The organism is Vibrio superstes (genome assembly GCF_003569005.1).
Classification (GTDB): domain Bacteria; phylum Pseudomonadota; class Gammaproteobacteria; order Enterobacterales; family Vibrionaceae; genus Vibrio; species Vibrio superstes.
The window spans coordinates 2,106,153-2,163,823 of record NZ_BCUR01000004.1; the positions used below are offsets into that span (position 1 = coordinate 2,106,153).

Sequence of the window (57,671 nt, forward strand, 5' to 3'; positions counted from 1 at the left end):
TTGATTATTGCAAAATGAGTAAAAGTATTTTGCTCATTTTGCGGTTTAAGACAATAGTCCTCGCTGATAGTCTAGCCTCAGTTTCCAAATCCATTAAGGCATTGACTCATGACTTCAGCACTATTTGAACCTATCAAACTTGGCAATATCACTCTTAAGAATCGCATCGTAATGCCGCCAATGACTCGCTCTAGAGCCTCTCAGCCTGGCGATGTTGCAAACGAAATGATGGCAACCTACTACGGTCAGCGCTCTCAAGCCGGCCTCATCATCTCTGAAGGCACTCAAATCTCACCAATGGGCAAAGGCTACGCTTGGACCCCTGGTATCTATAGCAAAGAACAGATCGCAGGTTGGAAGAAGGTGACCGCTGCGGTGCATGACAATAGTGGTAAAATCTTCGCTCAGCTATGGCATGTAGGTCGCGTGACCCACCCAGATAACATTAATGGAAACCAACCTATCTCTTCTTCAGCTATCAAGGCTGAGAACGTCAAGGTATTCATCGATAACGGTTCAGACGAACCCGGCTTTGTGGATGTGGTTGAGCCAAGAGAAATGACCACTGCAGATATCAAAGATGTAGTCGCAGAGTTTCATCAAGCGGCGTTAAATGCACTAGAAGCTGGCTTTGATGGCATTGAGCTGCACGCAGCCAATGGTTACCTAATCAATCAATTTATCGATTCTGAGTCGAATAACCGTACTGATGAATATGGTGGCAGCCTAGAGAACCGCTTACGCTTTTTGGACGAAGTAGTCGCAACATTGGTTGATGCTATTGGAGCAGACCGTGTAGGCGTGCGCCTAGCACCGCTGACCACCCTAAATGGCACAGTGGATGCGAACCCAGAACATACGTACACCGAAGCGGCTAAGCTATTGAACTCGCACAATATTGCCTACCTACACATTGCAGAGGTGGACTGGGACGATGCCCCTGATACGCCTAAGGCGTTTAAGCTTGCTCTGCGCGAGGCGTTCAAAAATACCTTGATCTACGCTGGTCGCTATAAAGCCGACACTGGCGCAAAAGCAATCGAAGAAGGATTGGCGGATATGATCGGATTTGGCCGACCATTTGTGGCAAATCCTGATCTGCCAGAGAGAATTCAAATCGGTGCACCGCTAGCACAGCACGATCCAAACACCTTGTTTGGCGGCGGTGAAAAAGGACTTACTGACTACCCAACGTTCAGTCAAGAAAAATAGCAAAAAGCCCCTATTGCCACTGCTCTTTCGAGTCACAGCAATAGGGGCTTTTTTCAAATATAGTGCTTATAAACGATTCAGTACGTTCACTAGTAGATCGAGCCTTGGCTTGATGGTATCAATCAGAAGATACTCTTTATCCGAGTGAAGACCAGCGCCAGACGGCCCAAATCCATCCAGAGTTGGCGTGCCTACATTAGCGGTAAAGTTGCCATCTGATCCGCCACCCGCGTTCTCCCAGCCATAAACAAGATTCAGTTTATCTGCCTCAGCACTCACCATCTCAATCATCTGTTCTGTCGACGCTGTTGGGATCATAGCGGGCTTAAAGGCCAATCGCTTGACCTCCACTCGCGCGCCTTCCTCAAACGGTGTTAATGCCATCTGCTGCAGTTTTTGATGGATAGCTTCTGCTTCTTCATTATTCCAGAAGCGTAAATCGACAATCGCCTTGGCGTAATCGGGAACCACATTAACAGCTACTCCCCCTTCAACCGTACCCACGTTCATTGTGGTGCCCGTCTCTAGGTTCACCATATCCTTAATAGCCAATGACCAATGGCTTAGCTCGTAAATAGCCGATACGCCATCTTGCAGCGCCGAGCCTGCGTGGGATGCTACCCCGTGAAAGGTCAGCTCGTATTTTGCATTACCTTTACGAGAACGGATTAGGTTGCCGTTTGCTCGCGAGGCCTCACACACTAGCACTTTATTACTCTTACGGGCAAAAGACTCCACCCACTCTCGAGAATATCGCGAGCCAATCTCTTCATCGCTGTTCAGCGCAACAAGAATAGACAGCTTATCTCTTTGCTCAGAAGACAGCATTTGCAGTGCATACCATGCGCTTAAGATCCCGGACTTCATATCCGTCACACCAGGGCCATAGATCTTCTCACTATCAAAAGTAAGAGGACGCGCTGCTATTGTGCCGTCGGGAAATACCGTATCCATATGTCCGCAAAGCATCACATCGTAACGCTCGGCATTGGGCTTATTAGTGATTTCTAGACAAGGGCCTGCATCGCTATGAACGCTATGTCTGGTAACGTTAAACCCTATTTGCTCAAACATAGGAGTCAGCACATCCGCTACGTTAGCGATGCCCTGCGTGTTCGCACTGCCACAATCTATATTAACCAGTTTGGAAAGTTGCTCAATATAGGTATTTACGTCAAAAGAAACTGTCATGATACACCTCGAGAGAGCTCTCTAATTGAGATTAGAGAGCTTATTTGAATTGATTACGCTGTCAGATTAAGCCGCCATAGGTACAAGGAAAATGGTACCAAGAATAACAGTGGCAAGACCACACATAACGGGAACAAAGGTACGCTTTACCACCTCAAATGGGCTGATATTACCCATACCTGAAGTTGCAACAATAACACCAGAAACAGGCGAGATTGTACGGCCCAAGTTAGAAGCCTGTAGCATCGGGATAATAAGGAACGCTGGATTAATACCCATCTTACCCGCTAGCGCTGGAGCCAGTTCAACAAACGCATAGAATGGCGCATTACCAGAACCCGTAGCGATGGCTGCGGCAACTGTGAGTCCAGTCAGCAATAGCATTAGAGCAATCGCGCCTGCACCTGCGTTATCCGCTAGGTGAATCAGGTTATCGATAGCGCCAATAGACATTAGGCCTTGAGCAAATACACCCGCCGCCACCAACAGCATTACCACACCTTTAAATGCATCCGCCATACCCGCATAGCAAGACTCAAGGTCTTCAAGGGTTTGCTTACCATCAAAGCGTTTCACCACGTAATCTACTACTGCGCCGATAAAGATAGATAACACAACTATGGTGTAGATATCTAGGGATAAGCCTGGAATCGTGCGGCCGTTGAACAAGAACACACCTAGGATAGGCAAGAACGGCAAAATGGCATAGAACGCAGGGGCATTCACTTCCATCTCTGAAAGGTCTAGCTTCTCCATTGGCGTATTTTGCTTTTTATCTAGATACTTGTTCCAGAAGTAAGCTGCAACCGCCATAACCGCAATAGCACTAATAGAAACCGGCAGTACTGTTTGGAAAGCAAAGATATCTAATGCCATGCCCGATTTTTCAGCGGCAATAACCACGTCACCAGAGGTAGGAGATAAGATGATTGCTGCAGGCGATGCACATACAGCAACAGCCGCTGGGCGTGAAATTCCCATCGCTGTCATCATTGGGAATAGTGTTGCCATCAATAGCACGCCAAGCCCTGTTGCAGAACTTACCGCCAAAGACATCAAACACGCCACGATATAAGCGGCTACCAATAAAATGTAAGGCGATTTGATGAACGAAAGAGGTTTAGAAAACTGCTTTACCACCACATTGTTTGCGCCAATGTGTGTCATGTAAGAGGCGAAACCACACAGCAACATGATCTGCAGGCCTAGACCACCACCACGGTACTGAAGCATATACTTCACAAACTCAAGTGCATCGGTAAATGTATTACCTGTCGACGCCACTTTAGCAGGCAATACGGTGTGGCCTAGCAGACCAGTAATAATAAGGAGTGTAAGGCCAGCAGTCAGCAGCACACCTGCCGCTCGGTAACCTTTAATAATGAAATAGCCGACGATTACTGTGGCGACTAATCCAATGAGAAGTTCTAACATGTCGATAAACCTTGCCAATATTCAAATTATCGACGCAACTTATCAGAGCCATTACATTCAAAAGGCGACCCAAGTCAATCTTTGACATACTTTCATGGATTAAATTTACAATTAGTTACAATCGTGAGTTGTATCTATTTTTTGTATCTTTAAGAGGAAAACAATTCAACGCGCTGATTACAAGTTAAAAACAATTAACCCCCACTTCTACATCATATCCATTGCAAAAGGGAAACCTAATCACGGCTTCCCCGAATACTATTAGAGCAACTTACAACTGAGAGAGTATTTTGTCGCTGCCACTTTCTATAAGATCAAGCACGTGCTCAAATCCTTGTTCACCACCATAATAAGGATCAGGAATTTCATCGGTCTCTAGATCTGCACCTTTAAGAAACAAAGCCAATTTGTACTGATACTCGCTAGGACAGATACCTTGAAGGTCTGCGAGGTTTTGTTTATCAGCCGCCAATATCCGATCAAAATAATAGAAATCTTCTTGTGTCACTCCTCGAGCTCGCTTTCTACCAAATGAATAGCCTCTGCTCCGCGCTGCCGCCTCTGCACGGCTGTCCGGTTTTTCTCCATGGTGATAATCAATGGTGCCTGCCGATTCTACCTCAATCAATAAGCCATTATTTTCGGCTCTCGTTCGCAGCACTGCCTCTGCAGTTGGACTGCGGCAAATGTTTCCCATACACACAACCAAAATCTTCATTGCGATCAATCCTTCTTTTATCAGTAGAACTATGTTTATCATAGCCTTAACTCGGGATCAGCAAGCCTCAATATCGAGTATTTTTAACGATTGGCAGAATGCTCTATTAACACCATCATTCTGTGTCGCAGTTATTACGGCAATATGTCAGCAATGTAACGGGAAGGACAATGACTCAACAACAGGATCGCCATCAGCAACGTCAGCAAAAGCTAAAAGAAAAAGTCGATGAGAAGATAGCTGCGGCTACGGAAGAAAAAGGGCTATTGTTGGTCATAACCGGTAACGGCAAAGGAAAGTCTACATCAGGCTTTGGCACTGTGGCTCGCGCTGTAGGACACGGTTTTAGCTGTGGCGTGGCGCAGTTTATCAAGGGTACTTGGGATAACGGAGAGCGAAACCTTTTAGAGCAACATGGAGTGACATTTCATGTTATGGCAACGGGCTTTACTTGGGAGACACAAAACAAAGAGGCAGACACTGAAGCGGCACAACTGGTATGGCAAGAGTGCAAGAAGATGCTACAAGACCCAAGTCTCGACGTGGTTCTGCTTGATGAGATTACCTATATGGTCAGCTTTGATTATATAGATTTGGACGAAGTGATTAACGCCATAGAACAGCGCCCGACCCAGCAATCTGTGGTCATCACAGGTCGTGGAGCGCATCGCTCTTTGATTGAATTGGCTGATACGGTTTCTGAGGTGCGTAATGTTAAGCATGCCTTTGATTCTGGCATCATGGCTCGCAAAGGTATTGATTGGTAGGTAAGAGTATGCGCTTTTGCTTTCTGTTCCCTTAGGTAAGAGACCACTCTACTGCGGAAGAAGCGTGAATCAGCGTGGTATCAAACAAAGGAACATTGGTGTGTTCCTTGTTAACCAGCATTCCAATCTCTGTGCAGCCCAGAATCACGCCTTGAGCTCCTCGAGATTTTAGGTCTGCAATAATATCAAGGTAGATCTGGCGAGATTCAGGCAAGATCTTACCTTGGCACAATTCATTATAGATTATCGTATGGATCTGTTTGCGCTGCTCTTCATTGGGCACTAATACAGAAATAGCTTGTTCGGTCAGTCTCTGCTTATAAAAGTCTTGCTCCATCGTAAAGGCAGTGCCGAGCAACGCGACCTTGTTGATATTTTCTTGCTTGAGTGTTCGCGCGGTCGCATCCGCAATATGCAAAAGAGGAATAGAGATAACCTGCTCAATATCCTCTGCCACCTTATGCATGGTATTCGTGCAAATGACAATGGCTTCTGCGCCTGCGGTTTGCAATGAAAGTGCAGCTCTAGACAAAATCTTAGCCGCTTGATTCCACTCTCCCTCTCGCTGAAGCTCTTCTATCTCGGCGAAGTTGACGCTATAGAGCACTAGCTTCGCCGAATTTAGACCACCTAGGCGCTGCTTTACTTGAGTATTTAACAGCTGGTAATAAGTCTGAGTGGATTCCCAACTCATTCCCCCGATTAAACCTAAGGTCTTCATTGTGTCGCCTTTATTAAAACAATTTTTTTAACAAGGAATCAGTGATTTTCTTGGTGTCTTCATCACTGGCCTTATCACCTAGCAGTTTTTTAAGTCCGCGTTCTGTTTCTTTCTTCGCTTTTTCTTCAAGTTTTTTCTTGTTACGTTCCAGCTCTTGTTGCTGAAGTGCCGCCAAGTCCAAGCTCACTTTAGGGTTCGCCCAACTTCCTTGAATACGCAATGGGATAGTCAAATCGCTCAGATCGTCAATATCTTTACCGCCCTGCCCTTCAAGAGAACCTACTACCGAGGTCTTCGCTAAGATATCCATCGTCTCTTTTAGGTAGTTCGCATCACCACTCGCTTTGATGCGCAATAAAGGTGACTGTACCGACACACCAGACAGTGTTGCGACCCCTTTATTTAATTTAACCACCGCATTCATGGCGCTAAAGTCTGTTTTCTTGGCCTCAGTTTCCTTTGGCACTTCTTCACCCTTGAACTTGGCATAGTTAGTGCGAATAATTTGTGCCACATTGATGCCATTAATCGCACCATCTGCAAATTTGACCTGTATGGTGCCGGCTAAGTGCTTTTTCAGTTCGTCCGGAATAAGGCTTTTACCCTTCAGGTCTATATCAATATTACCAGTACCTTCAAGGGTGTTATTATCCGCTACATCCACCAGCAAAGGGCCTACCTTTACGTTCTGAACCGCGGCATCAATGTCGTAACTCGCAACAGGCTGCTTTGCATTAACTACGGCTTTGGCATTGATACTGCCTTTGTAGAGCCTTGCTTTTAAAGAGCGCAGGTTAAACACGCCATCTTTAATGGCAATGTCAGCAAAAGCATTTTGCATCTTAGCGTTACTGGCCTGCATCTTATCAATGGTGATACTGCCTGCAACATCGACTGTCTTCAGTACAGATAAATCTGGTTCTTGTGCTGCCTGTGATGTTTTACTTGATGATACCGACGCTTCTTTTTCTGCTACCTCAGGCTGTGTCGAATCTGCACCTGTCCATTCATCAACATTGATGTTCGGACTATGTAGCTTAAAGCGAACCTTAGGGATATCCGCTAAAACAACGCTAGTAGTGCCATCAAATTGCAGGTCGTTGGCAGCCAACTTGTTTAGAATTAGCGACAATTTATTCTTGGTCAGATCAAATTCGATGTTCGAGTTGATATCTAGATTGATAGGGTTTTGCGGTAGCGCATCTCCTGCTACTTGACCTTTCACGTCAAAGCCATTGATATTGACCTTAGAAATCGCCTCATCAACCAACAGGCTCCCCATCATTGTCACATTGCTTTCCATACCCGCAGCATTGCCAATTACCGCTAACTGAAAACCACCTGACTCTCCAAACCTAAATGATGACATAGCCAGCCTAACGGTCTCGATATCCAGGTCTTTACCCTTTAGAGGAGTTTCTAAAGCAAGATCCTCAATACCAAAGGTAGCGAGGTCTTTTTCCAGCTGAGCTCTTACTGTGCTGGTAAGATCAAATTCATTACCTGCGGCATTACCTTTGGCTAGCAAGGATATATTTGCCCATGCACCCAATTTGAACTCATCAACCTTTAACTCAAAGCTTGTAAGATCAAAGTCAGGTTGTGAAAAGCTTCCGCCGACTTCGATGTCTTTAACTTGGTAGTCGGTAAACTCTGCATTGGTTATTGCGTTCGCTTTACCGGATATAGAAAATTTTTGTTGGTTGTTCACCCCTGAGAAGCTAAAGCTTACTGGTGTCCATTGATCAAATTCAAAGTTAGCCACCTGCAGATTGACGTTCTCAAGCTTGGTGTACAACTTAGCTTGGTCGTCTTTGATCTCAAGAAAGGCATTTTCAATGTTTGCCCCTTCAAGTGAGATAGTCCATGGTTCTGCTGGCGCATCGGTACTTGCGGTCTCAGTGCTCGTCTCAGTAGTGGACTCAGTAGTTACTGATTCGTCGGCGGCTTGTTGAGATCCAGTCAGGGCATCGAGGTTACTGCTGCCATCAGCGTGAGTTTCCATATAGAACTCAGCGCCAATCAAGGTGACATTTCCTACTCTTAGCTCTTTATCGAGTAATGGAAGAACGGAAATATCCAAGCCGACTTGGTCAACTTTCAGCATGTTAGGCGCACTGAACCCTTCTGGGTTACTCAGCGTAGTTTTACCAAGAGAAAATCCAATAGAGGGAAAGAACTGCCAACCAATATCCCCTTCAATGGTTAGATCAAGGTTAGTCTGCTTCTTGGCTTGTTCCACCAGCATGGGTTTAAATTGATTGGGGTCGACAAATACTAGCAAGGCGACGACGGCTAATACGACCAACACGATTGGTGTGATGATAAATAGTGACAGCTTTTTCATCTTTTCTTCCCTGTAACCTGATTTTTCTATGCGCTCGCTGGGTTTGGCAAACGTTAGATACAAAAAATGGCACATCCGTGCCATTTAATTCTTAACCAAAACTTGCCACTTGTATGTAACGTCAGCCTAAAAAAATAAGCGCTTATTCTTTAGGTTTGATGAAACCGTGTGTGCCAAGTCTATTAAAGCGACAACTATTCAGTAAATTACTAAGATTTCAATAATTTAGCAATATGCGCTTTTAATACATCAATCGCAATACGGTTTTTACCACCACGCGGAACAATGATGTCGGCGTATTGCTTTGACGGCTCAATAAACTGCATGAACATTGGACGCACTGTTTTTTGGTATTGGTTCAGTACTGACTCCATGGTGCGGCCACGCTCTTCAACGTCGCGCTTCACACGGCGCAGTAAACAAATATCCAAAGGAGTATCCATAAATACGCTTGCATGCATTATCTTGCGAAGACGAGGGTCTGTTAGTAGCAAGATACCTTCAAGGATAATGACTTTTTTAGGTGTCATGGTTTTCGTGTTGCTAGTGCGAGTATGTTCTGTATAGCTGTACTCTGGCACTTCAACCGCATGGCCATCTGCCAATTGCTGAAGATGCTCACACAATAGATCGTGATCCAATGCCTTTGGATGGTCGTAGTTGGTCTTTACGCGCTCTTCCATGCTCAAATGACTTTGGTCATTGTAGTATCTGTCTTCCGTGATAACACCGATTTGATCTGGGCCTACCTTTGCACGCAGCTCGTTATAGATAGTACTTGCAATAAGGCTCTTACCGGATGCCGATGCACCCGCGATGCCGACGATGACACATTGATTATTTTCAGACATTTACTGATCCTAACGAAAAACAGAATTTAAACCGTGTAATTATAGGGATTGATAAACTTTGATACCAGAAATAAGCTCATAATCCCTAAAGGTTGGGCATAATTTAGCCAGCCATTAGCAAATGCGGTACACAATGCGCACAATTATTTTACTTCAACAAAACTGATGCGTTCAGGCTGCGGTTTTCCATGCCAAAATAAGCGACTCACCACTTGCTCTGCCAGTTGTAAATACCCTTGTGCTTGCTCTGCTGATTCTGGGTTTACCACAGAAGGCACACCCATATCGATGTCACGGCGAACGTTCAGGTGTAATGGCAATTGACCCAATACTGATATTCCCTTTTCTGCGGCTAATTTCACCGCGCCACCACTGCCAAAGATGTCTTCATGTGAACCACAATTGCTGCACACGTGATAACTCATGTTCTCAATAAGCCCTAATACCCCAACCTCGGCTTTCTCAAACATGGCGATACCTTTTATTGCATCTGCCAGCGCCAAGTCTTGCGGTGTAGTTACTACTAACGCACTGGTTAATGGGATCTCTTGAGAAAGGGTCAGTTGTAGATCGCCCGTACCCGGTGGCATATCGATAATTAGATAATCTAATTCTGGCCATTGCGTTTCTTTAAGCAATTGCATCAATGCTTTAGAAGCCATAGGGCCACGCCAAACGGCTGCATCATCACTAGAGATCAAGTAGCCAATGGATTGGGTGAAAACACCGTGCGCCTCCAGCGGTTTCATCCACTTATTGTCGATGATTTCTAAGTTTTTACCCTTAGTACCGAACATTAATGGAATAGAAGGACCGTACACATCCGCGTCCAGCACGCCTACCTTAGCGCCTTGCTTGGCGATAGCCAGAGCCAAATTGGCGGTAGTAGTGGATTTGCCCACTCCGCCCTTTGCCGATGTCACGGCAATGATATTTTTAATGCTGGTTAGGCTGCTGACAACCTTACTCTCTAGCGGGCGTACTCGGGCTGAAACATAAAATGTGTACTCATCCCACTCAGTTGGAGCATCGTGCTGTGATATCCAATCACCTACCGCTTGAGTTAAAGACTCCACCAAAAAGGGGATCTCTACATCAATCGCTTTGTCCTTTTCATCTACGGTAACCACTCCTTGAGTCGCCGCCCACTCACTCACAAGTAACGGATGTTGAAATTGATTCAACCAAGCGTGAAGACCCTGTATTTCTTTATTCATTGATGCGTCCTTTTCTAGTTATGAATACATCTTAGCGCTAATATCGCGCTGAATTAACAGGATTCTTTCACCTATAACAAATTATCGACATATGCGCGGTTATTTTCAGCAATTACCCAGGTTTCCTTACGTGTTACTAGGTAAACACAATGCAATTTATCCGTGAGATCCTTTTCGTTATTGCTAGCTTACGGTAGTATAAGCGCCTACAAATTTAACCTATCTGCGAAAAGTTAAGTATGACTACTGAATTAAGAAAAATGCTCGTCACTTGTGCGCTACCGTATGCCAATGGTTCAATCCATTTAGGTCATATGCTTGAGCACATCCAAGCTGATATCTGGGTGCGTTACCAACGCCTACGTGGTAACACGGTAAACTTTGTGTGTGCCGATGATGCGCACGGTACCCCAATCATGCTTAAAGCCCAGCAGATGGGAATTTCGCCAGAAGACATGATCGCAGCGGTAAGCGAAGAACATCAAAAAGACTTCGCAGGTTTTGACATCAGCTTTGATAACTATCACAGCACTCACAGTGAAGAGAACCGTGAGCTGGCGTCTAACATCTATCTTGAGCTTAAGAAGAATGGCTTTATCTCTAGCCGTACTATCTCTCAGCTGTTTGACCCAGAAAAAGAAATGTTCCTACCAGATCGCTTCGTTAAGGGTACTTGCCCTAAATGTAAGTCTGAAGATCAATACGGCGATAACTGTGATAACTGTGGTGAGACCTATAGCCCAACTGAGCTTATTAATCCTAAGTCTGCAGTATCTGGTGCGACTCCAGTAATGAAAGACTCAGAGCACTTCTTCTTCGACCTTCCACAGTTTGAAAGCATGCTAAAAGAGTGGACTCGCTCTGGTTCTTTGCAAACTGAAACCGCGAACAAGATGCAAGAGTGGTTTGAATCAGGCCTGCAACAATGGGATATTTCTCGCGATGCACCTTACTTTGGTTTTGAAATCCCAGGCGAGAAGAACAAATTTTTCTACGTATGGCTAGACGCACCTGTGGGTTACATGGCGTCTTTCAAAAACCTTTGTAACAAGCGTGATGACCTAGATTTCGAAGAATACTGGAAGAAAGACAGCACCACTGAGCTGTATCACTTCATCGGTAAAGACATCGTTTACTTCCACAGCCTATTCTGGCCAGCAATGCTAGATGGCGCAGGTTTCCGTAAGCCAAACAATGTATTTGTGCACGGCTACGTAACGGTAAACGGTGCTAAAATGTCTAAATCTAAAGGCACCTTCATTAAAGCAAGCACCTACCTAGATCACCTAGATCCAGAGTGCCTGCGCTACTACTACGCGGCTAAGCTAAACAGCCGTATTGATGACCTAGACCTTAACCTTGAAGACTTTACTCAGCGTGTAAACTCTGATGTTGTCAACAAGATCGTTAACCTAGCGTCTCGTAATGCTGGTTTCATCACCAAGCGCTTTGAAGGCAAGCTGTCTCAAGACTTTGCTGAGCCAGCCCTATACAAAGAGTTTGCTGACGCCGCTGATCGTATTGCAGAGCTGTACGAAACTCGTGAATTTAGCCGAGCTATTCGCGAAATCACTGCGCTGGCAGATAAAGCGAACCAATACGTTGATGAAAAGGCACCTTGGGTTGTTGCTAAGCAAGAAGGCCAAGATAAAGAGCTTCAAGACATCTGTTCTGTGGGCATTAACCTGTTCCGCGTACTAATGGCTTACTTGAAACCTGTTATGCCAGAGCTTGCAGCGCGCACTGAAGGCTTCTTGAATCAAGAGTTGACTTGGGAAGGTGTCGCAACGCCTCTAACTGATCACGAGATCAGCAAGTTCAAAGCGCTATTTAACCGTGTTGATCCTAAGAAGGTAGAAGCAATGGTTGAAGCATCGAAAGAAGATGCGGCAGCTGAAGCAGCAGCCAAAGAACAAGCAGAGCACGCTAAAAACGAAACTGAGCTGACTAAAGAGCCAATCGCTGATGAAATCGAATTCGATGATTTTGCCAAGGTTGACCTGCGCATCGCTAAGATTGTTGAGTGTGAATCTGTGCCTAAAGCGAACAAGCTACTAAGACTGGTACTGGATCTTGGTGGTGAAACTCGTCAAGTATTTGCTGGTATCAAATCAGCGTATCAGCCAGAAGACCTAATTGGTAAGCACACCGTAATGGTAGCAAACCTTAAACCTCGTAAAATGAAGTTTGGTATGTCTGAGGGTATGGTGTTGGCAGCAGGCCCTGGTGGTAAAGATCTTTGGATCTTAGAACCTCACGAAGGTGCTCAGCCAGGCATGCGCGTAATGTAAGCACCGAACTGTCACAAAGTTGTTCAATACTAAAATACCGGTCTAAATGGCCGGTATTTTTTTGCGCCAAACCAGTGCAAACCCGCCCTTTGGTAACGCAACTTAGCTAACACTTCATATGCAACTAGCTGTTTTAATTGGCTAAAGTGCACAGAATCACGCTGGCATAGATACTGCACTACCCTTATTTGGCTCGTAGCTTTTAGGGAGTAAGTTATGTTCATGATTATTGCAGCCAGTCTCAGCGCTATCATCGTGCTCTATTTATTGATGCGACACGGCAGGCAATCCAAACTCAATGACAATCGCTATCGGTTGGTGTGCGAACTGCGCAGCGTCGCAGAACATTTACGCGAACACAGGCACCTTGCCCACACTCATCTTAGCTTCGAACCTATACCAGACAACCATACTGTTGAGATTGAGAAAAACATCAGCAACTCACTGCTCTTCCTCGTTGAAAAAAGCTTCGTTAATGACCGTCCAATGTTTCGTCTTTTGATGAAACAGATACAAACCTTGTTATTTGAATGGCGGGATATGACAGCCTCTAAGAGCCAAATGAGTCACGGTAAAGCCATTCGCGCTACCTTGTACCTCATTGATGAAATCGTGCTAACTTGGTTGGTAGAATCGGATCAGCTGGAATTGAGTGAGCAATATTCACGGCAGTGGAGCCACGTCATTGATTCTTTGGAGGCATTAACCCAGTTTAGAATGCTGGTGAGTGATTCTAGAAATGAGCTGCAGTGTGAGCGTCTGAATCTGAAGGCACAGGTACTGCTGCGTAAAATAAATCGATTGAGCTTACTGTCACCCTTAGGCGTGCATGCACCGAGTACCAGTCATGCGGCAAGACAATTGACTGAAATCATCTCTGCCCATGGTCATATAGAAGAGTTGGATGAACGAGAGCTTTATCAGCTAACAAGTACGTTATCACTGGCCATATTTAAAGTGTATGACCAGATTTTAATTGAGCTGAGCGAGCAGCTCAACCAGCCTTTGCCAGCGAAAGAGGTTAAGGCCTAACCCTCAACCACTTTCATCAAAAGTACACCATCATACAGGGCTTGCTTTATCAACGCTGCACCAGGCATGGTGGCATTCTTGATAAAGCGACTTGGTACAATTTCTAAGTCTTGACGATAGATAGGCAGGCTTTGCTCCTGCACACAGCGTTCAATCTCAGGCAAGATGATGCCTTTGGCTACATTGATGTCGCCACCAATAAGAACCTTCTCTGGATTAAACATATTAACCACCAAAGAAACCGCCATACCCAGACGCTTTGCTAGCTGCTTAATAATTTTCAGAGCAACCTCATCGCCATTATTGGCAGCCATACAGATATTGATGACCGATAGGGTTTCTAGCTCTAAACTGGTTTCGTCTCCTGCGGCAATGGCTTCTGTTGCTTGACGCAACAATGCGTGAGAACTGGCTACCGTTTCCAAGCAGCCTCTGTTACCACAGTGGCAAGGGTAACCATTCGGATCAACTTGGATATGACCTAGCTCACCTACGTTCCCCAAACGCCCCTGAAGGACTTTGTCCTCAAGGATAATACCTGCGCCAATACCATTATGAATAGAGATCAACACAGAGTTTTTATTTTGCTGAGAGTTACCAAATAGCTTTTCAGCTAGTGCCCACGCTCGCGTATCGTTGGCAATGAATACAGGCAAACCAGTTGCTTTATACAACGCAGGGCCAAGTTCTAGGTACTTCACATCAAAGTGAGGCATCTGCAATACCAAGCCGCTTTCAGAATGAACAAGACCCGGTAGCGTAATCGCAATACTGGTCATGCGCTCTAGTACTGATCCCTTGTCTTCGAAGAACTGGGTAATCTCAGACAATAGGCGCTCTAGCATCTCATCTTGATGACGCTCTTCAATATCAATGTACTTTTCAGTGATCACCTCGCCGCCCAATTCATGCAGTGCGATGGTCAAGTAACCTCGGCCTAGACGCAGCGATAAGAACTGCCAACCTTCATTATTGGTCTGCAACCCAACAGCAGGGCGACCACGACTTGTGGCTTCTTGCACAACCGTCTCATGGATAAGATGAGCATCGATGAGCTCGCGGGTGATCTTAGTAATACTCGCTGGTGCAAGAGCGCTCAGCTTAGATAGGTCGATTCGGGAGATGGGACCAAATTGATCAATTAGTTGATACACCTTGCCGGCGTTAATCTGTTTAATATGGTCAATATGGCTTGGTTGAGCCGTGTACATAGAATTTCTCCCCAATCGTGAGGTTCTATTTTTTTACAGCTCGAAGTAAATGTGAAGCACTGTTATCTAAAGGCGTGAGCATGCTCACCGATTGAACGCTAATTAACGTGTGCGCCTTTCTTTATCTTTCTTTTTCGAGTGCTCTGATATTCATCAATGAAGCGATATCCCGAGTTTAATCCCTGTTGATAGTCAAAGAGTAGATCCTCGGTGCTACTCATCAGCGAAGAGCTGCGCAGAGGTTCTTCTGGAATGATCTGCATTACGTAGCAATCTTCGGGTGGGTTAGAGATAAATTCTTGAGTCAACGCATAGGTTTGATAGTGCACCATTAGCATATCTGCTAACCCTGCATCGAGTCGATTGCCGAGCAAATGAGACAATCGATAGACGTTGTCCGCCCCAAACAACCATCGACCGCCATTGAGTAGCTCTAAACGCGACATGGGTTTTCCAGAGTCGCTTTGACCCACTCGCTCATCGATAAAGTCTTCAATACTCTTTTTACCCTGATCGAGTTTTTCACTCCAAAAGTTTTGAATATTGTCTATGGGACTGCGATACCAGACCTCATTATCATGTTTTTCTGGAGGATCTATTCCTTCTTGAACAGTTAGCAAGGGATGTTCTGGTAACTCTGTTCGAATGACGATGATACTGCGAGCCCCTTGCCTCCAAGCTTCTTGAATAGGCACTGAAGCTGACACGCCGCCATCGACAAACTCCTTGCCCGCAACAGATATGGGCCTAGAAACGAGGTTAGGTATCGCACAAGTTGCCCTTATTACATCCAACCAATCAGTCGCAAGCATAGGAAGATAGTCATCATGGAAGTTGTCTGCTCGAGTCACTGCTGCATATGCCTCTCTTCCAAGAAGCATCTTTTTTCCCATATCAATATCGAGTTTATAAGGAGGAGAACAAATCTTACCTAGCGCCCAGTCGAGCCCAATATAATGTTTTTGCCTGATAAAACTGAACAGGTTGAAAAAACGATCATCGGTGGTGAGATCTAGGAGAAATGATTTCCCAATTTCGGGTTGCCGACAAAGGTATGCACAGAGGTTAAGTGCTCCAGCAGAGGTGCCATAGAAGGTGTTAAATGGGTCAAAATTGGAATACAAGAAGGCATCTAAAACACCGGCGGTGAAGATACTACGTTGCCCCCCACCTTGTGCAACTAGCGCATTTTTGCCATTAATATACTCAGCAAACATCTCTTGCTTGTATAAGGCATTGTTACCCCAGACTAACCCACTGTTTTCCATTCATCCACCATAGGAAACTAGCTTAATACAGCAACTAATCCATAAGCGATAAGTATTGCAAAGATTGAGGTTACTATTGTTATGGTAAATTTTAGATCGGTACTCATTCTCTCACCTTATAGATATTCGATAATCCCTAAAGATAATAATACCTAGGGTTAACATAAGTATTAGCATTCCTGAGTTTACCTCTCAAGACTTAGCGAAAAGCCGTGCAGAATTATGCAGTTACTGTCACAATTAACTATACATTACTTAGGTGCTACGCAAGCGTGAGCACGGATCGTTAAAGCTAAGTAAACATGCTCTAGATTGACAAGGATGACAATACTATGAACAGAAAGACCCTCACCCTATTGGTGCTAGCCTGCAGTTACCCTGCCGTCTCTCAAGCAGAGATCTATATTACTCCAATGGTTGGCTACAGCATGGGTGGTTCGTTTGATACGGAAGAGAACGGCAGTTTTGATATCAAAGAAGCCGTCAACTACAACATTGCGATTGAAACTAATGTAGATGCAGGGCGCTTAGGTTTACTCTATTCTCAACAAGACTCTTCTATTGAAGACGTTAATCTTGATACCACACTGCGCTACTTGCACTTTCAAAGTGCCATCTTTTATCCATCAGGAGAGAAGTGGAATTCCTACATAGGTCTGAGTTTAGGTGGAACACAAATAGATGTTCAGGGCGCAAGCAATGAATACAAGTTCTCTGCAGGTATCTATGGTGGTGTCGAATACAAATTCACTGACAGTTTTGCTCTGCAAGGACAGGTTCGCTATTTAGGAACCTTGGTTGATGGCGATTCCATTACGGTATGTAACTCTTCTAGCGATGGTACAAGCTGTAAGTATGCGTTCTCTGGTGACTGGATGAGTCAAGTTCAAGCCAACCTAGGCTTTAGATTTAGCTTCTAAACCGACACATAATCACAACAATATATTAACGAGCGAAAGGTTCTTGGTTTTTCGCTCTTAAATTAACATTTAGTCATATCCTCTAGCTAAAACCATTTATCTAACTGATGACAACAGTCATTAAGTCATTTGCAGTACGATCCATTAATCTTCCCTCTATCACCAGTAATTTTGCAACCATTCCTCCCATATATGAGCCTTATTTTATCTTGCCAGACAGAATATCTCACGGTAACCTGCCGTTATGACCCAGAATATTCTACTAGTTTTAAAGTCTGGGTAGTAAATTTATAAACATAAACCACTACTTATTAAGCGTTAAAACAGAATTAATAACTACCTAATCGCACTGATGCGAGGTGATTATTTTATACACTCTGGTTATTTAAGCAAAAGAGACTCTTAACTCTCATTTAATATTTGCAACTCTTCATAAGTAATTACAAGGAGTAATTATGAAACGAGAACAATGGGGTTCCCGTACCGGATTTATCTTAGCCGCAGTAGGCTCAGCAATCGGTCTAGGTAATATATGGCGCTTTCCGTATATGGCCTATGAAAACGGCGGTGGCGCATTCTTTATCCCTTACCTTTTCGCCATGTTAACGGCCGGTATTCCATTTATGATTATGGAGTTCAAGCTGGGTCAAAAGTATCGTGGTTCTGCACCTGCAGCGCTTCGCTCTGTCAATCCAAAGTTTGAATGGTTGGGTTGGTTCCAAGTTGGTATTGCAGCATGTATCGCTGTTTACTACGTTGCTGTTATCGGTTGGTCGATCTCATACCTTGGCATGTCTTTCAATCAGGGCTGGGGAACAGACACTAACGCCTTCTTCTTTAGCGAATACCTGAACCTAGGTGATAACTCGCCGTCTAACCTTGGCTCTATCCAATGGAAGATTGCGGGTACCATGCTTCTGGCTTGGGCTATCACTTATTCAGCCATTGCAGGTGGTGTTAAGTCAGGTATCGAACGCGCAGCTAAAATCATGATGCCAGTATTGTTCATCATGGTGTTAGTGCTAATCGGTCGCACTATCTTCCTACCAGGTGCACTAAACGGTATTAACTACCTGTTTGAACCAGACTTCAGCAAGATCATGGATCTTAAGGTGTGGGCGGCGGCTTATGGTCAGATCTTCTTCACCCTAAGTATCGGCTTTGCAATCATGCTTGCTTACTCAAGCTACCTGCCAGAGAAATCAGACATCAATAACAACGCCTTTATGACGGTATTGATTAACTGTGGCTTCTCTATCCTTGCGGGTATCATGATCTTCTCTGTATTGGGCTTCATGGCACATGAACAAGGTAAAGAGCTCACAGACGTTGTGTCTGCCGGTGTGGGGCTTGCCTTCGTTACTCTACCTGCGGCAATTAATGAATTGCCAGCGCCTTACATCCTAGGTCCACTATTGTTCCTAGCGCTGACTATTGCTGGCTTAAGCTCGCACATCTCAATCATTGAAGCGGTAACATCTGCAATCATTGATAAGTTCAAGCTAGAACGTAAAAAAGCGGCGACATTGGTGTGTGGTATTGGCGCTGCGGTCTCTCTAGCATTCGCCACAAACGGTGGTTTGTTACTGCTAGACCTTGTTGACTACTTCACCAACCAGATTGGTATCGTATTGAGCTGCTTCATTGAAGTTCTGTTGATTGTATGGATTGTTAAGACTGCAACTATTCGCAACTATGTAAACTCAGTATCTGATTTCCAAATCGGTGCTTGGTATGACGTTTGTTTGAAGTTTGTAAGCCCAGCAATTCTTGCTCTAACACTATTCAATACATTGAAAGCGACTCTAACCGATGGCTACGGCGGTTACGCACAATCTGACCTGCTACTACTAGGTTGGGGACTGCTTGCCCTTCTCGTTATCATTGGTGTAGCAATTAACGTACTCAGCAAAAAGGAAGCGTAATTATGACTACCAGCGCAATCATTATGATGGTTCTTGGTTTAGGGATTACTTGGGGTGGTGCTGCCATCTGTATCCGTAAGGCAATGAAAAAGCAACAATAATAACGAGTAGCTGACAGTTTAAAGCTATCAGCTATCAGCTATCAGAAATTAAAAAGCCGACATATTATATGTCGGCTTTCTTGTCTCTATTGGTATCAAAACTAAAAGCGGTAAGTCACACCAATTGCGGCACCAAATTTAAGCTTTGATTTGTCTTGAATCTGCCATTCTGGAGCAACCTGTCCAAAAGCATTCCAATTTGGCGCGAAGTTCCAATCCAAGCCTAGTGGTACTCGAAGACCCCAATCGTCATCCCATTCATACCAGCCACCAGCCCCGACATACCAATCAAAAGGAATATCTTGAGAAAAGCTGCCTTTGGAAAAATGGTAATCAAACGCCATTCCATCATTGCCCACAGTTAAGTTAAATCTGTCTTCAAATTTAACTACTGCACTTAGACCCTGATCAAACGCCATACCTACTTTAACATTAGTAGGACCGGCTGCTTTCGCTGCTCCAACATAGGTAGCTACCCCAGTAAGAACTGCCGTGACCAATGCTAACTTCCCAATATTCACTTTATGTATCCTTGATTATGTATAACTTTGCGCATTTTAGTCTTATTTTAGCGCCCTTTGTCAGCGATTTGTGATGAAATCTGTAAAAGTGCGTTTTGTAACACACTTTTATTTCTCGCAACACATTCAGGCCATGTATGCCAAAGATGAATAGACACCTTTGTAATATCTGAGATCAAAAAAAGAAGGCCGAAGCCTCCTTTTTGTATCATGGTTATATGTGGATATTAACCGTTGTTACGAATCCACTCATCCATGTCTGTTTTAAGGTTGTCAGACTTAGTACCGAAGATAGCCTGTACACCACCTGAAACAACAACTACACCAGCTGCGCCAAGTTGCTTAAGCTTATCTTGGTCAACATTATCAGTGTCAGCTACTGCTACACGTAGACGTGTAATACAAGCATCAAGACCTGTGATGTTCGCTTTGCCACCGAATGCAGCTACAAGCTCGCCTGCTAGTTCAGAACCAGTTGCAACTGAAGCTGCTTCTTCTGTTTCGTCTTCACGACCAGGAGTTTTAAGGTCCATAGCAGTGATAACAGCGCGGAATACGAAGTAGTAAATTGCAGCGTAACCAAGACCAACAGCAACCATTAGACCCATCTTCTGAGCATTACCAGAAAGAACGATGAAGTCGATTAGACCGTGTGAGAATGATGTACCGTGTACAAAGCCTAGTACGTTAGCAACAACGTATGCAGAGCCCGCTAGTAGTGCGTGGATTCCGTAAAGTACAGGAGCAACGAATAGGAATGAGAATTCGATTGGCTCAGTAATACCAGTTAGGAAAGAAGTCAACGCAGCAGAAAGCATGATACCCATTACTTTAGCGCGGTTCTCAGGCTTAGCACAGTGTGCAATAGCGATTGCAGCAGCTGGTAGACCGAACATCTTGAACATGTAACCACCCGCAAGTTGACCGAAGCCATTGCCTGCAGCGCGAGATGCTTCATCAGCAACTAGGTAACAAGTTAGAACACCGTTTTGAGCAACGCCGTTTCCGTCAACACAAGAACCTGCCTCGAAGAAGAACGGAACGTTCCAAACGTGGTGTAGGCCGAATGGGATCAGAGAACGCTCAACGATACCGTAGATACCAAACGCTAGCTCTGGGTTTTGCTCAGCAGCCCAGTGAGAGAATGCTCCGATAGCAGAACCAACTGGTGGCCATACGATAGAAAGCAGGATACCAAGGCCAATAGATAGGAAACCAGTGATGATTGGCACAGCACGCTTACCAGCGAAGAAGCCAAGGTACTCTGGAAGTTGGATGCGGAAGAAACGTGCAAATGACCATGCAGCAACACCACCGACTAGGATACCACCTAGAACACCAGTATCGATTTTCTCAACGCCCATAACACCAGCCATAACGCTAAGTGTTGCAGTCATGATGCCGTAACCAACGATAGCAGCAAGACCTGCCACACCGTCGTTATCTGTAAAGCCAAGTGCTACACCAACAGCAAATAGCAGAGCCATTTGACCGAATACTGAGCCACCCGCTTGTTCCATTAGGTTAGATACAACCTCTGGAATGAAACCAAGGTCAGCGGCGCCGACACCTAGTAGAATACCTGCAACTGGAAGTACTGATACTGGTAGCATCAGAGACTTACCAACTTTCTGCAAGTTCGCAAAAAGGTTCTTAAACATGTTTATGCTCCTGAAAGATTATTAGTATTTTGTCGGGTCCCATCGACTTACCCCCGTAGTCCGAATGATGGTTCCCATCGAAGAAATGTAACCTCTACGATTATATTTTTCGTCTCTAAATATATATTGATGCGCCTCAACTTTCCTCACTGACTAAAATCTAAGTGTTCAAAAGCCGTTATGGATCACATTCGATAACGCGAACAATAAACAAACAAACACACTCTAAGCAACTGTATTTAAACAATAAAACCACATTAAAAGTGGCTTTATTTACTAATGTACGCGCTTTCAAGCACTTATTTTTTATACGGAAATTTACTACAACAGCTATGTGAACTCGATTTTAAACACATAAAATAATAAACAACACATATAGTAAAAAGCTCTTATTATTGAGTCACTTTAGACCAAAGAGGTGAAATACGCACAAAAACTAACTTAGCGTCGCAAAAAAAGATCGGCGAAATTTTGCGTGGTTTTTTCCGCAACCTGACCTAATGAAATCCCTTTTAGCTGCGCAATATAACTAGCAACTTCAACTACATAGGCAGGTTGATTCTCTTTTCCTCTATGAGGCACTGGCGCCAAATACGGAGAATCTGTTTCAATAAGCAAGCGTTCTAGAGGTAATTTTTTAACAACCTCTTTTAATTCAATAGCTTGACGAAAAGTCACGATTCCTGACACAGAAATGTAGAACCCTAGTTCCATCGCAGCTTCTGCAAATGCCTGGTCTTCAGTAAAGCAATGAATGACCCCTCCGCACTTTTCTGCACCACCATCACGCAATATTTCGAGTGTCTCTGCTCGTGCCTGTCGCGTATGGATAATCAAAGGCTTGTTTACTTCAACCGCTAGCTCAACTTGTTGTTCAAATCGTTCGATCTGTAAGTTCTTGGTCTCTGGCTTGTAATGAAAATCAAGACCTGTCTCACCAATCGCTACTACCTTTTCATGTCGAGCAAAAGAAGCAAGCTGTTCAAGGTCAAACGCGCTCTCCACATCAAGAGGATGAACTCCTGCAGAAGCATGAACTTGTGGAAAGGGAGTAATGAGCTCCATCATCTTTGGAAAAGCGTCAAGGGTCACGCCAACCGATAACAGTTGTTTGACGTTAGCTTCTTCCGCTTTAGCAATGACGTCGGCTACACCAGTGTGCAAGTCTTGATAATTCAACTTATCAAGATGGCAATGAGAATCTACAAACATATAACACCTATAAAAAAACGCGCTGTGCGCGCGCCTTGTAAACAATAATTTTAACTAGTACGAATAGTCATCTAGTCTTCGTTTCAATGAGCCACTGACTTAATAGTAGTTCTTTATTGAGCCCTGTATGAAGGGTAAGTTGCTCAATGAGCTTGGCGAGTCTTCGTGTCATATCGAACACCCGCTGATAATCTAGAACTGATTTGAGTCGTTTTAGTTGAGGATGGTTTTCTACGGTAGGTAGTGCAACAAAATACCCTTTCTGCAGCTCGATCAATACCAATGACAACAAACTCAGCTTAGCGAGCGTGTCCGCAGAACACTTATCTACGAAGGTTTTCGGTAATGCAAAGTCCTGCTCAATAAAATCCGTCAATGCTGCTAATGTAGTGTCAAACTCAGCGCCTTGCCCTTCATCAATAAATGCTTTTAGCTTTAATGGAGCGCCTAAGCATAACTGATAATACAGCTCAGACACCTCAGAGATCCCATTAGCTGCTAGCCATTGCTGATATTCACTCAACACAGGCGTTTTAACGTGCCAATGCTGACAGCGACTCTTAATCGTAGGCAACAAGCGATGAGGTGCATGGCTTCTTAAAATAAACACACAGCTATCAGGTGGGCTTTCTAGTGTCTTCAATAACGCATTCATCGCCTGCTCTGTCATTGATTCAGCGGGCTCTATAACAATGACTCGTTGGCCGCTCAATTGGGACGACTCTAGAGCATAGCGATTCCCTTCGCGAATCTGATCCACTGAAATGGTTGCTTTACCCTCAGCAGGTGCGATTCGATGTAAATCAGGGTGTGTCCCTGCTTGAAATAATGCACAGCTATGACAAAAGCCGCATGCCTCTACTTCGCTACTGTTGCACAATTGCACCTTGAGCAATGCTTCAACCAGTGATTCTTCACCAAGTCCTTCCGTTGCACTGAACAGCAAAGCTCCAGGCAAAGAGCCATGTTGCATGCTCGCCTGCAAATTCGTCCAAGTTTCAGATAACCACGGATACTGAACACTATTCATGATTAGTGATTTCCTAACCAATGAGTTAGCGCTACTTCGATATCACTGGCCACTTTATCAATCGGCTGCGCAGCATTAATGATTAAAATCGAGCTATCGCTGTTGGCCAATTCAAGGTAGCGCTCTCGTGCTCGCTCAAAAAATGAAATATCCATTTTTTCAATGCGATCCAATTCGCCACGACCGCGCGCACGCTCTAACCCAAGTCGCGGCTCGATGTCCATGTATAGGGTAAGATCGGGTTTAAAATCACCTAAGCTAATCTGCTTCAATGACTGCATTGTTTCTGCGGGAATCTGTCGACCACCACCTTGGTAAGCCTGAGATGAAAGATCGTGGCGATCTCCTACTACCCAGTTACCTGAGTTCAATGCAGGCTTGATGACAGTTTCTACCAACTGTACTCGTGCGCCATACATAAGAAGTAATTCGGTGATGTCTTGGATTTCTTCTGCTTCGTGCTCTTCTTTAACCAAAGCACGCATTTTTTCAGCTAATGGAGTACCACCAGGTTCTCTTGTTGAGACTATATTCTCGATACCTGATGAGGTTAACACCGACATAATACTCGCAATAGCGGTACTTTTTCCGGCGCCCTCTAGGCCCTCAACAACAATAAACTTACCTTGTTCCATTTATTTACGTGCCCTTAGCTTTCTTAGATATTCTTGAACAGCGCGATTATGATCTCTTAAGTTTTTAGAGAAGACATGCCCACCATCACCACTTGCTACAAAGTACAAATACTTGCTGTCATCCGGGTCAACAGCTGCGGCTATTGCCTCTTCACCCACCATAGCAATTGGCGTTGGTGTCAGACCGTACATGGTATAGGTGTTGTATGGTGTTGGCGTTTGTAAATCACGCTTACGAATATTGCCTTTATACTTATCCCCCATACCGTAGATAACGGTCGGGTCTGTTTGCAATCGCATGCCAATATTCAAGCGATTCACAAACACAGACGAAACCAATGGGCGCTCTTCGGGAACCGCCGTCTCTTTTTCAATAATAGAGGCTAGAATTAGGGCTTCATATGGATTCTTCAGTGGCAGCTTGTCTTGGCGTTGCCCCCAATATTGTTCTAGAACACGGTTCAACTGTGTATGAGAACGCCTCATGATATCCAAATCTGACATGCCTACCGTATAGTGGTAAGTCTCTGCCAAAAATAAACCTTCGAGTTTCTCTCTATCAATCTGTAGGGCTTCGGCTATCTCAGCCTCAGTCAACTCTTTGGTCGTGTGTATAAGGTGGGGCGCTTCGTCGAACATCGCGCGCCATTCTTTAAAGGTACTTCCTTCAACAAAGGTGATGCTAAATTGCATCTGCTGCCCATGGACCAAATCTAAAAGGGTTTGTTTAAGGGTAAGATTCGGCTCTATCTGAAAGGTGCCTGCTTTAACCTGAGTTAACTCAGGATGCGCACGACGCAATAAACGTGAAAAGTCACTTGGCTCAATCCAGCCATCTTTTTCAAATCGATTTAACAACGAATTAAATGAGGTTCCCGACTCGATAGTGACTAGAGTGGGCTCATCAATTTTCACTGACTGGTTAACATAGCCGTCGAGTTGGTTCCAAACGTAAAATAAACCAGCTCCAGCCAAAAGAATGCAGATGATACAAAGGGTGATGATTTTTTTAAGCACTATTTATACTCTCCTGAAAGTCGCGTGTAATTATACCGACTGGATAGGATTTATGTGTGATTTTTACGACAGGAGCGATGCCTAATAGAGAATTACACATAAAAACTTCATCTGCGCTCAATAAATGTTCCATATCAAACTCACCGAACAGAACCTTCATACCCAACATCTGGGCATCCTGGATAACCAGTCGACGAATAACACCGGAAACACCGCACTTTTCCATACTTGGGGTGTAGAGCGTCTTACCTTTGACCCAAAATAGATTTGCCATCGTTGTTTCTACTATATGATCATTGAGGTCCAGCACGACTCCGTCTAGGTGGCCTTGCTGTTCTATATCGGCTTTTAACAGCACTTGCTCTAATCGATTGTTGTGTTTATGCCCGGCTAATAAGGGATTAATTCCTAGTTTGTGCTCGGCAACGCCCAGTGCAACGCCTTGCTGCTGCCAATCTTTGTAGTGTGCAGGGTAGCTAAATTCACTGATGGTCACTAAAGGCTCAGTAACGCCAGCAGGACTATACCCTCGGCCACCACTGCCTCGACTAACATGCAGTTTAATGCCCGCTAAGCCTTGCTCTATTGCCGCCTGCTCTACCCAATTTCGCACTTGCTTCCAATCAGGCTGAGAGATTTGTAGCAGTTGTAAACAGGCCTGCATCCTTTCAACATGCAATGGCCAAAAAATTGGCTTTCCATCAAGGGTTTTGATTGTCGTAAAGCCACCGTCTCCGTAATTGAAGCTTCTATCACTCGCCGAAACAGTGCCTTCTTGGACGCCATTTATCCAGTACATGCTCTCTATCCAAAGGTTACCAACAATAAAAAAGGCCAGAGCCAGTTTCTTTGAAACTGATTCTGACCCAAACTATTCTAGCCAACTATTTGTTCTATGGTATCTAGGATTATTAAATCTTTTTGAAGATTAATGAACCGTTTGTACCACCAAAGCCAAATGAGTTACATAGAGCATATTCGATATCAACATCTTGAGCGACGTTTGGCACCAAGTCGATACCTAGCTCTGCAGCACGCTCATCCATATTATCTAGGTTGATTGTTGGCGGAACTTTTTGGTCACGAAGAGCCAATGCAGTGATGATAGCTTCGACAGAACCCGCAGCACCCAATAGGTGGCCAATCATAGATTTAGTAGAAGAAACCTTCACTTGCGCAGAGCCTGCATCACCTAGAGCGCGTTTTACGCCTTTTAGTTCTGCAACATCACCGGCTGGAGTCGATGTGCCGTGTGCATTGATGTAACCAATTTGCTCACCAGTCACACCGGCATCACGCATTGCTGCTTCCATTGCTAGTGCACCGCCAGAACCATCTTCACTTGGAGAGGTCATGTGATACGCATCGCCACTCATACCGAAGCCAACTAGCTCACAGTAGATGTTAGCGCCACGAGCCTTAGCTGATTCGTACTCTTCTAGTACCATCACGCCAGCGCCATCGCCTAACACGAAACCATCGCGCGCTTTGTCCCATGGACGAGAAGCTGCTTGTGGGTTTTCATTATTAGTTGATAGAGCTTTAGCTGCACCAAAGCCTGCAATACCCATTGGAGTAGACGCTTTTTCAGAGCCACCCGCAACCATCGCATCAGCGTCACCGTAAGCAATCATACGTGCCGCATGGCCGATGTTATGCAAACCAGTAGTACAAGCTGTAGAGATAGCAATGTTAGGACCACGAAGGCCACGCATAATAGAAAGGTTACCTGCAACCATGTTTACGATGGTTGATGGAACGAAGAATGGGCTCACACGACGTGCGCCTTTATCGTTCATAACTTGGATACCGTTTTCAATCAGACCTAAACCACCAATACCAGAGCCAATCGCCACGCCTACGCGAGTGCAATTTTCGTCAGTGATTTCTAGGCCAGAATCATCAAGAGCTTGGATACCTGCTGCGATACCGTACTGGATAAATAAATCCATTTTACGGGCATCTTTTTTAGACATGTACTCTTCGCAGTTAAAGTCTTTGATAAGACCTGCAAAGCGTGTTGTAAATTCGGTGGTGTCAAAGTGTTCGATATTTGAAATACCGCTTTGACCAGATAGCAGGGCTTTCCAAGAAGATTCTACGGTGTTGCCGACCGGTGACAACATACCCATGCCAGTGACAACTACACGACGCTTGGACACGATTTTTACTCCGGGTTAGATTAGTTAGATATTGATTTTAAACAATAAGGGAACTGAAATGAATCAGGCGGCCAAGATAGACCGCCTGAGAAGAGAATTACTGAGCGCTAGTTACGTAATCGATAGCAGCTTGAACAGTAGTGATTTTCTCTGCTTCTTCATCAGGAATCTCAGTGTCGAACTCTTCTTCTAGAGCCATTACTAGCTCAACTGTGTCTAGAGAGTCAGCGCCTAGATCGTCAACGAAAGATGCTTCGTTCTTAACTTCAGCTTCGTCAACACCTAGCTGTTCAACGATGATTTTTTTTACACGTTCTTCAAGATTGCTCATTTTTTATTTCCTATACATAAGTCGCTTAATGCGATGTTTTGCGTAGTTTATTCGAAAGTTAAAAAGTTGCAAGGGCATCCTTGCTGGTCAAACCACAATTTTGTGAATTTAACCGATTTTAATGGCATTTTTGACATATATCACGCCAAAAATGCGCAAAATTACACCATGTACATGCCACCATTGACGTGCAATGTTTCACCTGTGATGTAAGCAGCGTCTGGAGAGGCAAGGAATGCCACAGCAGCTGCAATCTCACGAGGATCACCTAAGCGACCCGCTGGCACAGAAGAGAGCGTCGCAGCGCGTTGCTCGTCATTCAATGCTTTTGTCATATCAGTTTCGATAAAGCCCGGTGCTACAGTATTGACCGTTACTCCACGAGAAGCAACCTCACGAGCCATAGACTTTGTAAAACCAATTACGCCCGCTTTCGCTGCCGCGTAGTTTGTCTGTCCAGCGTTGCCCATAGTACCAACTACTGAACCTACATTGATGATTCTACCGCACTTTTTCTTCATCATGCCACGTAGAACGGCTTTAGACAAACGGAAGATTGAGGTCAGGTTAGTGTCCATGATATCTGTCCACTCGTCGTCCTTCATGCGCATTAGCAGGTTGTCACGTGTGATACCCGCATTGTTCACTAGAATATCAAGAGGACCAAACTCTGTGGTGATCTCTTTAAGAACTGACTCAATAGACGCAGGATCAGTCACGTTAAGTGCCATTCCCTTACCTTTGTCACCTAAATACTCGCTAATCGCTGCAGCACCGTTCTCGCTCGTTGCTGTACCGATCACTGTTGCACCACGTGCAACCAATGTTTCAGCGATAGAACGACCGATACCACGGCTAGCACCAGTAACTAGTGCGATCTTTCCTTCAAGGTTCATTATTCGTTATCTCCGTTAAGAATCTTATTTCGCCGCTTCAAGGGATGCAGAGTCATTGACCGCTGCAGCCGTCAGGCTTTTTACAATACGTTTAGTTAGACCGGTTAATACTTTACCTGGGCCTAATTCTAGAAGTTTTTCAACACCTTGCTCGTGCATCTTCTGCACACCTTCTGTCCAACGTACTGGGCAGTATAGCTGACGCACTAGTGCATCTTTGATCTTTGCAGGATCCGTCTCAGCAGCCACATCAACATTGTTGATCACTGGCAGCGTTGGTGCGTTGAATTCAATATCTTTAAGTGCTTCAGCCAAGCGATCAGCCGCTGGCTTCATTAGTGCACAGTGTGATGGTACAGAAACAGGAAGAGGCAGAGCACGCTTAGCGCCGGCTTCTTTACATAGTGCACCAGCGCGCTCTACAGCCGCCTTGTTACCTGCGATAACAACTTGGCCTGGAGAGTTGAAGTTAACCGGTGAAACAACCTCACCCTGTGCAGCGTCTTCACATGCCTTGGCTATCGCATCATCAGCAAGACCAATAATAGCGTACATTGCACCCGTACCTGCTGGTACCGCTTCTTGCATTAATTGACCACGTAGCTCAACCAGTTTAATTGCTTCTTTGAAGTCCATAACACCCGCACATACTAATGCTGAGTATTCACCTAGGCTGTGACCCGCCAACAGCTCAGGAGTCGCTAGGCCTTGTTCGTTCCATACGCGCCAAACTGCAACAGAAGAAGCCAGTAGTGCTGGTTGAGTGCGATGAGTTTGGTTTAGATCTTCAACTGGGCCGTCTTGGATAAGCGTCCAAAGGTCGTAACCTAACACCTCTGAAGCTTCTGCAAATGTTTGTTTAACAATATCAAACTGCTCGCCAAGTTCAGCTAACATACCAAGGCTTTGAGAGCCTTGACCTGGAAATACGATTGCAAATTTGCTCATAATTCGTCCTTTAAGCCTTGCTAAATATTGAAAAAGAAGTGCAAAGGCACTTCTTTTGGTTAGTCGAACACGCCTGGATTAAAATTTAACCAGCGCAGAACCCCAGGTGAAACCACCACCAAAGGCTTCTAGCAACAGCGTCTGACCACGCTTAATCCGACCATCACGCACTGCTTCATCCAACGCTGTTGGTACTGTTGCAGCCGAAGTATTGCCGTGGCGATCAAGGGTCACTACCACCTGATCCATAGACATGGACAGTTTCTTTGCTGTTGCGGTAATAATTCTTAGGTTTGCTTGGTGTGGCACTAACCAATCCAAGTCTTCTTTACTCATGTTGTTGGCTTTTAGCGTATCGGTAACCAAACGAGAAAGTTGGGTTACAGCCACCTTGAATACTTCATTGCCCGTCATGTGTAGCCATTTATCGACTTCACCACCACGAACTGGCATTTCAAGACTAAGTAGCTCGCCATAACGGCCATCTGCGCCTAAATGTGTCGATAGGATGCCCTGCTCTTCGCTTGCACCTAACACCACTGCACCTGCACCATCACCAAACAAGATAACCGTTGAACGATCAATCTCATCCACTGATTTAGACAGAGCATCAGAGCCAATAACTAAAATGTTTTTACACATACCTGAACGGATGTGTTGGTCTGCGATTGACAACGCGTATACAAAGCCCGTACATGCAGCTGCCACATCGAACGCAGCACAACCAGGGATCTCTAAGAGTCCTTGGACCTGACACGCTGAAGATGGGAATGCATGACTACCACTTGTCGTAGCAACAATGATGAGATCGATATCTTTCTTATCGATACCGGACATTTCAATTGCATTTTTAGCGGCAATAAAGCCCATGTCCGCCACCGATTCATCGGGAGCAGAGATGCGACGTTCTTTGATACCTGTACGAGCAACAATCCACTCGTCGGCAGTATCTACCATTTGTTCTAGATCTGCATTGGTGCGCACTTGGGAAGGCAAATAGCTGCCTGTGCCTAATATTTTGCTATACATGAAGACTAATTTTGCCTCTCGAGTAAAACGGTTTCCAAACGGTCACTTATACGACTGGGTACTTGACGTTTGACCTCGTGAACTGCCTCTATGATTGCATTGATGATAGCAGTTTTATCCGCACTTCCGTGACTTTTAATGACAATGCCGCGCAATCCTAGCAAACTTGCCCCGTTATACTGGTCGGGGTTCAGCTGTTTTAGCTCAGAAAACAGCTCAGAGAAGAATAATTTTGAAATCCAAGCTCTTAGCTTAGACGACAGCATATGACGTTTTAGCCTTTCAAGGAATAGATTTGCGACTCCTTCAGACGCTTTTAGGCATACATTGCCTACAAAGCCATCACATACCACTACATCCGCTTCATCGTGTAATAATTGATTAGCCTCGATAAAGCCGGTGTAATTAATTGATTTTACCTGCTGAAGCATTTCAGCACAGTTTTTTACCAGATCATTTCCCTTAATCTCTTCCTCGCCCACATTCAATATCGCCACTCTTGGTGCACGTTGCAGGTGTTCTTCAGCAAGTGCCGAGCCCATCACCGCAAATTGAAATAGCGTGTTCGCATCGACTGAGACATTTGCACCAAGATCCAATAACCAGACTTTTTGGCCACTACGGGTAGGTAAAGCAGAGATGAGTGCTGGCCTTTCAATGCCGGGAAGTAACTTTAGACGATAACGAGAGAGTCCCATCAAAGCACCTGTATTTCCTCCGCTCACACAAGCCTGTGCGGTCTGATCTTCAATAAGATCAATAGCTCGGCGCATAGAAGTGCCTACGCTGCGGCGCATTACGGAAGAAGGCTTATCGGTGTCGGCAATGACCTTATCGGTATGCTCGATATGAATTCGGTCTTTGGGGTAAGAACCCAATGTAGAGAGGTGGGGAATGAGGACAGATTCGTCGCCCACTAATATAATTTTCAGCTCTGGGAAAATAGACAATGCCTGCACGGCGGCAGGCACTGTAACATGGGGACCGAAATCCCCACCCATTGCATCAAGTGCAACGGTAATCGTTTTCAAAAGGTAATCTTACTTGTTGATTACTTTTTTACCACGATAGAAACCTTCAGCAGTCACGTTGTGACGTAGGTGAGTTTCACCTGAAGTTGCGTCTACAGATAGTGCTGCTGTAGTTAGCGCATCGTGTGAACGACGCATGCCACGCATTGAACGTGATTTTTTGCTCTTTTGTACGGCCATTGACCCTACTCCTTTGTCTTTGCTTTTAAGCTTTTTAAAACTTCGAACGGGTTTGGTTTATCATCCTCAATTTCTTCAGGAATATCACCAAAAACCAAGTTATGTGTATTTACGCTACATTCAGACACGTCGTGCATTGCTATTTGAGGCAAGTTTAGAAGGAACTCGTCTTCAACTAACTGTATGAGATCGCATTCACCGTACTCGTTCAGATCTACCAAATCGTACTCTTCCGGGGCTTCCTCTTCGGTCTTTTCGCCCTTATTAGGGGTATAGACGAATTGGACTTCACAAACATGTGTGAAGTTCTCATTGCAGCGTTGACACTCTAAATCGACTTCGACGTTAGCTTTACCAGAGATAACGACCAATCGTTGTTCATCTAAGTCAAATGACAATGTGACTTCTGCGTCGCGTTTTACGCCTTCGACCGACTCGGCCAAGCGCTTGAGCAGACTGACTTGGATGATGCCATCATAGTCTAGTCGTTTCTGAGCAGCTTTACTCGGGTCAACCGTTCGCGGTATTTTTACCTTTTGCATAGGGCGCGAATATTATCTCTCAATTTATATTTAGTCAAAGGAAAACAGAAAAAACTTACTCAATTTTTGTACGTCGATTATTCTATAGCAATCAATACTGACCCACAGATGGAACTCATGAGCGAATATCAAATCGTTTTAGCCTCAACATCACCCTATCGAGCTGAAATTCTGCATAAATTATCTCTTTCTTTTACTCAGCTTAGCCCAGATTTTGACGAGACCGCTCAGGACAATGAAACACCAGAGCAACTCGTTGCCAGACTTGCTGAAGGAAAAGCGAAATCTTGCGCCCTACCCGATGGCAATCACCTCGTTATTGGCTCAGACCAAGTGTGTGTGGTTAATGGCCAAATCATCGGTAAACCGCATTCGGTAGAAAACGCGATGAAACAGTTGCACGCTCAAAGCGGCCAAACTATTACTTTTTACACTGGCCTTGCATTATACAACAGCAAGCAGTGTCGCACTCAAGTGGTTGTTGATACCTTTAAGGTTCATTTCAAAACACTAACAGACACCCAAATCATGCGTTACGTTGAAATGGAACAACCTCTCAATTGTGCTGGTAGCTTCAAGAGCGAAGGACTGGGCATCGCTCTATTTGAAGCTTTGGAGGGTAAAGACCCAAATACACTAATTGGGCTACCACTCATCGAACTTATTACCCTGCTCGAAAACGAAGGGGTTTCTGTATTGGGTAACGCCGTTACTTAACGCGTAGCCTTTCGATAGCACGTTGCAGTTTATTTTCCATTGGTGCAGAAATGTCCATTTCCTTTTCTGTTCCAGGATGAATAAATTTAATATTTGCCGCGTGTAAGAAAAGACGGTCAAGACCTACCTTTCCAGTGAAAGCATCAAAACGGCGGTCACCATAGCGATCATCCCACGCAATGGGATGACCTGTATATTGAGTGTGTACACGAATCTGATGCGTACGCCCGGTTATCGGGCTCGCCTGCAGCAAGGTTGCGTTGTTGAGCTTTTCAATTATCTTAAAGCGAGTTTCTGACGCCTTGCCGTTTGGGTTTACACGCACAATGCTGTTCACTTCATTCTTGAGAAGTGGCGCGGTCACTTTACGAATGCTGCTCTTCCACTCACCCATCACTAACGCAAAGTAGTACTTCTGCACTGTCTTTTCACGAAACTGAGCCTGTAGATGACGCAACGCCGAACGCTTCTTAGCGACTAATAGGATTCCAGAGGTATCTCTATCAATGCGATGCACCAACTCTAGAAATCTCGCGTCTGGCCTAAGCGCTCGCAAGGCTTCAATAGCGCCAAACTTTAAGCCACTGCCGCCATGGACAGCGGTGCCCGATGGCTTGTTAAGGATCAGCACATGCTCATCTTCATACAAAATGCAGTGTTCGAGCTCTGACACCTTATTCAGCTTAGTGCTAAGGGCCGGCGCTTCTTCGGTAGCAGGCAAAGTTACTGGTGGGATTCTGACGATATCACCCGCTTGAAGCTTGTATTCTGCTTTAACGCGCTTTTTATTTACACGAACTTCTCCCTTACGCACGATTCGGTAAACCATGCTTTTAGGGAGCGCCTTTAATTGATTGCGCAAAAAGTTATCAATGCGCTGTCCAGCCATGTCGGAATCTATGTCAACAAACTGTACTTGGGTTCTAATTTCACTCATTCCCTTAGTCTAACATCCTAAAGTGCTGTAAATCACATTTTTCTCTACTAAAATGGATAACTGAAACAAGCTGTGCTCCTGTTTGTTGGTTATTTAAAAACCTGTGTACAACATTAAGCCGTCACAGTTTTGTCATTTTTACTGACATTTATTAAACACTTTAATATCAGCCACTTATATATGAAGCCTTCGCAGTTTTTAGATTTTTTTCTATCCTTTATCTGTTTGTCGATTGCTGTGTATTAGTGACACTGTTATAGTTCGTCAATCAATATGCCCTCTTGGTTATTTTTTACACTTTTCTAAGGTGCAAATTGATAAAAAGACGAAAGTCGATTGTTCATTTCCCAGTGCTGCGTAAGGCATAAGACATTGATAATGAACAAACTTATCGCACGACTTTTACCTATCGATGCAGAGATCGACTGCAATTACTCGCAGATCATGTTTTTCTGAAGAGAAAAATGTGATGGCTAAAGTGTCCCCGAGCATCCCTTCCAGCCGAGAGGCTGCATTGATTGACCATGGGATCAGACACCATCGATAGAAACAATTGCGATAATCACAAATGAAATAATTAAAGAATCACAACGAGATTTCGAATGAAAAGAATGTTAATTAACGCAACTCAAAAAGAAGAGTTGCGTGTCGCCCTCGTTGATGGACAGAAGCTATTCGATCTAGATATCGAAAGCCCTGGCCATGAATCAAAGAAGGCGAATATCTACAAAGGACGTATCACACGCATCGAACCAAGCCTAGAAGCGGCGTTTGTTGACTATGGTGCAGAGCGACACGGTTTCCTCCCTCTAAAAGAAGTTGCTCGCGACTACTTTCCCGCTGGTTACACATACCAAGGCCGTCCAAGCATTAAAGAAGTGCTTAAAGAAGGCCAAGAAGTCATTGTACAAGTAGAGAAAGAAGAACGTGGTAACAAGGGCGCAGCCCTAACTACCTTTATCTCTCTTGCGGGTAGCTACCTAGTACTGATGCCTAACAACCCTCGTGCAGGCGGTATTTCTCGTCGTATCGAAGGTGACGAGCGCACTCAACTTAAAGCAGCTCTAAGTACATTAGAACTGCCTCAAGGCATGGGTTTAATCGTTCGTACAGCAGGTGTTGGTAAGAGTGCTGAGGAGCTTGAATGGGATCTAAACGTACTTCTTAACCACTGGAATGCAGTAAAAGAAGCGTCTGATGCAAATCAAGCGCCTTTCCTGATCCACCAAGAAAGTAACGTTATCGTTCGAGCTATTCGCGACTACTTGCGTCGTGATATTGGCGAGATCCTTATCGATAGCAACACTATCTTTGAGCGTGCTCAAGCGCACATTCAATTGGTTCGTCCTGACTTTATCAACCGTGTTAAAAAATACGAAGGTGAAGTACCACTATTTAGCCACTACCAAATTGAAAGCCAAATCGACTCTGCGTTCCAGCGTGAAGTTCGTTTGCCTTCTGGTGGCTCAATCGTTATCGACCCAACTGAAGCGTTGACCTCTATCGATATCAACTCTGCTCGCGCAACAAAGGGTAGCGATATCGAAGAAACCGCACTGAACACTAACCTAGAAGCTGCCGATGAGATTGCTCGTCAGTTGCGTCTACGTGACCTAGGTGGCCTGGTTGTTATCGATTTCATCGATATGACTCCAGTACGCCACCAGCGTGAAGTAGAAAACCGTCTTCGTGAAGCTGCGCGTCTTGACCGTGCTCGCGTACAGATCGGTCGTATCTCTCGCTTCGGTCTTCTAGAGATGTCTCGTCAACGTCTGAGCCCTTCTCTAGCAGAAGCAAGCCACCACATCTGTCCTCGTTGTTCGGGTACGGGTGTTGTGCGTGACAATGAGTCTCTAGCGCTGTCTATCCTTCGTTTGATTGAAGAAGAAGCTCTAAAAGACAACACTGCTCAAGTACTTGCTGTTGTGCCTGTGCCTATCGCCTCTTACTTGATGAACGAGAAGCGACGCAGTGTGAATCACATCGAGCGTTGCCAAGAAGTTAAGATCCTTATTGTTCCTAACTCAGACATGGAAACTCCTCACTTTGAGGTTGTTCGTGTTCGTGAAGGTGAAGAACAAAGCCTGCTTTCTTACCTATTGCCGAAGAAACTAGACGCAATGAAAGAAGCAGAAGCTCGTGATGCTGGTGAAGTTGAAGCTGCACCTCGACGCATTGAAGAGCCTGCACTTCAAGGTTTTGCCTCTCCTGCACAATCAGCAGCGCCTGCGCCAAAACCACAAGCAGCACCTGCTGCGGCAACACCTGTAGCGACGGCTCCAGCTAAGCCTGCAGCACCTGGCCTATTCTCTCGCATCATCTCAGCGATCAGTAAACTGTTCAGCTCAGAAGAAGAAGTGAAAGAAGAGAAACCGGCTGTTGAAGAAAGCAAGCCAAAACCGCAACGTCGCGATCGTAACGATAACCGTCGTCGCAATAACCGTGATAACCGTCGTCGTACCAATCGTCCAAACCGTAACAAGTCTGAGAACGAAGAGACCACGACAGAAGCACCTCGCGAACAAGCACCTCAACAAGATTCACCTCGTAAAGAGAACAAGCGTAAACCTCGTAAAGAGAGAAAAGCGCCAAGCAAAGTTGAAGAGCAAGGTAAACAAATTGCCGAGCAAGCTCAGCAAGAGCCTGAAGCGAAGAACGACAAAGAAACCAAGACAAGTCAGGTTAAACAGCGTCGTCAACGTCGTCAGATGAAGAAACAAGTACGCGTTAAGGATCAGCAAGCAGATGCGAACCAACAGAACGTAACTGCAGAAGCTCCAGCGGCTAAAGTGTCTAAACCTGAAGCAGAAAAACCAGCGAAGAAGCAACAACCGAAAGGCAAAGCTCCAGCTGAAGACAATGCTCAAGGTGAAAACTCTGAGAAGAACGAAGCGCCACAACAACGCCGTAACCGCCGCTCTCCGCGTCACCTACGTGCAAGTGGTCAACGTCGTCGTCGCGGTCGTGATCGCAGACCTAACCCATTCCGCCTGCGCAAAGGTGGTGTTGCCTCTCCAGAGATGGCAATGGGTAAAGTAATGCCTAAGTACGACTTGCCTAAGCCGAAGAAAAAAGCGCCTAAAGTTGAAGAAACAACCGCTAGCGTAATCGGTGGTGTTGCTTTCCCAGAAATGTCTATGGGTAAAGTTATCGTAATGAAAGCAGCTCAACCTGTTAAAGCAGAACAGCCTAAGGTAGCCCCTAAAGTTGAAGAAGCTAAGGTTGAAGTCGCTAAGGTTACTGAAGCTAAAGTTGCTGAAACTAAGGTAGAGCAAGCGAAACCTGTAGTTGCAGAAGCAAAAGCTGAAGCACCCGTTGCAGCACCTATCGTTGCAGAAACTATTGAGCAACAGCCTGTTGAACAGCAGCCTGCACCCGTAGTTGAAACTCCTGCTCCAGAAGCTGTAGTAGTTGAAGCGACGCCTGTTGAAGCTGCGCCAGTAGAAACAGCAGAAGTTGTTACTCCTGAAGTAGCGAAGCAGCCAGAAGCGAAAGCTGCACCTGCTCCAAAAGCACAGCAGTCTGCTCCTAAAGCGACCATGAGCTGTAAGGGTCACGCAGGGTCAGGAATGACAAGCGCGCCTGGTCCACAGGAAACACGTGAGATTACTGTCAAGGCAGCCGATTTCCGTAGCGAACGCCTACAAGGTAAAGCCGGTGGCAGTCAGTCTGCTACAGCTAAGGCAACGGCCGGAACCACTAAACCAAATTACTAATTTGGATTAGCCAGAAAAGAGTCAGCTTTATGCTGGCTCTTTTTTTTACCTAATCTATTGGATATTACTGCTGTTTCTCATCCCCTGATTGCACTTCAACCTCGTTTCCGTTAGCATTCGCCGACGAAAATTATAATAGCAAGCACGAATGTGTTACCTAGTGTAACCATATTCCGCAAATTTCCACTATCACGACTATTCTTTAAGTCTTCGGTCGTGAACCCAAACCAAAAGATGAAATAACACAAATGTTTGAATCTCCACAGTTTTCAGCTCAAAGTGTCAAGAATGACGTTTTGTCCGGTCTAACCGTAGCACTTGCCTTGGTACCTGAAGCGGTAGCCTTTGCCTTTGTTGCCGGTGTTGACCCTATGGTTGGCTTATACGCCGCCTTTATCGTTGGCTTAATCACTTCTATCTTCGGCGGTCGTCCAGGTATGATCTCTGGTGCGACGGGCGCAATGGCTGTCGTAATGGTAAGCCTTGTTGCCGTACATGGTGTTGAATACCTATTTGCCGCTATCATGCTTACCGGTTTATTACAGGTGCTTGCCGGCATATTTAAATTAGGTAAGTTCATCCGCATGGTGCCTCATCCAGTAATGATTGGCTTCGTGAACGGCTTAGCGATTGTTATCTTCCTTGCTCAGTTGGGACAATTTAAAGCGCCTGATATTGCCGGTGTAATGACATGGCTTCCAGCGGGTCAAATGACGATCATGCTAGGTCTTGTTGCACTGACTATGGGTATCATTTTCTTCCTTCCTAAGCTGACCACAGCGATTCCATCTTCTTTGGTGGCCATAGTTACAGTAACGCTAATTGTTCAATTTGGCGGTCTTGATACGCGCACTGTCGTTGACTTCTTGCGTGCTATGTCTGGTAACGACGCAGCGACTCTTGCTGGTTCACTACCAACATTCTCGATTCCTCAAGTGCCATTCAACCTTGAGACACTGAAGATCATCTTGCCTTATGCCATCGTTCTAGCAGCGATTGGTCTAATTGAATCGCTACTGACGCTAACTGTTCTTGATGAAATGACAAACACCCGTGGTAAGAGTAATCGTGAATGTGTGGGTCAGGGCATCGCAAACCTAAGCTGTTCAGTATTTGGCGCTATGGGTGGCTGTGCGATGATTGGTCAATCTATGATCAACATTAACTCAGGTGGTCGTGGTCGCCTTTCTGGTATCGTTGCCGCAGTTGCACTACTGATATTCATTCTGTTTGCTTCAGCGCTTATCGAGATGATTCCACTGGCTGCACTCGTTGGCGTTATGTTTATGGTTGTTATCGGCACCTTTGAGTGGGCAACATTCAAGTTGGCACGCCGCGTACCTAAGCAAGATTTCTTTGTGATTGTTCTAGTAACTGTAGTAACAGTGCTGACTGATCTTGCCGTTGCGGTAGCAGTAGGTGTTATTACTTCGGCTCTGATGTTTGCTTGGCAACATGCTAAACATATCTATGCGAGCAGCCAGATCAATGAAGAAGGCTCAAAGGTATACCGCGTTCACGGCCCGGTATTCTTCGGCTCTGCGGCTAACTTCTTAGAGCTGTTCGATGCACGAAATGACCCTGTCGACGTGATCGTTGATTTCGCTGATTCTCGCGTTGCTGACCACTCCGCGATCGAAGCGATTGAAACACTGGCTGAGCGTTATACGGCTGTTGGCAAAACGCTACATTTGCGCCACCTTAGCCAAGACTGCCGTGCATTGCTGCACAAAGCAGGTAGCCTTGTAGAGATCAACGTAAAAGAAGATCCTAGCTACAAGGTTGCAACTGACGTTCTAGCGGGATAACAGCGAAAAAATACAGATAAGCCTATAGGGATCTTCTCCCTGTAGGCTTTTTTTATCTCTGCTTCTTATTATACCAATCGTACTAAATAACTGGTCATCCTAGCTTGTTAAAATACTCGATGACTGCGTTAGAATTTTTGATTGTAGAATAACTACTTATCGAAAAATTCCGCCCTGTCCTCGAGAATTTTTCCTATGCTATTTCTGATCACTTACTTAGGGTCGATTGACCTTTTGCGATTGGTATTACTTCTGCTCTGCTACCAACTCATCATTCTTCGCCAGCTCTTCCATTACCACAGCATCGTGAGTACAAAACGGCTGCATATTAACGCTGTGCAACCCTTCATCTACCTCATCCTCAACAGCCGCCTCCTTGTTCAGCTGGCGAACATGAAATCTAAGAGCGGCTAGCGCAATCAAGCCAAAGACGATATTGCCCACCGCCTGTCCGTATAATACGCCTAGCGCGCCAAACCAAGCCGAGCCAATATAAACGAATGGGATGGTACCAATGGTCGCCTTGCCTACATTAAGAGCTGTGGAATACAAAGGCTTACCAAGGTTATTAAACGAGGTATTCGCCACAAATTGAGCGCCATTGAACAGGAAAGTTACTGCGACAAAGGTGCAGAAGGTTCGAACCAACACATCAGCATCACCCGTTAGGTTAAAACCACTGACTATAAAGGATTGAAGGAAGTACAAGACAAGGCTTACGGTAACGCAGTAGATACTGACCACGATTAAAGAATTCAACAGCGTTTCTTTCACTCTATCAATACGGTCAGCACCGTAATTCTGCCCAATGATAGGTCCCACCGCGCCCGATAACGCAAAAATAGCGGCAAACACTACGGGTGTCAGACGCCCCACAACCGCAAAGCCTGCCACAAAATCCTCACCATATTGCGCAATTGAACTGGTGACGATGGCGTTGCCTATTGGAGTGGCTATGTTGGTAAAGATAGCGGGTAGCGCAATGGCAAATATCGCTCTTTGACTAATGATCCACTGCTTGTATCGGAACTTGCCCACCAAGTCGTGATGTTTGATCAGTGGGGCTAAGGAAAAGGCCAGTACAGTAAATCGAGATAAGACAGAGGCCAGTGCTGCGCCTTCTACGTTCCACATCAATACAAAGATAAATATAGGATCAAGAATTGCGTTAACCACCCCACCCCATATCGTTGCCATCATAGAGCGTTTGGCATCTCCTGCAGCACGCAATGCGGCACCAGCTGCCATACCAAGAGCCACAATAGGCGTACTCGGCAGTAAGATATACATATAGTCTTTGGCATGCTCGAATGCCGCACCCTTGGCGCCAATGAGCTGCAATAACTCAGGTATGTAATAGGTCATCACGCCGGTAATTACCGCGTTGACCAAAAAGGCCGTCACTAAAACATTGATAACAAGATGACGAGCACTTTGAACGCGTTTAGCGCCAAGTTCCTTGGAAACCAAAGCACCCATCGCAATGGAGGTACCAATAGATATTGAGGTGGAAAAAAAGATAAGTGTTCCAGCAAAACCCACTGCCGCTGCTAGCTCAACCTGCCCTAGCATACTGATAAACATCATATCTAAGAGGTCGACAATAAATAGCGACATTAAACCAATGGAGCCGGCCCCTGACATCGTCAGGATATGCCTCATGGTTGAGCCTTCGACGAATTTCGCTTGCTGTTCAGCCACCATCACTTCCTTGTCGGTTGTTGGAGGTTTATCGTAATAATTCGATAGCGAGTATCAGCATCACAGCGCCCACCGCTCCCTCAAGTACTTTCCAAGTATGGGCTTTTTTGAAGTAAGGGGTTAATAATCTTGCGCCGTATCCCAAGCTAAAGAAGAAAACAAAGGATGCGCACACCGCCCCAATACCAAATAAATCTTTATCTGTGCCATATTGAGTAGAAACAGATCCCAATAAAACTAAGGTATCAAGATAGACATGAGGATTGAGCCAGGTAAAGGCGAGACAAACAGCGAGGGTCTTACTTAATGAGGAAGGCGCTTTAGCGGTTGGGTCTAATGTATGTTTATTCTTAAAGGCAGACCACAGACTGCTTGTGCCATACACAATCAAGAATAATGCACCACCATATCGAGCAAACTCTTCAACTTGAGGGTAAGCCTTCACTACCACAGAGAACCCCGCGACACCTGCGCTGATCAGCAGAGCATCTGAAACGGCGCATACCAAGCAGACCCAAAAAACATGCTGCCTAAGCAAGCCCTGCCTTATGACAAAGGCATTTTGCGCTCCGATAGCCAAAATGAGTGATAGACCAATAGAAAAGCCAGCCAAAAACGCAGACATTGATTCATCCTTGAATACTACAAAGTGACAACTCTACAAGTGAACTTCCTAATTTACAAAAGGAAAAAGAGCAAACCCATCGGACAGAGTTTGCTCTTTGTGCCCACAAGCAAAAAGCAATGAGCGGTATCACTAGTTGTCTTGGTATTGTTGGAGCTTCTAGCTTCTAGCTTCTAGCTCACAATAATAACAATAGATGTCAATCTGGCGGTAGAGATCCATCTATTTGGGCATAAGACTAGAAGCTAGCTGCTATTCACGACAACGCATGAGTAGAACAAGAGGGATGGTCAGCTAACTTCCAGAATTATTTTTTAAGCTCTTTTTGCTTTTAGCGCTTCATCAACCGCTACTGCAAGAGCCACAGATGCACCCACCATTGGGTTATTACCCATACCGATGAAACCCATCATTGCAACGTGTGCGGGTACTGAAGAGCTACCTGCAAACTGAGCGTCAGCGTGCATGCGACCCATAGTATCTGTCATGCCGTATGATGCAGGACCTGCTGCCACGTTATCAGGGTGGAGAGTACGACCAGTACCACCACCTGATGCTACAGAGAAGTACGCTTTACCTTCACGGTTACATTCTGCTTTGTAGATGCCCGCTACTGGGTGTTGGAAGCGTGTAGGGTTAGTTGAGTTACCTGTGATGCTAACATCAACACCTGCGCTACGCATGATAGCTACACCTTCACGTACATCGTCAGCACCGTAACAGATGATCTCTCCACGTGGACCTTGTGAGAAACGACGGCGTTCTACTTCATTAAGTTCGCCAGTATCGTAGTCGTATTGAGTTCTTACGTAAGTGAAACCATTAATGCGTGAGATTAGGTATGCTGCATCTTTACCCAAACCGTTAAGGATAACTTTAAGCGGTGTAGTGCGTGCTTTGTTTACGTTAAGTGCAATCTTGATTGCGCCTTCTGCTGCCGCAAATGACTCGTGGCCAGCAAGGAAAGCAAAACAGGTGCTTTTTTCATCCAGAAGGCGAGCAGCAAGCGCGCCGTGACCAATACCAACTTGGCGTTGATCTGCCACACTGCCTGGTTTACAAGACGCTTGTAGGCCTTTACCAATTGCATTTGCGGCTTCAATTGAAGACTTGCTATCAGTAAATAGAGCGTAAGCCGTACCTACAGTGTACGCTTCAACTGCGCTTTCAAAAGCGATAGGCTGAGTCTCCATGACTTGTTCACGGGTATCGATGCCAAATTCTTTACAATAAGCGAACGCTTCTTCTAAAGAGTTCATGTTCATTTCGGTTAGTAGAGCTTGAGTTGCGTTGTTCATGATTCAGTCCTCTTCGCTTATTGTTGACGTGGGTTAATAGTTTTAACAGCTTCGTCGAAACGACCATACTGACCACTTGCTTGTGCCAGTGCTGTCTCAGCATCAACGCCAGCGTTGACTGCTTTCATGAATTTACCAAGGTTCATGTATTGGTAACCGATAACTTCATCGTTTTCATCAAGACCCATTTTTGTTACATAGCCTTCTGCGATTTCCATGTAACGAACGCCTTTCGCTTTGGTTGAGTAGCTAGTACCCACTTGGCTACGAAGAGTTTGACCTAGGTCCTCTAGTGCTTCACCCACTTCCAGACCGCCATCTGAAAATGCTGATTGAGTTCGACCGTAAGTAAACTGAAGGAAAATTTCACGCATTGCCACGTTGATAGCGTCACACACCAAGTCAGTGTTCATTGCTTCAAGAATGGTTTTGCCGGTAAGAATTTCTGATGCCATTGCTGCGGATTGAGTCATACCTGAACAGCCAATGGTTTCGATTAGAACTTCTTCAATGATGCCTTGTTTTACGTTGAGAGTAAGTTTAGCAGCGCCTTGCTGAGGTGCACATGCACCTACGCCATGACTTAGACCTGAGATTGCAATAACCTCTTTAGGATTGATCATACGGCCTTCTACTGGAATAGGAGAAGATGCATGTAGGTCGCCGCGTTGAATTGGGCACATTGATTGAATTTCGTTTGTGTAATGCATAATGTTTTCCGCTCTAACAAATGAATAAAGTTGGGAAAACAGTGCGAGAAAGGATTGGGTGCAAGATGGATTAGATACGCCCTACCAAACCGAGTACTACAAAGTACTAGCCCCAAAGATCATAAAGACCATGAGTCACTGTTTCCGATTTTGGTAGGAGTCATTAGCCGACTGGTCGGCGGTTAAGTAGGTGGAACCCCATCACCTGTGCCACTAAATTTAAGCCAAACGAGCGAGTGTCACAACAGGCATAAATGCAATCTAATATTACAACTATGCAACTGGTTAACTAACTAAGATCGAGAGCTAGATAAAAATTGCGCTATTTCAATAAGATAGTTTCAAGAATGCTTGCTAACATCCATAAATAGGCAAGTAAACCGAATTTAGGGATAGGCAATTAATGTCACAAAAAACCATTGAATATAAAAATCTGCCGAGCAATCTGCGCATTTTGGGCAGAACTTTATTCAAATCTCAATCCCATTCCGCTATCCCACAATTACATTTCACCGTAAAAGATTTTCACTTTGACCAAGCGCACCTGCAAAGCTACCAACGCTATTGTGGTTTTGCTCACCCTGAACTGCCCTTGCCCTACTTATTTGTTGCCAGCCAGAAGGCACAATTACATCTACTCACCGACAACAAGTTTCCGCTAAAGACACTGGGGTTAATCCACTCTGGAATTCGTTTTTATCGACATAAGGAGATCGACACTAGAGCAAACTACGATGTCACTGTTTCAGTTGGCCATATTGAACACAAAGCTCGAGGCATAGAGTTTGAGTTATGTGTACAGTTTTTTGATAATGATGAACTAGTGTGTGGGTTCGATAGCCGCTACTTTTCCATCACTAGTCGCCAGCGAGGAAATAAGTCTACGCCAATAGCGGATGACTTTAGTGCCTTTCAGCATATTGCTCGGCTGAACATAACAGAGCAAAGCGTTCGCGGGTATGCACGAGTATCAGGCGACTACAATCCCATCCATTTGCACAGGCTGACATCCGCCCCCTTCGGCTTTAAGAAACCCATCGCCCACGGCCTCTATTTATTGGCTCGTTCTCTAGTGTCTCTGGATATTGCGCCAACAGAGATTGAAGTCAACTTTAAGCGCCCTGCACTGCTACCCATTGAAATCGAATTAGTTCAAGCAGGCAATCACGCCCTATTGATCAATACCGAAGCAAAACCGCTGTTGGATATAAAGTGGATCATACCATTCACACTAAGTAAGTGACTAGGGTCTGTTGACCAGTGAGAATGAACCGTTATTTAGTACGATTGGTATCAGTTAATCTCGCTCGGTAAGTGTGATAGTCACAATGCCATGGTCGCTGGCCATACGGTCGATGGCATAGATAGGGTTCACAAGATGACTATCAGAGACCTGATAATTACTCACCTCAAACAAGCAAGACGCGCTGTTGCGATCAAACTCCTCTGAAAGCATGATGTAGTCTAAGACACTGCCTTTTGCGCCATAATAATGTGTGGCCTGAATTGATGGCTCTTGTGCTAAAAGGGTCTTCGAATCGCCAAGTCCTCTTATTGGATCATCGCTAATAGCATCAAAACAAGAAAATTCGGCACTGGCTAAATCTCGGTTAAAGTCTCCCATCAATACCTGAGGGTAACCTTTGGTGCGCTTGCGCTGGGCAAAGAAAGCATCAATAAAGCGAGCTTCAAGCCCCCTTTGCATGGTAGAACGCCAACTCTCAACCGGCTTCAAGCTAGGATTTTCGACACTCAGGGCTTTAGGCCGCTGCGACTTAAAGTGCACCACGACACAATCGACCTTACCAATGATCGGCAGTTCGACAAGTGCATGCAAGGGTGCTCGGCTAAAGGCAAAACCTAACTCTGCAGATGCCAAGGGGTCAGATTCAACCGCAGAGACCGACAGCAATGGATAGCGAGAAGCAATGCCAACCACCGGTTCTGAATAGATAAAATCACTCTCGACCTTTGGCTCATCAATCACTGCAAAATACGGATAACCAATGCTAGCGAGCAGCTCTTCCAATTCATTGGCACTGAAGATCTCCTGAAAACCAATCACGTCGGCATCCGAAGCCTCTATTTGCTTGAGTGTCCAATGTTGTTTGTCCTGCCAATGAGCAAAGCTATAGATGTTTTCGAAGTCGTAATACGCCCCCGGCGGCGCTAGGTAATTAAACAGGTTGAAGGTCGTGATCTTAATTTGATGTGGGCGCAAAGAGCATCCATCCATTACAGTTGGCAAAAAGCTTAACTCCAAGATAACTCAAGTTACTGGTTTCAGCGAGTGCCATAGAGTATCTTAAAAGAATAATCAGGATGAGGAGAACCCAAATGGAATACGCCAAACTTGGCCATAGTGAACTGCAAGTATCGCGCGTCTGCTTAGGTAGCATGACTTGGGGAGTGCAAAACAATCAACACGATGCCGATGAGCAAATCAATCATGCCCTAGCGCAAGGCGTTAACTTTATCGACACCGCAGAAATGTACGCCATCCCTCCTACCCCAGATACTTATGGTAAAACTGAAGCCATTATTGGTGACTGGATCGCTCGCAATCAAGCTAAGCGTCAAGAGACTATTATTGCCACAAAAATTGCAGGGCCAGGCATGCATTGGGTTCGCGATGGTGGCCCTATTACTGGCGAAGCCGTTATTCAATCGGTAGAGAATTCATTAAAGAGACTGCAAACAGACTACATTGATCTTTACCAACTGCACTGGCCAAACAGAACCTCTCCTCACTTTGGTAAGCAGTGGCCAAATACCTTCAGTTTCGCAGACGTTGACGTCAACTCACAGCGCTCACAAATGCTAGAGATCTTACAGGCGCTCAATGAATGTATTACCGCAGGTAAGATTCGCCATTGTGGATTATCAGACGAAACTACTTGGGGTATCAGCACCTATTTAGAGCTTGCCGAAAAACACAGCCTGCCTAAGATGGTTTCTATACAAAACGAGTTCAGCCTATTGTGTCAAAAGGATTGGCCCTACTTGATTGAGCACTGCCATCATGCGGATGTCGCTTATCTACCTTGGTCACCGTTGGCTAGTGGTTTGTTAACCGGGAAATATGCCAATGGCGCTCGCCCTGCAGGCAGTCGCTGGAGCTTGATGAACTCTAATAACATCTACCGAAGCACTGAACTCGCGCACAGCGCCGTAGCGCAGTACGCTGACATCGCCAAGGATATCGGCATTACTCCAGCGCAACTGGCGTTAGCGTGGTGTAACAGCGTTCAGGGTGTGACCTCTAGCATTATTGGCGCTACGAGTATGGCTCAGCTAAAGGAAGACCTAGCAGCTTTTGAACTGACTCTGGATAATGAGACTCAGAAACGTATTGCCAACGTCATCAAGCAAATCCCTGCTCCTTATTAATTGATCAAACTAGGTTGGGGATCCCCCAGCCTATTAGCGAGCCCAGAAAAATGAGTGAGTCAACACCTGTAAATAACGACACTATTGCGCCTTCATCTCCGAAATCAAACCGCGCGCTCCTTACTGTAATTACTCTGCTTCTCACAATTGGTGCAGTGCTTAACTTTGCGGATCACTACGCCGATATCAAACTCAACGAATCCTTAGAGCAAGGAGTGGTCGCCTTTGCATCAGTACGCAGTATTCATGCCGTCATATCAATGCTGAAAGGTACTGAAATCAGCGTCCCATTCCTCACAGTAAGTGTGGGGGAGATTCTATCTCCAGCAACAGAGATACTGCAGTCCACGTCTACCGTACTGACCACAGCTTTAGCTTCGCTGGGCTTACAGAAAATCTTACTGGATGTGTTTTCAGCCAAATTGGTCAATATAACCATAGCCATCAGTGCCTTTGCCTATTTGGTTACCTTGTGGGTACCTTCGTTTAGTCGATTTTTTAAGTTCACACAGTCGCTATTTTTTGTCCTCTGTCTGACTCGATATTTACTAGTAGGAACCTTAGTGCTAAACAGCCTAGTTGATACCTTGTTTTTAAATGAACAAACACAACAGATCACCCAACAGACCGATTTTATTGCCACAGATTTGCATCAGTTTAATCAGAAGTTGATTGACGGAAAGACAGCAGAGTACGAGGAAGATGATAGCCTACTGGACAGTGCGAAAAGAACGTGGAACAACGTGACCAATGGCTTTGAACAAACCAAGCAAGAGATGCAACAAAGCTTTGATGAACTTCAGGAAAAAACAGAGTCTTTAGTCATCAATCTACTCACCCTGATTGCAATGTTCACGCTAAAAACCATTTTGATCCCCATAGGCTTTTTGTTATTGCTGAAGAACCTGTATTGGGGTCTGATTAAGCGCTTGTCTCCTATTTAATTCTCGCTTGCCCCTAAATTTTAGGGGCAAATTTGTATAGGCCTACTCTCTGTATTTGGCGGAGGTAATAAATTCGCCAAAACTTTCACACCAAATAATCACGGTCGTGTAATCTTCAAGGTCGATGGCCTTATCAACCGTGAGACTAAAGCCGTTAAAACTTTTTACGTCCCCCACCTGAACCATCTGTGATTTTAATTGATTGAATTTAGCTTCTGTTTCTAAATACTCTGGAGAGAGATACAACTTGTAGTCAGGTCCTGGGGCTAATTCTCCCACAAAAGAGATTTGCTCTGCGCTAAGCATCACCTTTCCTTCACCCCAATGAAAAAAGTCGCTGTCTTGGCGCTCTTTATCAAAGCTTGCGGTAAACTCAGCCTTATCAAAATGCTGAATGATCTGTTCCGTTGGTGCCGGCGGTGCGGTCAGAATCGGCAGAGCGTAAATACCAAGAGCAAAACCAAAGCCAATCGCAATAATATGGGTAACCAATAACAATACTTTTTTCAACGCCATCAATCCTTGTGCAAATGGTTCACTAACTCATTCAATTCTAGGCATATTCGCGACGACTTGCTGAAGAAAGTGCATAAGCGGTAATACCCAATAACAATCCCCAAAAAGCACTACCAATACCCATAAGCGACACGCCAGATGCGGTCATTAAAAAGGTAAGCAAAGCAGGCTCTCTTTCACTCGCATCATTTAGTGCAATCGCAAGGCTATTGCCTATGGTTCCCACTAGAGCGAGTCCTGCTATGGTAAACACTAAGGCTTGGGGAAAGACCGAAAATAACGTCGCTACTGTTGCCGCAAATAGGCCAGTGAGCAGATAAAACAGACCTGCCCATACCGATGCCATATAACGCATTTTAGGGTCTTCGCCCGCTTCTTTTCCCATACATATAGCCGCAGTAATGGCAGCCAGATTAAACGCAAAGCCACCAAACGGTGCCATCAGCACGCCCATGAATCCTGTGGTAGATATCAGTGGAGAAGATCGCGTCTGGTAACCATTCGCCCTCAACACAGCAATACCCGGAACATTTTGCGAGGCCATGGTCACCACAAATAATGGGATCCCTATGCCTATCACCGCAGATAAAGAAAACTCTGGGGAAATCCAAACAGGAGAAGCCATTTCCAAGCCAATGCCATCTAATTTTAATGAGCCCTGAGTCAAACTTATGGCGACTCCAATCAACAGCACCAAGGGAATGGTATACAGAGGAACCCATCGTTTTAGAACAAGGTAGCCAATGAGCATACCACCCACCAGCAAAGGATCGATGGCGATTCCAGTAAACACATTTAGGCCAAATTGCAGTAAGACTCCGGCTAACATGGCAGAAGCAATTGAGCTTGGAATATGCCGAGTCAGTTTTTCGAACCAACCCGTTAAGCCGCACACCAATATTAAGGTGGATGAGAACAAAAACACCCCTATCGCCTGATTGATACTAACACCGTCTAGTGAGGTTGCCAGCAATGCAGCCCCAGGTGTCGACCATGCTGTTAAGATAGGCGTTTTATAAAAGAGAGATAAGCCTATGGTGGTCACAGCCATCCCAACACCTAGCGCCCACAACCAGGAACTGATTTGCTCAGCACTAGCACCCGTTGCATTAGCTGCTTGAAAGATAATGACCGCAGAACTGGTATAGCCGACCAACACCGCGATAAAACCTGCAGTAACATGAGATAAATTAAAGAAGCGATGGATCTTCTGACCATACTGACTGACGTACATACCCTTGTCCTTTCCCTTTTGCCATAAACAACACCCATGTACGCAATAACGCACAAATCAAAAGATAGCACTTGTGCGCTATAACGTACAGATCTAAAATAATAAAAGGATAAGCAGGCAAACGAGTGTGGTATCAAGTGTCAGAACAGCTATTTAAGCAACAAGTGGGAAAGAAGTTAAAATCAATTCGTCTGGATAAGCAGCTTAGCCTAGATGCTGCAGCAAAGCTTACTGGGGTGTCAAAAGCAATGCTTGGGCAGATTGAAAGAGGTGAATCGAGCCCTACCATCAATAAGCTGTGGCAAATTGCCAGTGGCTTAGAGGTGTCCTTTTCTTCTTTCTTTGCCACAACTAAGGAACTGCGTCAGCATAACCAAGCCTTTCCCAACGACAGTAAGATGAAGGTTGATACGCTGTTTGGCTATCAAGCGGATACCCAATTTGAGATGTTTGAAATACAACTCACAGACTTTCATCAGCAAGACTCTACACCTCACAGCCATGGGGTCATTGAGCACATTGTAGTTTTATCGGGGGAGCTAGCTATGCGGTTCGACGGTGACTGGCACCCATTGCTACAAGGAGAGTGTGTTCGATTTTTTGCTGACCAAGCGCACAGCTACAAAGCCATAACTGAAACCGTGCGCTTTCAAAATATTGTGTACTACCCCTAGTCTACGAGGCCACATCGGTAACTATGTCCACAGCCTTGTCGGCGGGCTTTTTTCTTCTGCGCCAGCGGATAGGCATTAACGGAACCACAATCATCGCGATACCAATGATAGTCAATAGATCTGGGATCTCGTCAAACCACATGATCCCAAATAGGGTAACAAAAACCAGACCCGAATATTCAGCCAAGGCTATGTGACTTGCAGGGGCTTTTTTGTATGCCACAACCACCAGCGCGTGATAGCTCAATACAAAAAAGTTGATCGCTAAGATCCAAAACAGATGACGGATTTCAATAGGCCCCCAATTAGGTAGCGCCAGTAAAAACGCTCCAGGGATCGTTAAAGCGGTAGTCCAAAAGAGCGTCGAGACCACTGACTGAGAAGCTGGCAAGCGCTTGATTAAGATATTGCCTACCGCCATTGCCAGAGCGCTACCCAAGGCAATAATCGCAGCCCAATGAAAATGCTCAGGTCTTAACACCACCAGCACACCGATAAAGCCAATCCCCGTGGCGATCACCTTCTTCATCGGAGGCATTTCTTTCAAGAAGATGATCGATAATGGCAGCATCATCAACGGCGCCACATAAAACATCGCGTTCGCCGTTGCCAAGGTTAAATGAGTAATCGCTACCATAGCGCAACCACTGCCAATCAAAATAAATTGCGAGCGCCAGAAGTTGATCTTGCCACAACCCAGCATACGCTCTTGCCTTGGTAGGCGCAGCCATAATGGCGCAATAATCAGCAGGCTCATGATCTGCCTGATCAACACATACTGAAAGGTAGGCACTTCACCATTAAGGACCTTAAGTGAAACATCCGAGAGTGAAGCTAAGAAGTTGGCAAAGACCAATAATAAGATGGCTTGAGTGACCGAGTTACCGCGCATAGAGCTCTAACATAGTGAAGAATGGCAAAGATGCGCGAAGATATCAGTCTTTGTGCGATAGATCCAATTGTATGACTAGGCTAAGCTTGTGCTAAAGTAGCGACCGCAATGCAGACACCCAATACCGAGTATCGATATCCTGATGAAAAATAACAAAGCTACCCCAAAAAAAACCGTCAAAGTCGGTCTTCATCCGAGAAATAAACACCACGGACGCTACGATATCGATGCCTTGGTAAAAGCACTTCCAGAATTAAAACGTAAGGTCACACTCAACCCTAAGGGAGAGCAAACCGTAGACTTTAGCGACCCAGAAGCAGTGCTAACCCTTAATAAGGCCTTGCTGGCCCACCACTATCAGGTGAGATTCTGGGACATCCCAAAGGGCTATCTATGCCCGCCGATTCCAGGACGTGCCGATTATGTGCACCGCTTAGCAGACTTATTGGATACAACCGATAACACCATCAATGCTCTCGATATCGGCACAGGAGCGAGCTGTATTTACCCTATTATCGGTGCCACGGACTACCAGTGGCACTTTACTGCGTCCGATGTTGACCCTATCTCCATTAAGGTTGCTACCGAGATTGCCAAGCTAAACCCCCATCTATCGAAGAAGATAGTGCCGCGCCTACAAAAAAATGCTGACAATATCTTCAAGGGAGTCATTCATGAGGGCGAATACTATCACCTCACCCTGTGTAACCCTCCCTTTCACAAATCCTTGAAGGATGCGGAGCAAGGAACAAAACGAAAAGCCGATAATCTTGCAAAGAACAGAGCCAAACGCGGTTCAGAGGCTATGAATAAAAAAGGCCTACCAATAAAACCAACGCCACAAGGACTCAACTTTGGCGGTCAAAAGGCGGAGCTTTGGTGCCCCGGTGGCGAGGAGGCATTCATAAAAAATATGGCCCAAGAAAGTGCCCTATTTAAACAACAGGTAGGCTGGTTCAGTACCCTTATCTCCAAAAAAGAGAACGTCGCACCGATGCAGAAAGTGCTCAACAAACTAGGCGCGAGTGAGGTCAAGGTTGTTGAGATGTGTCAGGGACAGAAAATCAGTCGATTTATTGCGTGGCGATACTAGGGCCTGTTGACCCTAATTTACTCAAGGCATAAAAAAGCCAGTAAGCAATGACTTACTGGCAAATACAACTACCCGAATTTAGTTTTTACTCGGTAATGTAACCAAAGCGCAGATATCTTATATCAATCACAGTAAGTAAGTGGTCAGAAATAGCGTAGGAAAAACGCTGGATAACAAGGCAGAACTTTTTGATAAGTCGTTATTCTACAATTCTAACGCCGTTATCGAGTGTTTTAACAAGCTAGGATGACCCGTTATTTGCTACGATTGGTATTATTTATCTAGGGTCTGTTGACCTTTTGAGGTTATTTTTGTAGCGATTTGTTGGGTATTAATACAAGGCAGTCACTTTTAGGTGTGGTGGTTCCACATGAAAAGTGACTAACGCGGTAGAAATGCCCAACAAAGCGCTACCCGAAGGGCTCGTCCAGAAGCCATTTACTCTTCGTTGAGCGGCTTTTGCTTAGATGACTAGGCGGCAAGTCCCTCGCCTTGATTAAATGGCTTCTGGTCGAGCAAAATTTAATCGCAAAAGGTCAACAGACCCTAGTTACCAATAGATCATCGTTACGTTTCGATATAAGTCTCCTTTAATTTAAGCCCTGCGCGTCTTGCAAGGACGCCAAATAAATCAGGTTTCATGTAAGAAGGTTTCTATAATTCTTAGATAATCCTCGGGGGGATAAAGCATGTATTGGATCATCACTAAATACCTCATCACTGCGGGCTTAATCGTATTCATCTCTGAGGTTGCCAAGCGCAGTGATAAACTAGGCGCACTGATTGCAGCATTGCCTACTGTAACTATCTTGGCGCTAATCTGGATGCACATTGAGGGATTACCCAAAGAGAAACTCGCCAATCATTCCTTTTATACCTTTTGGTACGTTCTCCCTACGCTACCCATGTTTTTGCTTTTCCCTATCCTTATAGAACGTTTTACGTTTTGGATTACATTGCTGTTATGTGTCAGACTTTCCTTATTCTGTTTTGGTGCAGTGGTGCTCCTAGCAAAGGTTGCAGGTGTACAGTTACTTTAACCTTATGGAATGCGTTAAAAATGAATAACATAGATCACTTTAAGCATCTAATGTAAGCGCTTACATAATTAACTACAAATAACTCTGATCCAGATCATGTTTTGACACACTCTGTCATTCGATCTTCACTAATTCTAGGTCACTCACATTTAAAAATAATCATACAAGTCAATGATTTACAACTTGAATTGGCGCACATTTATACAGCTTCAATCTCTTTAGTATCATTCATAGAACATATGAATGTTACCCCCACATCACTTTGTTCTACGGATATCATTTACCTCAATGACGAGACCAACAATGAAAACAAAAATAAATTTACTCTCCAGTGTAATTTCGGCCACATTAATCTTAGGTTGTTCTTCTTTAAGTGCCAAAGAAAGCGCTTTCACAATTCCCCACTTTGATGAATGGCCCCAAGTAGACAGTGTTGTTAAAACCAATCCCGGCATAGAAAATCGAGTACAAAAAATACTGGCTAAGATGACCCTAGAAGAAAAAGTGGGCCAGATGGTTCAGCCCGACCTTCGCGAAGTCACGCCAGAAGAAGCAAAAGAATATAAGCTCGGCTCCTTGTTAAACGGTGGCGGGGGTTGGCCCAATGATGACAAGTATGCCACTGCCGAAGATTGGGCGAAGGAATCAGATAAATACTGGCTTGCACTGAAAGAAGCCTATGCCGACCGAGGCTTCGATATCCCGTTTATTTGGGCAACCGATGCAGTGCACGGTCACAACAACGTATTCAAGGCGACGGTATTCCCGCACAACATTGGCCTAGGTGCCGCCAGAAACCCTGACCTAATTGAAGAAATTGGACGCGCCACAGCAAAAGAAATTGTCGCCACTGGCCTAGACTGGACCTTTGCGCCTACAGTTGCCTCTCCTCGAGATTATCGATGGGGCCGTGTTTACGAAGGGTACTCTGAAGACCCAGAAGTCATCTACGCCTATGCCGGCCGTATGGTTACTGGCCTGCAAGGTGGTAAAAACGGTATCAAAACAGACGGTCACGTGATCTCTAACGTGAAACACTGGGTTGGCGACGGCGGTACCCTTGATGGTGTAGACCGCGGCGAAAACCACTACAGCGAAGAGTACTTAAGAAACATCCATGCTACCGGTTACTTCTCTGGCTTAAATGCTGGCGCTCAGGTAGTCATGAGCTCATTTAACTCTTGGCACAACCCTGCTAACTACGACCAAACGGGGACGGGAGAGTACAACTATAAGATCCATGGTAGTAAGTATCTTCTCAATGACGTACTAAAAGACGAAATGGGCTTTGACGGCATCATTGTTACCGACTGGAATGGTCAAGGTGAGATCAACGGTTGTACCGCTGCAAACTGTCCAGAGGCAGTGAATGCGGGTAACGACGTATTCATGGTCACCTCTCGTAATGATTGGAAGTCTTTCTACCACAATGTTATTCAGCAAGTAGAAGATGGCATTATCCCAATGGAACGCATTGATGATGCGGTTACCCGTATTCTGCGTGTGAAAATGCGTGCGCAGCTTTGGGGAAAACCACAACCATCTCTTCGTACCTATGCGGGTAAATCTGACATCTTAGGTGCAGATGAGCATCGCGCATTGGCGAGAGAAGCAGTTAGCCAATCACTCGTACTTCTAAAGAATAACGACAATATCTTGCCACTTTCACCTAATCAGAAATATTTGGTCGTAGGTAGTGCGGCAAATGATATCCAAAAGCAAACCGGTGGCTGGACACTGACTTGGCAAGGCACAGAAAATGAAATCGAGCGCGATTTCCCTGGTGCTCAAACCATGCTGATGGCTATGCGCGAGCTGGTAGGTGAAGAAAATGTCATCACAGATATTAATCAAGCCGATGAAGACACCACTGCAATTGTTGTGTTTGGCGAAGACCCATACGCTGAGATGTTTGGTGACATTAAGAAGAACCAAACCCTTGAATACGCCACATTGAAGTCCAAGTATGGCGAAGACTTAGATCTCATTCGAGACCTGAAGCAACAAGGTAACCCTGTGGTTTCTGTGTTCTATTCTGGCCGTCCTTTGTACGTCAATGAAGAGATTAACAAATCAGATGCATTCGTTGCGGCATGGCTTCCGGGTACAGAAGCAGGAGGCATCACCGATGTGCTCTTTGCTCAAGACAACCATGGTTTCACCGGTTCATTGTCTTACTCTTGGCCTAACCTAAAATGCTCTACGACCATCAACCGTCACGCTCCAAACATTGAGGATTACGTGACTCCAGAAACAGAGCAAGACATTGAAGGCGAGCACAAGCCACTATTCCCTTACGGCTATGGCTTAACCTACTCTAGCAATACCGAAGATCAAGACTTGGATAACTTGCCTCTAGACCCTCGTGAATTTGGCTGTGGACAAGACGAACCTGACGATGGCATTGCGAGTGAGCCCCTAGAAATCTTTGGACGATCAAGTTCTGGTGAGTTTGTTGCAAGAATGTCTGGCGATAATACCGGTTGGGCTGGCGTTGATGTTTCAAATGGTTCAGAAACCACCATTGGCAACCTAACGACTCATCCTATCAACTACATGCACCAGCAAGATGCTATCAATGTGACTTTCTCTGGAGAAGGCGCGCGTCAGCTGTACATGCAAACCTATGACGAGCAAGGCGAGGATAGAAACTCATATCTCAATGCAGATTCAACGCTGCAGTTTGATATCGATGTGAAGAAAGAAATACCTGATAACTTCATTCTATCAATGCACTGTGAGTGGCCTTGTTTTGGCGAGGTAGAAGTAGGTAAAGTTCTACCAAAACCACTGGCAGACCCATCACAAAGCAACTGGCAAACCATCAAGATACCTTTGCAGTGTCTCGCTGATGAAGGCATGAGTTTCCCAATGATGAATACCGCATTCCTACTGTACTCAAACGAGTCTCAAGAATTCGAATTTAACCTTGGTGAAATTCGCTTTGTACCTCGTTCAATCGATCCTGCTGAAGATGCACTAACTTGTGAAGAAATAGCAGGTGAAGTTTTGCCTCCACTAGATCAAGACGTTGTCGATGTTAGTGCGCTTTGGCCGAACCTAACCGACTACAAGGTGAATACGGATGACTGGCAAGGTATCGAAGGTCATATGACTTATCAGAGACTGTCTAATGGCAATTTAAGCGTTGCCTACGATGCAACTAGTCCTGAAAGCTACAAAGGTATTGTCTTCGTTCAAGGTGAGCCTCAGAACCTAGAAAACTACCTTGATGGCACGCTAGAGTTTGAGCTTTATGTAGAAACCTATGGTACTCCAGCCAACGAGGGCGAAAATGCCACCCAGGGCTTAGTTATCAAGATGGAGTCTCCAGAAGGCCCTGGTGATGACCTACTATTGCCTCGCGCTGATTACCCTGTGGGTGAGTGGCACAAGGTCTCAGTGCCAATGTCACAACTTAACACTGGTAGCTTAAACATTAACAATGTGAATACCCCACTCGCTTCGCTACCATCATGGAATGCAAGCCAAGCTGGGTTTACGTTTCAGGTGAGAAATATTGAACTGATTAAATAGTTCCCACTAAATCGCGGTCTGGAACCTAAAAGGTCGAGTCGACTACTGACTTGACCTTTTTCTATTTTTTCTGTTCAAAAACCAACCATAAGTAATTGCCCTTTAAATCAACGCACTAGATTTTCACCTAATTTCACTTTGTCAGAGCAACGTAAGAATCACGGCTCATATATTGATACGCTCAATAGTTAGTCCGTATAGTACCTCGTGTGAACAATATTTAATCAAGGTACAGGTACTGTACAAGGTAGTTTAGGTACAACAATGCGATATTTACCGATCATTCTTTTATCCACCCTTTTAATCGGTTGTGGCTCAGATTCTAGCTCAAGTTCCAGCAACAATTCAGGATCTGAAACGGATACAACGAACAATCCCATCGATTCTGCGCCAGATAAAGATGGCAATACTCCTGTCACCGACGACAATACCGACCCC

Annotated in this window: 52 protein-coding genes and 1 riboswitch (1 of these 53 only partly in view); of the genes, 18 read left to right on the forward strand and 34 right to left on the reverse strand. The window is 45.1% G+C overall.

Annotated features, from left to right (window positions below; genetic code table 11):
* The first annotated feature begins 108 nt into the window (after positions 1–108).
* A complete protein-coding gene (locus D5I41_RS17535) occupies positions 109–1,212 on the forward strand; it encodes an alkene reductase (RefSeq protein WP_119010912.1) in 1,104 nt (367 codons plus the stop codon).
* Between the two features lie 66 nt (positions 1,213–1,278).
* Here D5I41_RS17535 and D5I41_RS17540 read toward each other — a convergent pair whose 3' ends face one another.
* From D5I41_RS17540 to D5I41_RS17550, 3 genes are all read right to left on the reverse strand, one after another.
* A complete protein-coding gene (locus tag D5I41_RS17540) occupies positions 1,279–2,403 on the reverse strand; it encodes a M20 family metallopeptidase (RefSeq protein ID WP_119010913.1) in 1,125 nt (374 codons plus the stop codon).
* 66 nt (positions 2,404–2,469) lie between these two features.
* Positions 2,470–3,837 (reverse strand): anaerobic C4-dicarboxylate transporter DcuC, encoded by a 1,368-nt coding sequence (dcuC, locus tag D5I41_RS17545; RefSeq protein WP_119010914.1) that lies wholly within the window; start codon positions 3,835–3,837, stop codon positions 2,470–2,472.
* Positions 3,838–4,108: 271 nt separating this feature from the next.
* On the reverse strand, positions 4,109–4,555 hold the full coding sequence (locus D5I41_RS17550) for a low molecular weight protein-tyrosine-phosphatase (protein ID WP_119010915.1): 447 nt from the start codon (positions 4,553–4,555) through the stop codon (positions 4,109–4,111).
* A 170-nt stretch (positions 4,556–4,725) separates the two neighbouring features.
* Between D5I41_RS17550 and cobO the strand changes: the two genes are divergently transcribed.
* Entirely contained in the window at positions 4,726–5,322 is a 597-nt protein-coding gene (cobO, locus tag D5I41_RS17555) for a cob(I)yrinic acid a,c-diamide adenosyltransferase (protein ID WP_119010916.1), read from the forward strand.
* Between the two features lie 31 nt (positions 5,323–5,353).
* On the opposite strand, the gene D5I41_RS17560 is transcribed toward cobO, so the two are convergent.
* The 4 genes from D5I41_RS17560 to apbC all read right to left on the reverse strand — a co-directional run bounded on the left by D5I41_RS17560 (position 5,354) and on the right by apbC (position 10,458).
* Positions 5,354–6,043, reverse strand: coding sequence for an aspartate/glutamate racemase family protein (locus D5I41_RS17560; protein ID WP_119010917.1), 690 nt, complete (start codon positions 6,041–6,043; stop codon positions 5,354–5,356).
* Positions 6,044–6,056: 13 nt separating this feature from the next.
* Positions 6,057–8,390: an AsmA family protein gene (locus D5I41_RS17565; RefSeq protein ID WP_119010918.1), complete on the reverse strand. Its 2,334-nt coding sequence runs from the start codon at positions 8,388–8,390 to the stop codon at positions 6,057–6,059.
* Between the two features lie 209 nt (positions 8,391–8,599).
* Complete coding sequence (gene udk, locus D5I41_RS17570; protein ID WP_017027752.1) at positions 8,600–9,241, reverse strand: uridine kinase; 642 nt, start codon at positions 9,239–9,241, stop codon at positions 8,600–8,602.
* A 143-nt stretch (positions 9,242–9,384) separates the two neighbouring features.
* Positions 9,385–10,458 (reverse strand): iron-sulfur cluster carrier protein ApbC, encoded by a 1,074-nt coding sequence (gene apbC / locus D5I41_RS17575; RefSeq protein WP_017027751.1) that lies wholly within the window; start codon positions 10,456–10,458, stop codon positions 9,385–9,387.
* A gap of 239 nt (positions 10,459–10,697) precedes the next feature.
* Between apbC and metG the strand changes: the two genes are divergently transcribed.
* The gene (gene metG / locus D5I41_RS17580; RefSeq protein WP_119010919.1) at positions 10,698–12,749 is read left to right on the forward strand and encodes a methionine--tRNA ligase; all 2,052 of its coding nucleotides are present in this window, start codon (positions 10,698–10,700) and stop codon (positions 12,747–12,749) included.
* Between the two features lie 216 nt (positions 12,750–12,965).
* Positions 12,966–13,781, forward strand: coding sequence for a hypothetical protein (locus D5I41_RS17585; protein WP_119010920.1), 816 nt, complete (start codon positions 12,966–12,968; stop codon positions 13,779–13,781).
* Here the strand turns inward: D5I41_RS17585 and mlc are convergent.
* The 3 genes from mlc to cydH all read right to left on the reverse strand — a co-directional run bounded on the left by mlc (position 13,778) and on the right by cydH (position 16,367).
* A complete protein-coding gene (gene mlc / locus D5I41_RS17590) occupies positions 13,778–14,992 on the reverse strand; it encodes a sugar metabolism global transcriptional regulator Mlc (protein ID WP_119010921.1) in 1,215 nt (404 codons plus the stop codon). The genes D5I41_RS17585 and mlc overlap by 4 nt on opposite strands.
* Positions 14,993–15,090: 98 nt before the next feature.
* Positions 15,091–16,260, reverse strand: coding sequence for a patatin-like phospholipase family protein (locus tag D5I41_RS17595; RefSeq protein ID WP_119010922.1), 1,170 nt, complete (start codon positions 16,258–16,260; stop codon positions 15,091–15,093).
* Positions 16,261–16,277: 17 nt separating this feature from the next.
* Positions 16,278–16,367 (reverse strand): cytochrome bd-I oxidase subunit CydH, encoded by a 90-nt coding sequence (cydH, locus tag D5I41_RS21595; protein WP_119010923.1) that lies wholly within the window; start codon positions 16,365–16,367, stop codon positions 16,278–16,280.
* 225 nt (positions 16,368–16,592) lie between these two features.
* Between cydH and D5I41_RS17605 the strand changes: the two genes are divergently transcribed.
* The 3 genes from D5I41_RS17605 (at position 16,593) to D5I41_RS17615 (ending at position 19,206) form a co-directional block, all read left to right on the forward strand.
* Positions 16,593–17,180 (forward strand): outer membrane beta-barrel protein, encoded by a 588-nt coding sequence (locus tag D5I41_RS17605; protein WP_119010924.1) that lies wholly within the window; start codon positions 16,593–16,595, stop codon positions 17,178–17,180.
* Between the two features lie 455 nt (positions 17,181–17,635).
* Positions 17,636–19,105, forward strand: a complete 1,470-nt coding sequence (locus D5I41_RS17610) for a sodium-dependent transporter (RefSeq protein WP_119010925.1) — start codon at positions 17,636–17,638, stop codon at positions 19,103–19,105.
* 2 nt (positions 19,106–19,107) lie between these two features.
* A complete protein-coding gene (locus D5I41_RS17615) occupies positions 19,108–19,206 on the forward strand; it encodes a MetS family NSS transporter small subunit (RefSeq protein ID WP_017027744.1) in 99 nt (32 codons plus the stop codon).
* Between the two features lie 101 nt (positions 19,207–19,307).
* Here D5I41_RS17615 and D5I41_RS17620 read toward each other — a convergent pair whose 3' ends face one another.
* From D5I41_RS17620 to yceD, 15 genes are all read right to left on the reverse strand, one after another.
* On the reverse strand, positions 19,308–19,727 hold the full coding sequence (locus D5I41_RS17620) for a hypothetical protein (protein ID WP_119010926.1): 420 nt from the start codon (positions 19,725–19,727) through the stop codon (positions 19,308–19,310).
* 227 nt (positions 19,728–19,954) lie between these two features.
* The gene (ptsG, locus tag D5I41_RS17625) at positions 19,955–21,388 is read right to left on the reverse strand and encodes a PTS glucose transporter subunit IIBC (protein ID WP_119010927.1); all 1,434 of its coding nucleotides are present in this window, start codon (positions 21,386–21,388) and stop codon (positions 19,955–19,957) included.
* 441 nt (positions 21,389–21,829) lie between these two features.
* Entirely contained in the window at positions 21,830–22,600 is a 771-nt protein-coding gene (locus tag D5I41_RS17630; RefSeq protein ID WP_119010928.1) for a TatD family hydrolase, read from the reverse strand.
* Positions 22,601–22,667: 67 nt separating this feature from the next.
* Positions 22,668–23,630, reverse strand: coding sequence for a DNA polymerase III subunit delta' (holB, locus tag D5I41_RS17635; RefSeq protein WP_119010929.1), 963 nt, complete (start codon positions 23,628–23,630; stop codon positions 22,668–22,670).
* 2 nt (positions 23,631–23,632) lie between these two features.
* Entirely contained in the window at positions 23,633–24,265 is a 633-nt protein-coding gene (gene tmk, locus D5I41_RS17640; protein WP_119010930.1) for a dTMP kinase, read from the reverse strand.
* On the reverse strand, positions 24,266–25,282 hold the full coding sequence (gene mltG, locus D5I41_RS17645) for an endolytic transglycosylase MltG (protein ID WP_119010931.1): 1,017 nt from the start codon (positions 25,280–25,282) through the stop codon (positions 24,266–24,268).
* Entirely contained in the window at positions 25,275–26,081 is an 807-nt protein-coding gene (gene pabC / locus D5I41_RS17650; protein WP_119010932.1) for an aminodeoxychorismate lyase, read from the reverse strand. The genes mltG and pabC overlap by 8 nt, the downstream gene beginning before the upstream one ends.
* A gap of 112 nt (positions 26,082–26,193) precedes the next feature.
* Entirely contained in the window at positions 26,194–27,444 is a 1,251-nt protein-coding gene (fabF, locus tag D5I41_RS17655; RefSeq protein WP_119010933.1) for a beta-ketoacyl-ACP synthase II, read from the reverse strand.
* A 97-nt stretch (positions 27,445–27,541) separates the two neighbouring features.
* On the reverse strand, positions 27,542–27,775 hold the full coding sequence (gene acpP, locus D5I41_RS17660; RefSeq protein ID WP_004737381.1) for an acyl carrier protein: 234 nt from the start codon (positions 27,773–27,775) through the stop codon (positions 27,542–27,544).
* 161 nt (positions 27,776–27,936) lie between these two features.
* Positions 27,937–28,671 (reverse strand): 3-oxoacyl-ACP reductase FabG, encoded by a 735-nt coding sequence (gene fabG / locus D5I41_RS17665; RefSeq protein ID WP_017027734.1) that lies wholly within the window; start codon positions 28,669–28,671, stop codon positions 27,937–27,939.
* A 24-nt stretch (positions 28,672–28,695) separates the two neighbouring features.
* On the reverse strand, positions 28,696–29,619 hold the full coding sequence (fabD, locus tag D5I41_RS17670; RefSeq protein ID WP_119010934.1) for an ACP S-malonyltransferase: 924 nt from the start codon (positions 29,617–29,619) through the stop codon (positions 28,696–28,698).
* Positions 29,620–29,697: 78 nt separating this feature from the next.
* On the reverse strand, positions 29,698–30,648 hold the full coding sequence (locus D5I41_RS17675; protein ID WP_119010935.1) for a beta-ketoacyl-ACP synthase III: 951 nt from the start codon (positions 30,646–30,648) through the stop codon (positions 29,698–29,700).
* 5 nt (positions 30,649–30,653) lie between these two features.
* Positions 30,654–31,679 (reverse strand): phosphate acyltransferase PlsX, encoded by a 1,026-nt coding sequence (gene plsX, locus D5I41_RS17680; protein ID WP_119010936.1) that lies wholly within the window; start codon positions 31,677–31,679, stop codon positions 30,654–30,656.
* A 9-nt stretch (positions 31,680–31,688) separates the two neighbouring features.
* A complete protein-coding gene (rpmF, locus tag D5I41_RS17685) occupies positions 31,689–31,859 on the reverse strand; it encodes a 50S ribosomal protein L32 (protein ID WP_004737376.1) in 171 nt (56 codons plus the stop codon).
* 5 nt (positions 31,860–31,864) lie between these two features.
* Positions 31,865–32,401: a 23S rRNA accumulation protein YceD gene (gene yceD, locus D5I41_RS17690; protein ID WP_119010937.1), complete on the reverse strand. Its 537-nt coding sequence runs from the start codon at positions 32,399–32,401 to the stop codon at positions 31,865–31,867.
* A gap of 117 nt (positions 32,402–32,518) precedes the next feature.
* Between yceD and D5I41_RS17695 the strand changes: the two genes are divergently transcribed.
* Positions 32,519–33,118, forward strand: a complete 600-nt coding sequence (locus D5I41_RS17695; protein ID WP_119010938.1) for a Maf family protein — start codon at positions 32,519–32,521, stop codon at positions 33,116–33,118.
* Here the strand turns inward: D5I41_RS17695 and rluC are convergent.
* Positions 33,111–34,055, reverse strand: a complete 945-nt coding sequence (rluC, locus tag D5I41_RS17700; RefSeq protein ID WP_119010939.1) for a 23S rRNA pseudouridine(955/2504/2580) synthase RluC — start codon at positions 34,053–34,055, stop codon at positions 33,111–33,113. The genes D5I41_RS17695 and rluC overlap by 8 nt on opposite strands.
* 602 nt (positions 34,056–34,657) lie before the next feature.
* On the opposite strand from rluC, the gene rne reads away from it, so the two are divergent.
* Both rne and D5I41_RS17710 read left to right on the forward strand, forming a co-directional pair.
* A complete protein-coding gene (rne, locus tag D5I41_RS17705) occupies positions 34,658–37,771 on the forward strand; it encodes a ribonuclease E (RefSeq protein WP_119010940.1) in 3,114 nt (1,037 codons plus the stop codon).
* 248 nt (positions 37,772–38,019) lie between these two features.
* Positions 38,020–39,579: a SulP family inorganic anion transporter gene (locus tag D5I41_RS17710; RefSeq protein WP_119010941.1), complete on the forward strand. Its 1,560-nt coding sequence runs from the start codon at positions 38,020–38,022 to the stop codon at positions 39,577–39,579.
* A 246-nt stretch (positions 39,580–39,825) separates the two neighbouring features.
* Here D5I41_RS17710 and D5I41_RS17715 read toward each other — a convergent pair whose 3' ends face one another.
* From D5I41_RS17715 to D5I41_RS17730, 4 genes are all read right to left on the reverse strand, one after another.
* A complete protein-coding gene (locus D5I41_RS17715; protein WP_119011541.1) occupies positions 39,826–41,280 on the reverse strand; it encodes an MATE family efflux transporter in 1,455 nt (484 codons plus the stop codon).
* Between the two features lie 28 nt (positions 41,281–41,308).
* Positions 41,309–41,905, reverse strand: a complete 597-nt coding sequence (locus D5I41_RS17720; RefSeq protein ID WP_119010942.1) for a LysE/ArgO family amino acid transporter — start codon at positions 41,903–41,905, stop codon at positions 41,309–41,311.
* A gap of 314 nt (positions 41,906–42,219) precedes the next feature.
* The gene (locus tag D5I41_RS17725; RefSeq protein WP_102451418.1) at positions 42,220–43,203 is read right to left on the reverse strand and encodes a GGGtGRT protein; all 984 of its coding nucleotides are present in this window, start codon (positions 43,201–43,203) and stop codon (positions 42,220–42,222) included.
* Positions 43,204–43,220: 17 nt separating this feature from the next.
* Positions 43,221–43,913 (reverse strand): iron-sulfur cluster assembly scaffold protein, encoded by a 693-nt coding sequence (locus tag D5I41_RS17730; protein ID WP_102451416.1) that lies wholly within the window; start codon positions 43,911–43,913, stop codon positions 43,221–43,223.
* Between the two features lie 147 nt (positions 43,914–44,060).
* Positions 44,061–44,128: riboswitch (Fluoride riboswitch) on the reverse strand.
* Positions 44,129–44,316: 188 nt separating this feature from the next.
* Here D5I41_RS17730 and D5I41_RS17735 point away from each other — a divergent pair.
* Entirely contained in the window at positions 44,317–45,156 is an 840-nt protein-coding gene (locus D5I41_RS17735) for a MaoC/PaaZ C-terminal domain-containing protein (RefSeq protein ID WP_119010943.1), read from the forward strand.
* A gap of 54 nt (positions 45,157–45,210) precedes the next feature.
* Here the strand turns inward: D5I41_RS17735 and D5I41_RS17740 are convergent, their stop codons facing one another.
* Positions 45,211–46,134 carry an endonuclease/exonuclease/phosphatase family protein gene (locus D5I41_RS17740; protein ID WP_371860106.1) on the reverse strand — a complete coding sequence of 308 codons (924 nt, stop codon included), beginning with the start codon at positions 46,132–46,134 and terminating at the stop codon, positions 45,211–45,213.
* Positions 46,135–46,250: 116 nt separating this feature from the next.
* On the opposite strand from D5I41_RS17740, the gene D5I41_RS17745 reads away from it, so the two are divergent.
* Both D5I41_RS17745 and D5I41_RS17750 read left to right on the forward strand, forming a co-directional pair.
* The gene (locus D5I41_RS17745) at positions 46,251–47,303 is read left to right on the forward strand and encodes an aldo/keto reductase (protein ID WP_119010945.1); all 1,053 of its coding nucleotides are present in this window, start codon (positions 46,251–46,253) and stop codon (positions 47,301–47,303) included.
* A 50-nt stretch (positions 47,304–47,353) separates the two neighbouring features.
* Positions 47,354–48,247, forward strand: a complete 894-nt coding sequence (locus D5I41_RS17750; RefSeq protein WP_119010946.1) for a hypothetical protein — start codon at positions 47,354–47,356, stop codon at positions 48,245–48,247.
* Between the two features lie 42 nt (positions 48,248–48,289).
* Here D5I41_RS17750 and D5I41_RS17755 read toward each other — a convergent pair whose 3' ends face one another.
* Both D5I41_RS17755 and D5I41_RS17760 read right to left on the reverse strand, forming a co-directional pair.
* A complete protein-coding gene (locus D5I41_RS17755; protein WP_119010947.1) occupies positions 48,290–48,763 on the reverse strand; it encodes a DM13 domain-containing protein in 474 nt (157 codons plus the stop codon).
* Positions 48,764–48,800: 37 nt separating this feature from the next.
* Complete coding sequence (locus D5I41_RS17760; RefSeq protein WP_119010948.1) at positions 48,801–49,997, reverse strand: benzoate/H(+) symporter BenE family transporter; 1,197 nt, start codon at positions 49,995–49,997, stop codon at positions 48,801–48,803.
* Between the two features lie 137 nt (positions 49,998–50,134).
* Between D5I41_RS17760 and D5I41_RS17765 the strand changes: the two genes are divergently transcribed.
* Complete coding sequence (locus D5I41_RS17765) at positions 50,135–50,671, forward strand: helix-turn-helix domain-containing protein (protein ID WP_119011542.1); 537 nt, start codon at positions 50,135–50,137, stop codon at positions 50,669–50,671.
* A gap of 1 nt (position 50,672) precedes the next feature.
* Here D5I41_RS17765 and D5I41_RS17770 read toward each other — a convergent pair whose 3' ends face one another.
* Positions 50,673–51,563 (reverse strand): DMT family transporter, encoded by an 891-nt coding sequence (locus D5I41_RS17770; protein WP_119010949.1) that lies wholly within the window; start codon positions 51,561–51,563, stop codon positions 50,673–50,675.
* A 142-nt stretch (positions 51,564–51,705) separates the two neighbouring features.
* Between D5I41_RS17770 and rlmF the strand changes: the two genes are divergently transcribed.
* The 4 genes from rlmF to D5I41_RS17790 all read left to right on the forward strand — a co-directional run.
* The gene (gene rlmF, locus D5I41_RS17775; protein WP_119010950.1) at positions 51,706–52,656 is read left to right on the forward strand and encodes a 23S rRNA (adenine(1618)-N(6))-methyltransferase RlmF; all 951 of its coding nucleotides are present in this window, start codon (positions 51,706–51,708) and stop codon (positions 52,654–52,656) included.
* Between the two features lie 689 nt (positions 52,657–53,345).
* Positions 53,346–53,696: a DUF3147 family protein gene (locus D5I41_RS17780; protein WP_119010951.1), complete on the forward strand. Its 351-nt coding sequence runs from the start codon at positions 53,346–53,348 to the stop codon at positions 53,694–53,696.
* Between the two features lie 303 nt (positions 53,697–53,999).
* On the forward strand, positions 54,000–57,233 hold the full coding sequence (locus D5I41_RS17785) for a glycoside hydrolase family 3 protein (RefSeq protein WP_235868945.1): 3,234 nt from the start codon (positions 54,000–54,002) through the stop codon (positions 57,231–57,233).
* A 264-nt stretch (positions 57,234–57,497) separates the two neighbouring features.
* On the forward strand, positions 57,498–57,671 hold the 5' end (the start) of the coding sequence (locus D5I41_RS17790; RefSeq protein WP_119010952.1) for a CAP domain-containing protein. 456 nt of this gene lie beyond the right edge of the window; only the first 174 of its 630 coding nucleotides appear in the window; it begins with the start codon at positions 57,498–57,500; its stop codon lies beyond the right edge, outside the window.

Excerpts from the sequence above, each read along its gene's own strand:
- D5I41_RS17535 (WP_119010912.1), top strand. The coding sequence starts at position 109 with ATGACTTCAGCACTATTTGAACCTATCAAACTTGGCAATATCACTCTT.
- D5I41_RS17540 (WP_119010913.1), bottom strand. The coding sequence starts at position 2,403 with ATGACAGTTTCTTTTGACGTAAATACCTATATTGAGCAACTTTCCAAA.
- dcuC (WP_119010914.1), bottom strand. The coding sequence starts at position 3,837 with ATGTTAGAACTTCTCATTGGATTAGTCGCCACAGTAATCGTCGGCTAT.
- D5I41_RS17550 (WP_119010915.1), bottom strand. The coding sequence starts at position 4,555 with ATGAAGATTTTGGTTGTGTGTATGGGAAACATTTGCCGCAGTCCAACT.
- cobO (WP_119010916.1), top strand. The coding sequence starts at position 4,726 with ATGACTCAACAACAGGATCGCCATCAGCAACGTCAGCAAAAGCTAAAA.
- D5I41_RS17560 (WP_119010917.1), bottom strand. The coding sequence starts at position 6,043 with ATGAAGACCTTAGGTTTAATCGGGGGAATGAGTTGGGAATCCACTCAG.
- D5I41_RS17565 (WP_119010918.1), bottom strand. The coding sequence starts at position 8,390 with ATGAAAAAGCTGTCACTATTTATCATCACACCAATCGTGTTGGTCGTA.
- udk (WP_017027752.1), bottom strand. The coding sequence starts at position 9,241 with ATGTCTGAAAATAATCAATGTGTCATCGTCGGCATCGCGGGTGCATCG.
- apbC (WP_017027751.1), bottom strand. The coding sequence starts at position 10,458 with ATGAATAAAGAAATACAGGGTCTTCACGCTTGGTTGAATCAATTTCAA.
- metG (WP_119010919.1), top strand. The coding sequence starts at position 10,698 with ATGACTACTGAATTAAGAAAAATGCTCGTCACTTGTGCGCTACCGTAT.
- D5I41_RS17585 (WP_119010920.1), top strand. The coding sequence starts at position 12,966 with ATGTTCATGATTATTGCAGCCAGTCTCAGCGCTATCATCGTGCTCTAT.
- mlc (WP_119010921.1), bottom strand. The coding sequence starts at position 14,992 with ATGTACACGGCTCAACCAAGCCATATTGACCATATTAAACAGATTAAC.
- D5I41_RS17595 (WP_119010922.1), bottom strand. The coding sequence starts at position 16,260 with ATGGAAAACAGTGGGTTAGTCTGGGGTAACAATGCCTTATACAAGCAA.
- cydH (WP_119010923.1), bottom strand. The coding sequence starts at position 16,367 with ATGAGTACCGATCTAAAATTTACCATAACAATAGTAACCTCAATCTTT.
- D5I41_RS17605 (WP_119010924.1), top strand. The coding sequence starts at position 16,593 with ATGAACAGAAAGACCCTCACCCTATTGGTGCTAGCCTGCAGTTACCCT.
- D5I41_RS17610 (WP_119010925.1), top strand. The coding sequence starts at position 17,636 with ATGAAACGAGAACAATGGGGTTCCCGTACCGGATTTATCTTAGCCGCA.
- D5I41_RS17615 (WP_017027744.1), top strand. The coding sequence starts at position 19,108 with ATGACTACCAGCGCAATCATTATGATGGTTCTTGGTTTAGGGATTACT.
- ptsG (WP_119010927.1), bottom strand. The coding sequence starts at position 21,388 with ATGTTTAAGAACCTTTTTGCGAACTTGCAGAAAGTTGGTAAGTCTCTG.
- D5I41_RS17630 (WP_119010928.1), bottom strand. The coding sequence starts at position 22,600 with ATGTTTGTAGATTCTCATTGCCATCTTGATAAGTTGAATTATCAAGAC.
- holB (WP_119010929.1), bottom strand. The coding sequence starts at position 23,630 with ATGAATAGTGTTCAGTATCCGTGGTTATCTGAAACTTGGACGAATTTG.
- tmk (WP_119010930.1), bottom strand. The coding sequence starts at position 24,265 with ATGGAACAAGGTAAGTTTATTGTTGTTGAGGGCCTAGAGGGCGCCGGA.
- pabC (WP_119010932.1), bottom strand. The coding sequence starts at position 26,081 with ATGTACTGGATAAATGGCGTCCAAGAAGGCACTGTTTCGGCGAGTGAT.
- acpP (WP_004737381.1), bottom strand. The coding sequence starts at position 27,775 with ATGAGCAATCTTGAAGAACGTGTAAAAAAAATCATCGTTGAACAGCTA.
- fabG (WP_017027734.1), bottom strand. The coding sequence starts at position 28,671 with ATGAACCTTGAAGGAAAGATCGCACTAGTTACTGGTGCTAGCCGTGGT.
- fabD (WP_119010934.1), bottom strand. The coding sequence starts at position 29,619 with ATGAGCAAATTTGCAATCGTATTTCCAGGTCAAGGCTCTCAAAGCCTT.
- D5I41_RS17675 (WP_119010935.1), bottom strand. The coding sequence starts at position 30,648 with ATGTATAGCAAAATATTAGGCACAGGCAGCTATTTGCCTTCCCAAGTG.
- rpmF (WP_004737376.1), bottom strand. The coding sequence starts at position 31,859 with ATGGCCGTACAAAAGAGCAAAAAATCACGTTCAATGCGTGGCATGCGT.
- yceD (WP_119010937.1), bottom strand. The coding sequence starts at position 32,401 with ATGCAAAAGGTAAAAATACCGCGAACGGTTGACCCGAGTAAAGCTGCT.
- D5I41_RS17695 (WP_119010938.1), top strand. The coding sequence starts at position 32,519 with ATGAGCGAATATCAAATCGTTTTAGCCTCAACATCACCCTATCGAGCT.
- rluC (WP_119010939.1), bottom strand. The coding sequence starts at position 34,055 with ATGAGTGAAATTAGAACCCAAGTACAGTTTGTTGACATAGATTCCGAC.
- rne (WP_119010940.1), top strand. The coding sequence starts at position 34,658 with ATGAAAAGAATGTTAATTAACGCAACTCAAAAAGAAGAGTTGCGTGTC.
- D5I41_RS17710 (WP_119010941.1), top strand. The coding sequence starts at position 38,020 with ATGTTTGAATCTCCACAGTTTTCAGCTCAAAGTGTCAAGAATGACGTT.
- D5I41_RS17720 (WP_119010942.1), bottom strand. The coding sequence starts at position 41,905 with ATGTCTGCGTTTTTGGCTGGCTTTTCTATTGGTCTATCACTCATTTTG.
- D5I41_RS17725 (WP_102451418.1), bottom strand. The coding sequence starts at position 43,203 with ATGAACAACGCAACTCAAGCTCTACTAACCGAAATGAACATGAACTCT.
- D5I41_RS17730 (WP_102451416.1), bottom strand. The coding sequence starts at position 43,913 with ATGCATTACACAAACGAAATTCAATCAATGTGCCCAATTCAACGCGGC.
- D5I41_RS17735 (WP_119010943.1), top strand. The coding sequence starts at position 44,317 with ATGTCACAAAAAACCATTGAATATAAAAATCTGCCGAGCAATCTGCGC.
- D5I41_RS17745 (WP_119010945.1), top strand. The coding sequence starts at position 46,251 with ATGGAATACGCCAAACTTGGCCATAGTGAACTGCAAGTATCGCGCGTC.
- D5I41_RS17750 (WP_119010946.1), top strand. The coding sequence starts at position 47,354 with ATGAGTGAGTCAACACCTGTAAATAACGACACTATTGCGCCTTCATCT.
- D5I41_RS17755 (WP_119010947.1), bottom strand. The coding sequence starts at position 48,763 with ATGGCGTTGAAAAAAGTATTGTTATTGGTTACCCATATTATTGCGATT.
- D5I41_RS17760 (WP_119010948.1), bottom strand. The coding sequence starts at position 49,997 with ATGTACGTCAGTCAGTATGGTCAGAAGATCCATCGCTTCTTTAATTTA.
- D5I41_RS17770 (WP_119010949.1), bottom strand. The coding sequence starts at position 51,563 with ATGCGCGGTAACTCGGTCACTCAAGCCATCTTATTATTGGTCTTTGCC.
- rlmF (WP_119010950.1), top strand. The coding sequence starts at position 51,706 with ATGAAAAATAACAAAGCTACCCCAAAAAAAACCGTCAAAGTCGGTCTT.
- D5I41_RS17780 (WP_119010951.1), top strand. The coding sequence starts at position 53,346 with ATGTATTGGATCATCACTAAATACCTCATCACTGCGGGCTTAATCGTA.
- D5I41_RS17785 (WP_235868945.1), top strand. The coding sequence starts at position 54,000 with ATGAAAACAAAAATAAATTTACTCTCCAGTGTAATTTCGGCCACATTA.